Origin of the sequence: Streptomyces sp. NPDC058326 (genome assembly GCF_042879855.1) — a bacterium.
Classification (GTDB): domain Bacteria; phylum Actinomycetota; class Actinomycetes; order Streptomycetales; family Streptomycetaceae; genus Streptomyces.
Map to the genome: position 1 here is coordinate 222,963 of NZ_JBHVZO010000010.1, position 55,105 is coordinate 278,067.

The 55,105-nt window shown below is 72.7% G+C and carries 53 protein-coding genes and 1 riboswitch (2 of these 54 only partly in view); of the genes, 21 read left to right on the forward strand and 32 right to left on the reverse strand.

The annotated features are described in order from the left end of the window. The 5 genes in view from ACFVYX_RS20445 to ACFVYX_RS20465 are tightly spaced (each overlapping or abutting the next) and all read right to left on the reverse strand, a layout consistent with a single transcriptional unit that may run on beyond the window. A protein-coding gene (locus tag ACFVYX_RS20445) for a type III PLP-dependent enzyme (protein ID WP_389682800.1) crosses the window boundary here: on the reverse strand, positions 1-539 show its 5' end (the start). Its footprint begins 664 nt before the window's first position; only the first 539 of its 1,203 coding nucleotides appear in the window; the start codon lies at positions 537-539; its stop codon lies beyond the left edge, outside the window. Further along, positions 536-2,281, reverse strand: coding sequence for an IucA/IucC family protein (locus ACFVYX_RS20450; RefSeq protein ID WP_389682801.1), 1,746 nt, complete (start codon positions 2,279-2,281; stop codon positions 536-538). Before ACFVYX_RS20450 ends, ACFVYX_RS20445 begins: the two co-directional genes overlap by 4 nt. Continuing rightward, positions 2,281-3,567, reverse strand: coding sequence for an MFS transporter (locus ACFVYX_RS20455; RefSeq protein ID WP_389682802.1), 1,287 nt, complete (start codon positions 3,565-3,567; stop codon positions 2,281-2,283). The genes ACFVYX_RS20450 and ACFVYX_RS20455 overlap by 1 nt, the downstream gene beginning before the upstream one ends. Next, positions 3,564-5,345, reverse strand: coding sequence for an IucA/IucC family protein (locus ACFVYX_RS20460; protein ID WP_389682803.1), 1,782 nt, complete (start codon positions 5,343-5,345; stop codon positions 3,564-3,566). Before ACFVYX_RS20460 ends, ACFVYX_RS20455 begins: the two co-directional genes overlap by 4 nt. After that, the gene (locus ACFVYX_RS20465; protein WP_389682804.1) at positions 5,342-6,532 is read right to left on the reverse strand and encodes an acetyl-CoA carboxylase biotin carboxylase subunit family protein; all 1,191 of its coding nucleotides are present in this window, start codon (positions 6,530-6,532) and stop codon (positions 5,342-5,344) included. Before ACFVYX_RS20465 ends, ACFVYX_RS20460 begins: the two co-directional genes overlap by 4 nt. Positions 6,533-6,747: 215 nt before the next feature. Here ACFVYX_RS20465 and ACFVYX_RS20470 point away from each other — a divergent pair, with 215 nt between their 5' ends. After that, on the forward strand, positions 6,748-7,632 hold the full coding sequence (locus ACFVYX_RS20470) for an iron-sulfur protein (protein ID WP_389682805.1): 885 nt from the start codon (positions 6,748-6,750) through the stop codon (positions 7,630-7,632). Between the two features lie 231 nt (positions 7,633-7,863). Here the strand turns inward: ACFVYX_RS20470 and ACFVYX_RS20475 are convergent, their stop codons facing one another. Beyond that, the gene (locus tag ACFVYX_RS20475) at positions 7,864-8,862 is read right to left on the reverse strand and encodes an ABC transporter substrate-binding protein (protein WP_389682806.1); all 999 of its coding nucleotides are present in this window, start codon (positions 8,860-8,862) and stop codon (positions 7,864-7,866) included. Positions 8,863-9,034: 172 nt separating this feature from the next. Between ACFVYX_RS20475 and ACFVYX_RS20480 the strand changes: the two genes are divergently transcribed. The 3 genes from ACFVYX_RS20480 to ACFVYX_RS20490 are packed head-to-tail and all read left to right on the forward strand — an operon-like array spanning position 9,035 to position 12,007. Continuing rightward, positions 9,035-10,105, forward strand: coding sequence for a FecCD family ABC transporter permease (locus tag ACFVYX_RS20480; protein ID WP_389682807.1), 1,071 nt, complete (start codon positions 9,035-9,037; stop codon positions 10,103-10,105). After that, positions 10,102-11,184 (forward strand): FecCD family ABC transporter permease, encoded by a 1,083-nt coding sequence (locus tag ACFVYX_RS20485; protein WP_389682808.1) that lies wholly within the window; start codon positions 10,102-10,104, stop codon positions 11,182-11,184. Before ACFVYX_RS20480 ends, ACFVYX_RS20485 begins: the two co-directional genes overlap by 4 nt. Before the next feature lies 1 nt (position 11,185). Beyond that, the gene (locus ACFVYX_RS20490; RefSeq protein ID WP_389682809.1) at positions 11,186-12,007 is read left to right on the forward strand and encodes an ABC transporter ATP-binding protein; all 822 of its coding nucleotides are present in this window, start codon (positions 11,186-11,188) and stop codon (positions 12,005-12,007) included. Between the two features lie 184 nt (positions 12,008-12,191). On the opposite strand, the gene ACFVYX_RS20495 is transcribed toward ACFVYX_RS20490, so the two are convergent. The 3 genes from ACFVYX_RS20495 to ACFVYX_RS20505 form a co-directional block, all read right to left on the reverse strand. Further along, positions 12,192-12,329, reverse strand: a complete 138-nt coding sequence (locus tag ACFVYX_RS20495; protein WP_389682810.1) for a hypothetical protein — start codon at positions 12,327-12,329, stop codon at positions 12,192-12,194. Beyond that, complete coding sequence (locus ACFVYX_RS20500; RefSeq protein WP_389682811.1) at positions 12,326-12,769, reverse strand: STAS domain-containing protein; 444 nt, start codon at positions 12,767-12,769, stop codon at positions 12,326-12,328. The genes ACFVYX_RS20495 and ACFVYX_RS20500 overlap by 4 nt, the downstream gene beginning before the upstream one ends. Positions 12,770-12,924: 155 nt before the next feature. After that, positions 12,925-13,575, reverse strand: a complete 651-nt coding sequence (locus tag ACFVYX_RS20505) for a fasciclin domain-containing protein (RefSeq protein WP_389682812.1) — start codon at positions 13,573-13,575, stop codon at positions 12,925-12,927. Between the two features lie 214 nt (positions 13,576-13,789). Between ACFVYX_RS20505 and ACFVYX_RS20510 the strand changes: the two genes are divergently transcribed. Both ACFVYX_RS20510 and ACFVYX_RS20515 read left to right on the forward strand, forming a co-directional pair. After that, a complete protein-coding gene (locus ACFVYX_RS20510) occupies positions 13,790-14,470 on the forward strand; it encodes an adenosylcobinamide amidohydrolase (RefSeq protein ID WP_389682813.1) in 681 nt (226 codons plus the stop codon). A gap of 36 nt (positions 14,471-14,506) precedes the next feature. Continuing rightward, positions 14,507-15,550 carry a MerR family transcriptional regulator gene (locus ACFVYX_RS20515; RefSeq protein WP_389682814.1) on the forward strand — a complete coding sequence of 348 codons (1,044 nt, stop codon included), beginning with the start codon at positions 14,507-14,509 and terminating at the stop codon, positions 15,548-15,550. Positions 15,551-15,695: 145 nt separating this feature from the next. On the opposite strand, the gene ACFVYX_RS20520 is transcribed toward ACFVYX_RS20515, so the two are convergent. The 4 genes from ACFVYX_RS20520 to ACFVYX_RS20535 form a co-directional block, all read right to left on the reverse strand. Further along, complete coding sequence (locus ACFVYX_RS20520; RefSeq protein WP_389682815.1) at positions 15,696-16,349, reverse strand: alpha/beta hydrolase; 654 nt, start codon at positions 16,347-16,349, stop codon at positions 15,696-15,698. 321 nt (positions 16,350-16,670) lie between these two features. After that, entirely contained in the window at positions 16,671-17,258 is a 588-nt protein-coding gene (locus ACFVYX_RS20525) for a sigma-70 family RNA polymerase sigma factor (protein WP_389682816.1), read from the reverse strand. 143 nt (positions 17,259-17,401) lie between these two features. After that, the gene (locus ACFVYX_RS20530) at positions 17,402-18,775 is read right to left on the reverse strand and encodes a cryptochrome/photolyase family protein (RefSeq protein WP_389682817.1); all 1,374 of its coding nucleotides are present in this window, start codon (positions 18,773-18,775) and stop codon (positions 17,402-17,404) included. Positions 18,776-18,996: 221 nt separating this feature from the next. Further along, positions 18,997-20,607: an SDR family oxidoreductase gene (locus ACFVYX_RS20535; RefSeq protein WP_389682818.1), complete on the reverse strand. Its 1,611-nt coding sequence runs from the start codon at positions 20,605-20,607 to the stop codon at positions 18,997-18,999. A 136-nt stretch (positions 20,608-20,743) separates the two neighbouring features. Between ACFVYX_RS20535 and ACFVYX_RS20540 the strand changes: the two genes are divergently transcribed. The 5 genes from ACFVYX_RS20540 (at position 20,744) to ACFVYX_RS20560 (ending at position 25,816) form a co-directional block, all read left to right on the forward strand. Next, on the forward strand, positions 20,744-21,235 hold the full coding sequence (locus ACFVYX_RS20540) for a MarR family winged helix-turn-helix transcriptional regulator (protein ID WP_389682819.1): 492 nt from the start codon (positions 20,744-20,746) through the stop codon (positions 21,233-21,235). Between the two features lie 121 nt (positions 21,236-21,356). Next, positions 21,357-23,615: an MMPL family transporter gene (locus tag ACFVYX_RS20545; protein WP_389682820.1), complete on the forward strand. Its 2,259-nt coding sequence runs from the start codon at positions 21,357-21,359 to the stop codon at positions 23,613-23,615. Between the two features lie 104 nt (positions 23,616-23,719). Further along, positions 23,720-24,244, forward strand: a complete 525-nt coding sequence (gene sigK, locus ACFVYX_RS20550; protein WP_389682862.1) for an ECF RNA polymerase sigma factor SigK — start codon at positions 23,720-23,722, stop codon at positions 24,242-24,244. Next, entirely contained in the window at positions 24,241-24,999 is a 759-nt protein-coding gene (locus ACFVYX_RS20555) for an anti-sigma factor domain-containing protein (protein ID WP_389682821.1), read from the forward strand. The genes sigK and ACFVYX_RS20555 overlap by 4 nt, the downstream gene beginning before the upstream one ends. 406 nt (positions 25,000-25,405) lie before the next feature. Next, entirely contained in the window at positions 25,406-25,816 is a 411-nt protein-coding gene (locus ACFVYX_RS20560) for a Rieske (2Fe-2S) protein (RefSeq protein WP_389682822.1), read from the forward strand. Here ACFVYX_RS20560 and ACFVYX_RS20565 read toward each other — a convergent pair. After that, positions 25,803-26,504 carry a cysteine hydrolase family protein gene (locus tag ACFVYX_RS20565; protein WP_389682823.1) on the reverse strand — a complete coding sequence of 234 codons (702 nt, stop codon included), beginning with the start codon at positions 26,502-26,504 and terminating at the stop codon, positions 25,803-25,805. The genes ACFVYX_RS20560 and ACFVYX_RS20565 overlap by 14 nt on opposite strands. A 78-nt stretch (positions 26,505-26,582) precedes the next feature. Between ACFVYX_RS20565 and ACFVYX_RS20570 the strand changes: the two genes are divergently transcribed. After that, positions 26,583-27,050 (forward strand): pyridoxamine 5'-phosphate oxidase family protein, encoded by a 468-nt coding sequence (locus ACFVYX_RS20570; protein WP_389682824.1) that lies wholly within the window; start codon positions 26,583-26,585, stop codon positions 27,048-27,050. Positions 27,051-27,080: 30 nt separating this feature from the next. On the opposite strand, the gene ACFVYX_RS20575 is transcribed toward ACFVYX_RS20570, so the two are convergent. Further along, on the reverse strand, positions 27,081-27,983 hold the full coding sequence (locus ACFVYX_RS20575; protein WP_389682825.1) for a LysR substrate-binding domain-containing protein: 903 nt from the start codon (positions 27,981-27,983) through the stop codon (positions 27,081-27,083). A gap of 73 nt (positions 27,984-28,056) precedes the next feature. Here ACFVYX_RS20575 and ACFVYX_RS20580 point away from each other — a divergent pair, with 73 nt between their 5' ends. Beyond that, positions 28,057-29,202 (forward strand): DMT family transporter, encoded by a 1,146-nt coding sequence (locus ACFVYX_RS20580; RefSeq protein WP_389682826.1) that lies wholly within the window; start codon positions 28,057-28,059, stop codon positions 29,200-29,202. Between the two features lie 216 nt (positions 29,203-29,418). Here the strand turns inward: ACFVYX_RS20580 and ACFVYX_RS20585 are convergent, their stop codons facing one another. Continuing rightward, entirely contained in the window at positions 29,419-30,753 is a 1,335-nt protein-coding gene (locus ACFVYX_RS20585) for an aminotransferase class I/II-fold pyridoxal phosphate-dependent enzyme (protein WP_389682827.1), read from the reverse strand. Between the two features lie 35 nt (positions 30,754-30,788). Between ACFVYX_RS20585 and ACFVYX_RS20590 the strand changes: the two genes are divergently transcribed. Further along, a complete protein-coding gene (locus ACFVYX_RS20590; RefSeq protein WP_389682828.1) occupies positions 30,789-31,460 on the forward strand; it encodes a pyridoxamine 5'-phosphate oxidase family protein in 672 nt (223 codons plus the stop codon). A gap of 94 nt (positions 31,461-31,554) precedes the next feature. On the opposite strand, the gene ACFVYX_RS20595 is transcribed toward ACFVYX_RS20590, so the two are convergent. The 3 genes from ACFVYX_RS20595 to ACFVYX_RS20605 form a co-directional block, all read right to left on the reverse strand. Beyond that, the gene (locus tag ACFVYX_RS20595) at positions 31,555-32,520 is read right to left on the reverse strand and encodes a DMT family transporter (protein ID WP_389682829.1); all 966 of its coding nucleotides are present in this window, start codon (positions 32,518-32,520) and stop codon (positions 31,555-31,557) included. Positions 32,521-32,696: 176 nt separating this feature from the next. Further along, complete coding sequence (locus ACFVYX_RS20600) at positions 32,697-33,881, reverse strand: DMT family transporter (RefSeq protein WP_389682830.1); 1,185 nt, start codon at positions 33,879-33,881, stop codon at positions 32,697-32,699. Between the two features lie 41 nt (positions 33,882-33,922). Beyond that, the gene (locus ACFVYX_RS20605; RefSeq protein ID WP_389682831.1) at positions 33,923-34,399 is read right to left on the reverse strand and encodes a Clp protease N-terminal domain-containing protein; all 477 of its coding nucleotides are present in this window, start codon (positions 34,397-34,399) and stop codon (positions 33,923-33,925) included. Between the two features lie 283 nt (positions 34,400-34,682). Here ACFVYX_RS20605 and ACFVYX_RS20610 point away from each other — a divergent pair, with 283 nt between their 5' ends. Together ACFVYX_RS20610 and ACFVYX_RS20615 are read left to right on the forward strand one after the other, a co-directional pair. Beyond that, on the forward strand, positions 34,683-34,907 hold the full coding sequence (locus tag ACFVYX_RS20610) for a hypothetical protein (RefSeq protein ID WP_389682832.1): 225 nt from the start codon (positions 34,683-34,685) through the stop codon (positions 34,905-34,907). 70 nt (positions 34,908-34,977) lie between these two features. Continuing rightward, positions 34,978-35,406, forward strand: coding sequence for an SRPBCC family protein (locus ACFVYX_RS20615; RefSeq protein ID WP_389682833.1), 429 nt, complete (start codon positions 34,978-34,980; stop codon positions 35,404-35,406). A gap of 109 nt (positions 35,407-35,515) precedes the next feature. Here the strand turns inward: ACFVYX_RS20615 and ACFVYX_RS20620 are convergent, their stop codons facing one another. Further along, positions 35,516-36,145, reverse strand: a complete 630-nt coding sequence (locus ACFVYX_RS20620; RefSeq protein ID WP_389682834.1) for a PadR family transcriptional regulator — start codon at positions 36,143-36,145, stop codon at positions 35,516-35,518. A gap of 395 nt (positions 36,146-36,540) precedes the next feature. On the opposite strand from ACFVYX_RS20620, the gene ACFVYX_RS20625 reads away from it, so the two are divergent. Together ACFVYX_RS20625 and ACFVYX_RS20630 are read left to right on the forward strand one after the other, a co-directional pair. After that, positions 36,541-36,783 (forward strand): hypothetical protein, encoded by a 243-nt coding sequence (locus tag ACFVYX_RS20625; protein ID WP_389682835.1) that lies wholly within the window; start codon positions 36,541-36,543, stop codon positions 36,781-36,783. Positions 36,784-37,130: 347 nt separating this feature from the next. Beyond that, positions 37,131-37,940, forward strand: coding sequence for a PhzF family phenazine biosynthesis protein (locus tag ACFVYX_RS20630; protein ID WP_389682836.1), 810 nt, complete (start codon positions 37,131-37,133; stop codon positions 37,938-37,940). A gap of 127 nt (positions 37,941-38,067) precedes the next feature. Here the strand turns inward: ACFVYX_RS20630 and ACFVYX_RS20635 are convergent, their stop codons facing one another. After that, on the reverse strand, positions 38,068-38,850 hold the full coding sequence (locus tag ACFVYX_RS20635) for a CPBP family intramembrane glutamic endopeptidase (protein ID WP_389682837.1): 783 nt from the start codon (positions 38,848-38,850) through the stop codon (positions 38,068-38,070). A 259-nt stretch (positions 38,851-39,109) separates the two neighbouring features. Further along, positions 39,110-40,609, reverse strand: coding sequence for a glutamate--cysteine ligase (locus tag ACFVYX_RS20640; protein ID WP_389682838.1), 1,500 nt, complete (start codon positions 40,607-40,609; stop codon positions 39,110-39,112). Between the two features lie 480 nt (positions 40,610-41,089). Between ACFVYX_RS20640 and ACFVYX_RS20645 the strand changes: the two genes are divergently transcribed. Both ACFVYX_RS20645 and ACFVYX_RS20650 read left to right on the forward strand, forming a co-directional pair. Beyond that, positions 41,090-41,680, forward strand: a complete 591-nt coding sequence (locus tag ACFVYX_RS20645; protein ID WP_389682839.1) for a hypothetical protein — start codon at positions 41,090-41,092, stop codon at positions 41,678-41,680. A gap of 333 nt (positions 41,681-42,013) precedes the next feature. Then, the gene (locus tag ACFVYX_RS20650) at positions 42,014-42,220 is read left to right on the forward strand and encodes a DUF5999 family protein (RefSeq protein ID WP_389682840.1); all 207 of its coding nucleotides are present in this window, start codon (positions 42,014-42,016) and stop codon (positions 42,218-42,220) included. Between the two features lie 97 nt (positions 42,221-42,317). Here the strand turns inward: ACFVYX_RS20650 and gcvP are convergent, their stop codons facing one another. Next, the gene (gene gcvP, locus ACFVYX_RS20655) at positions 42,318-45,203 is read right to left on the reverse strand and encodes an aminomethyl-transferring glycine dehydrogenase (protein WP_389682841.1); all 2,886 of its coding nucleotides are present in this window, start codon (positions 45,201-45,203) and stop codon (positions 42,318-42,320) included. Positions 45,204-45,380: 177 nt separating this feature from the next. Continuing rightward, a riboswitch (glycine riboswitch) is annotated at positions 45,381-45,479 on the reverse strand. A gap of 63 nt (positions 45,480-45,542) precedes the next feature. On the opposite strand from gcvP, the gene ACFVYX_RS20660 reads away from it, so the two are divergent. Then, on the forward strand, positions 45,543-45,956 hold the full coding sequence (locus ACFVYX_RS20660) for a PRC-barrel domain-containing protein (protein WP_389682842.1): 414 nt from the start codon (positions 45,543-45,545) through the stop codon (positions 45,954-45,956). A 108-nt stretch (positions 45,957-46,064) separates the two neighbouring features. Here the strand turns inward: ACFVYX_RS20660 and ACFVYX_RS20665 are convergent, their stop codons facing one another. The 9 genes from ACFVYX_RS20665 to ACFVYX_RS20705 all read right to left on the reverse strand — a co-directional run. Next, on the reverse strand, positions 46,065-47,444 hold the full coding sequence (locus tag ACFVYX_RS20665; protein ID WP_389682843.1) for a DNA polymerase IV: 1,380 nt from the start codon (positions 47,442-47,444) through the stop codon (positions 46,065-46,067). A gap of 76 nt (positions 47,445-47,520) precedes the next feature. After that, on the reverse strand, positions 47,521-48,165 hold the full coding sequence (bldO, locus tag ACFVYX_RS20670) for a whiB transcriptional repressor BldO (protein WP_389682844.1): 645 nt from the start codon (positions 48,163-48,165) through the stop codon (positions 47,521-47,523). Between the two features lie 192 nt (positions 48,166-48,357). Next, positions 48,358-48,831, reverse strand: coding sequence for a bifunctional nuclease family protein (locus tag ACFVYX_RS20675; RefSeq protein ID WP_017238433.1), 474 nt, complete (start codon positions 48,829-48,831; stop codon positions 48,358-48,360). Positions 48,832-48,896: 65 nt separating this feature from the next. Further along, positions 48,897-49,640, reverse strand: coding sequence for a MerR family transcriptional regulator (locus ACFVYX_RS20680; RefSeq protein WP_389682845.1), 744 nt, complete (start codon positions 49,638-49,640; stop codon positions 48,897-48,899). Between the two features lie 29 nt (positions 49,641-49,669). Continuing rightward, positions 49,670-50,611: an FHA domain-containing protein gene (locus tag ACFVYX_RS20685; RefSeq protein WP_389682863.1), complete on the reverse strand. Its 942-nt coding sequence runs from the start codon at positions 50,609-50,611 to the stop codon at positions 49,670-49,672. 81 nt (positions 50,612-50,692) lie between these two features. Continuing rightward, complete coding sequence (locus ACFVYX_RS20690; protein ID WP_389682846.1) at positions 50,693-51,637, reverse strand: DUF881 domain-containing protein; 945 nt, start codon at positions 51,635-51,637, stop codon at positions 50,693-50,695. Positions 51,638-51,642: 5 nt separating this feature from the next. Beyond that, entirely contained in the window at positions 51,643-51,975 is a 333-nt protein-coding gene (locus tag ACFVYX_RS20695; protein ID WP_015032176.1) for a small basic family protein, read from the reverse strand. Beyond that, positions 51,972-52,901, reverse strand: coding sequence for a DUF881 domain-containing protein (locus ACFVYX_RS20700; protein ID WP_389682847.1), 930 nt, complete (start codon positions 52,899-52,901; stop codon positions 51,972-51,974). The genes ACFVYX_RS20695 and ACFVYX_RS20700 overlap by 4 nt, the downstream gene beginning before the upstream one ends. 101 nt (positions 52,902-53,002) lie before the next feature. After that, positions 53,003-55,105, reverse strand: the 3' portion of a protein-coding gene (locus ACFVYX_RS20705) for a sugar phosphate nucleotidyltransferase (RefSeq protein ID WP_389682848.1). The gene runs 393 nt beyond the window's last position; only the last 2,103 of its 2,496 coding nucleotides appear in the window; the start codon falls outside the window, past its right edge — the gene reads right to left on this strand; its stop codon occupies positions 53,003-53,005.

Sequence of the window (55,105 nt, forward strand, 5' to 3'; positions counted from 1 at the left end):
AGCAGGGCGACGGCGGTGTCGGCGTCGGCGGGATCGAGGCCGAACGGGGTCGGCCGGCCGCCCATGGCGAGCGCGCTGCCCTCCAGAGAGGCGGCGGACAGCGGCAGGTTGAAGCGGAGGAGGACGTCGACGGGCGTGTCCGGGGTCCGGCGGGAGGCGAGCTCGGCGAGCATGCTCAGCTCGTGGAGGCTCTCGACGTGGAAGCGCTCCACTCCGAGGTCCAGGGCCGCGGCGATCTCGGCGGGAGTCTTGCCGGGGCCCCCGAACGCGAGCGGCCGGCCGGGCACGGCGCGGCCCACGTGGGCCAGTTCGCCGCCGGACGACACCTCGTAGCCGTCGACGTACGGCGAGAGCGCATCGAGGAGTTCCGGTTCGGGGTTGGCCTTGGCGGCGTAGTAGAGCTCCACCCGCTCGGGCAGCGCGGCCCGTACGGCCGCGGCGTGCTCGCGCAGCGCCGCCAGGTCGTAGACGTAGGCGGGCAGGCCGTCGGAAGGCAGGTCGAGGACGAGGTCGCGCACGGTGCGCGTGAGGACGGTCATCGGGCGTTGCTCCACGAGTCGTCGGCGGCCTCGGACAGCACGTCCTCGGCGAGCGGGGAGGGCAGGCGGACATAGCCGGCCTCGCGGTCGGCCTTGCGCTCCCAGCGGGTGAGCAGGTTGGCCTTGGCCGGCAGCGGCACGCCGGCGAGGAGTGCGGCGAGCCGGGGCGGACAGCCGTGGCGGTCGGCGTACGCCTTGAGGGTGGCGCGGACCTGGGCCCACAGGGCGGGCTCGGTCTCGGGGTGCAGATCGGCGACGGCCGCGAGCATCTCGGCGATGTGGTTGACGAACAGGCAGTACGCCACCCGGTCCCAGCCGCGCTCCGCGTCGTACGTGAGGGGACCGGCCACCTCGGCGGGCAGCGAGGCGAGGGTGGCGGCGTGGTGCTCGGGCAGCAGCTTGGTGCCCTCCAGGTCGCGGAAGAGGACCTGCGCGGGCATGCCGTCGTCGTCGACGCAGACGACCACGTTCTGCAGGTGGGGCTCCAGGACCAGGCCGTGGTCGAAGTACGCCGCCAGCACGGGCGGGACGAGGAGCTTGAGGTAGGCGGCCCACCACTCCGACGCGGTGCCGGGTCCTGCGCCGTCGAGGAGGCGGGAGATGTGGCCGGGCCCGCTGGGGTACTCGTCGGCGACGGCGGCGGCGAGGAGCGGGGTGGTGCCGGGCAGGAGCCGGGCGGCGAGGCCCTCGCGGACGATCACGCCGAAGCCTTCGAGCAGGGCGCGGTCGGGGGTGCCGTCGGGTCCGGGCAGGGCGAGGCTGCGGTAGGCGGGCTCGCGGAGCATGGCGCTGCCGGGGAACCGGTCGGTGAGCTCGTCGAGGACGGGCGCGAGGAGCCGGGTCAGGGCCACGGCGCCGGTGAGCTCGTAACTCGCGTTCTTCCGCAGGCAGTTGGTGATGCGGACGTTCAGGCTGAACTTGAGGAAGGTGTCACCGTCGTAGAGGGTGCGGACGGAGGCGGTGGCGGCGAAGGGGTTGCCGCCGACTCCCAGGTCCAGGATGTCGCCGCGGTCGAGGGCGGCGCGCAGTGCGGGGTGGCCGCTCAGCATCTCGTACTGCCAGGGGTGGGCGGGCAGCAGCCGGTAGCCCTCCGGGACGCCGTCCGCGAGGCGGTCGAGGGGTGCGGCGGCCGCCGGGTCGGCGGTCTCCTGGATGATCAGGCTCTCGCGGACGGCGAGGTGGCGCAGCGGGAAGGCGGAGCCCACCTCGGGGGCGTACGCCAGCCAGGAGGCGGCGTCGCCGGTGCGGGCCTTGGGGGTGGGGTGGAAGCGGTGGCCGAAGAGCAGGGACTGCTCCGAGGCGAGGTAGGTGTCCCGGGCCGCCGGGCCGCCGGCGACGCGGGCGTCGAGCGCGGCCGTGATGGCCTGGTGGCTGGAGGCGATCTGGTCGAGGAACTCGTCGTTGCGCACCCCCGTGCGCAGCGACAGCTCGTCCTGGACGTGGGCGGCGAGGCGTCTCCAGTCGATGCGCTCCCAGTCGCCGTCGCGCTGCTCCTGGACGGGGCCGGCGAACCGGTGCGCGCCGAGGAGGGAGGTGCGGCGCAGCGCCGCGCGGAGCAGCACACCGCGGCGGGGCAGGCGCAGCAGCAGATGGCCGTCGCTCGCGGCGGTCTGGTGCTCCGGTCCGGACACCTCGCGCAGCAGGCAGTTGAGAAGGGTGTGCGCCACGACCGTGTCCGCGTCGGGAAGTCCGACCGGGGTGGCGGGGCGGCGGGCAGTGCCCTGGGTTCGGGGCAGCGACATCAACGGCTCCAGCGGTGGCGGCGGAGGGCGGTCACGAGGGGGAGAGCGGTGGGAACGATCGTGGCCAGAGCCACGGCGGTGCCCGTGAGGACCGGGGCGACCGGTCCGAAGAAGCTGTTGCCGACGGCGGCGGCGATGCCGGCCGCGACGGCGCCGGCTTTCGAGAAGAACTCGAGCGAGCCGAACATGCCGCCGGGCGCTCGGCCCTTGGCACAGTCGGCGGCCAGCACGGAGAGGCAGACGAGCCCGAGGGTGAGACCGACTCCGAGCACGAGACGTACGGCGGTGAGAAGGGCCGGCGAGTCGGCCACGCCGTGTCCGGCGAGACCGAACGCGATACAGAGGAAGCCGACGGCGAGGCCGAGCCGGGGGCGCGGGTGGAACGCCTTGTGCACCGCCATCGCCGTGACCAGGTAACACAGGTGCGGCAGGGCGAACAGGACTCCGGAGACGGCCGGGGATGTGCCGGGGATCCGCTCGTCGATGAGCGAGACGAGGTAGGGGAAGGAGATCACGGTGGAGAAGACGAAGGCGAACTCCAGGGCGTAGAGCACCCGGAGGGAGGTCATCGGCGCCGCGGCGGTCTCCGCCTCCGGTGCCGTCTCCACCTCCTTCTCCCCGTCCGTCTGCGGGATGTCCTTCGGTGTCGGAGTCTCGGCGCGCCGCCCGCCCCGCGACTCCGGGAGCGCGCAGATCAGCAGGGCGGCGGTGAGCGGAAGCGCTGCCAGCAGGGCGTACTGCCGGTGCGGGGACAGCCAGGGCGAGAGGGAGCCCACGACGATCGGTGCGACGACGAGGGCGGCGCGTGCCGCGCCCTGCATGAGGGTGAGCGCCTTCGACAGGGCCGGCCCTTCCAGCGCCGCGCCCAGGTAGCCGTTGGAGGCTGCGAATGTGCCGCCGAGGATGCCCTGGAGGACGAGTGCGGCGGTGAACGTGACGATCGAGTCGGACCAGCCGGCGAGGAGGAACGATACGGCGAGCCCGAGCTGGGCGCGCAGCAGCAGGCGCCTGCGGCCGTAGCGGTCCGCGAGGCGGCCCCAGAAAGGCGCGCCGATGGCGCCGAAGACGGTCGGGACGATGTAGAGCACGCCGGCCCAGCGGGCGGTGGGGTCGCCGAGCTCCGGCAGGATCTGGGTCAGGAAGGGCGGCAGGCCGAGCGCGGCGAAGGACGCCACGAAATAGCATCCGGCGACGGCGTGCACCTGACGACGGGCGAGTACCGGCGCGTTCGTCACGGGCGTGCCGGACGCGCCCGTGCGTTTCGGCGGGGCCGAGGTGGCGCTCATCGACCGCTCCCCCTCAGGTAGTTGGGGCCGGTGGTGTAGTGCTTGTTGATGTCGGCGGCGCCCGACCGTTCCTTGGACAGCAGCGTTCCGGCGGTGACCATGGCCTTGACCGGGAGTTCCGGGGCGTCCAGGAGGTGCGCGCGGAGTACGGCTCCGGGTTCGCCCGGGCCGGTTCCGAGCCGTTCGACGGCCTCGGTGAGCCGGTCCCGTACCAGCGCGAGCAGACGAGTGAGCGGGGCTCGGCCGTGGTGGGCCAGGCCGAAGGCGTAGGCGCCGGCGCACAGGTGCACGGTGATGGTGGTGAACAGGTCGGTGACGGCCCGGTCGTCGTCGCCGAAGACGCGGGGGTCGTCGAACGCGGCGGGGTCGGGCGCACCGGCGCCCAGAGCGTCGGAGAGCCGGCGAATGTTGATGCGCGGGCCGTCGTTGTCCTTGAGCAGCAGCCGGAGCCGACTGCCGCCGTCCGCCCGCCGGTCGAGGACGAGCGAGATGTTCTGCTGGTGGGACTCCAGGGCGATGCCGTAGCCGAAGAGCGTGGTCTGCCAGTCGAACAGCAGGCCGAGCACGGCGTCGAACAGGGCCACCGGGTCCCCGCCGTGGAACCGGTCCGCGAGGTGGTCGATCACCAGCCTGCCGCCGGGGGCCTCGCTGAGCAGCGCCGCCATGGGGATGACGACGGAGTCGTCGAGGCCGGCCGGGTAGCGGCGGCACAGGACGGCGAGGAGCTCGTGTCCGGCGTGGGCGTACACCGTCTCATCGGCGTGCAGGATCGTTTCGCGGAACCGTTCCTCCCGGGCGATCACGGCTTCGAGGAGCCGCTGACCCGCCGCGCCGTCCACGAGCGTCCCGGGCTTGATGGTGCGTCGGTTGCGCAGTCCCAGGGTCGCGGTGGCCAGCGGCAGCTTGAGATGCAGGGACGATTCTTCGGCCAGGGCGACGGTCCGCATGGACAGGGTCGGTACGACCTCCAGATGCGGCAGCGGGGCAAGCACCGCACGCTCGTGCAGGCCGGACGCGCGCAGCGCCTCCTCCAGCGGCGCGCCCACCGTCAGGGGGTGGACGGGCAGCGCGAGGTGGCTGCGGGCGAGCTCGGGCAGCCCCAGGTCGGCCGGCGAAGGCCAGCGGGCGGGCAGCCGGTCGGTGCCTCCCGGCGCTGTGACGGCGTCGTGAGGCACAGCGACCCAGCGCAGGGCGAAACGCGGGTGGAACTCGGGTGCGTGCGCCCGCACCTGATCGTCGTCCAGGCCCGAGCGGCCGCGCGCCGTCGGATACACGGGGTGGTCGAGGCGGGCGGCGAGCGTGTCGAGCGCGAGTCCCCGCGCGAATCCGGTCCAGCGGGCGGGGTCGTCCCCGTGGAGGCCGGCGAGTCGGGCGGCGGTCTCCACGCGGGTCCGCTCGTGCAGCCGCATGGTGGCGAGGGTCTGCCGGCACTCCTCGGTGTACGCGTCGAAGCCGGGATGGTCGACGGGCTCGGCCAGAGCCTTGAGGGCGGCGACGACCGTGTCGTACGTGGTGAGGGTGCTGCCGTCCGACTCCCGGACGAGCAGCGGGAGCCGGGCCGCGTAGACGCTCTGGAAGCCGTCCTCGGCAACGGGCATCAGCAGGGCGTCGGTGTCGTCGGTGGCGCGGCGCAGCCATGGGCCGTCCGCCCGCCGGACGAGGGTGCTCCGGCTGCGCAGTCCGACGACGTCCTCGCGCAGCAGCGCGGACAGCACCCGCAGGAGCAGTTCCCGTTCGGCGGTTCCCTGGTCGCGTGCCGCCTCGGCAAGACTCGTCACGGCGTGATCTCCCAGCGCTGCGCGGCCAGGAAGTCCGCGACGACCCGGTCGACGGTCGCCTGGTCGGTGCCGACGGCCCGCAGCACACCGAGGTAGTCGCGGTTGGTGCGGTAGAGCTCGTGCCGCTCTCCGGTCTCGCGCAGCGGGCGGTAGGTCAGCTTCACCCCGTCGACGTCGAGGTCGGCAGCGCCGGGGGCGGACCGAAGCGTCCCGGCGGCTTCGGCGCAGGGGTATTCCAGACGGGCGGCGCCGTCGGTGCGGGCCCCGAGATCGGCGGGGAGCGGCTCGCCGAGATGCGTGCGCAGGATGTGCTCGAAGATCGGGATGCCGAGGAGCTGGGCGAGCAGCAGGTCGCACTGGTCGCCGATGGCCCGGTAGTTGACCTCGATGATGCGGGCACGGCCCTCGTGGACGACGAACTCGGTGTGGCAGACGCCGAAGCCGACGCCGAGGGCGTCGAGCTGGGCAAGGACCTGCCGGGTGATGGGCTCGGGATGCGCGGGGACGAAAGTCAGCCGCTCCTCGATGAAGTACGGCGGCGGCGACAGCTGGGTGTGGAATCCGCCGAGCACGTGGCGGAGGCGTCCGTCCCCGAGCGTCTCCAGGGTGTACAGCTCGCCGGCCAGGAACTCCTCCACGACGAGCGCCGCCTCGGGCCGCCGGGCCTGTATCTCCTTGCAGCGGACGAGGAGTTCGTCGCCGTCCTGGGCGAGGACGACGTCCTCGCTCGCGACTCCCTCGCGCGGCTTGACCACGCACGGATAGGGCACGTCGAGTCCGGTGAGAACGGACGGGTCCTGGCCGGCCGGGAGTTCGGTCGACCAGACGGTGTCGGCACCGGTCAGGGCCAGGTGACGGCGCAGGTGCGCCTTGTCCTTCGCGCGCAGAGCGGCCCGCCAGTCCTTGGCGGGCAGACCGAAGTAGTCGGCTGCCAGCGCCGCCTGGGTCTGGAGGTGGTCGCTGTTGGTGAAGACGGCGTCGGGACGGTGGTGGGTGGCGATCCGGGTGATGACGGCGCGGAAGTCGCGTACGTCACACGCCAGGACCTCGATGTCCGGGGCGGTCCTGCGGTGGGCGTCCGGCTGGTCCGTCAGAACGGTGACGTCGAGACCGAGCCGGGCCGCTGCGGGGAGGAACCCTTCGGTGACCGAGTCGGTGGGGTTCAGGGCGAGCAGGTACAGCCGCATGGGAAGCCGGGGCCTTCCGGTGAGGGGAGGGTGCGGAGCTCGTCCGCGCGCACACGCGGCCGTGACGCCGACTTTAGGTTAGGCAACCCTAAGGATTCAACTCCGCCTTGACGACAGCAGCGTTGAGACCGGGACCTCCTGGCGTGTTGATCTCCGACTACCCCCATCAACGCTAAGGTAAGCCTGACCTCACTTACTTGCGTGAAGGAGCTCCGATGAGCGAGGCCCCGGGGTCGTGGACCGCCGCGACGGGCACGGCCGAGCGCCACACCCTCACCGACACGTGCGCCCTCACCGGCACCTACTCGCGCCTCATCGCCGCCTGCGACGCGCTCGACGCCCGGACCGTCGATCCGTACGCGCCGGACGATGCCGCCGCCGAAATCCGCGACGGCTCCGAACTGGCCGGTGACGCGGCCGCGTTGGACGCCTTCCTCGCCGCCTCGGCGGCCCGCATCACCGCCCGTCACGGCCACGCCCCCCGCACGGACGTCGCGGCCTCGCGGGCGTTGCACGACTACCTGTGGTCCGTCAGCCTGCTGATGAGCGGCGCCTGGTACCTGGATCGCCGGGTGCCGCGCATCGCACCGCGCGACATCCGCGTGAACCTGACGACGGGCGAGATCGGCATCGTCCCCGGTCAGGAGTTCGCCTGTCTGCCGGACGACCCGGCGGCCGCAGCCGGCGCCGCCCGGATCGTGGGCCACGAGGAGGAGTTGCGCGCCGAGTTGCGCGCCGCCGTCGTCGACCACGTGGGCCCGCTGCTGGCCGCGATCGGCCCGTCGATACGGCGCGGACCACGCGCCCTGTGGGGCATGGTCGCCGACGACCTGGTCTCGGGCATCTGGTACCTCGGCCGGATGACGAACCAGGAGGAGCACGCGGTGCGGGCGGCGACCGAGCTGCTCCCGACGGCGATCCCGCCCTTTCCGGGGGGGGCGGATTTCCGGCGCCTCACGGGCCGCGACGGCCGCCGCCACCCGACCCGCACGCGACTCGGCTGCTGCCTGTACTACACGCTGGACCCGGAGCGGCCGTGCTCGACCTGCCCGAGGACCTGCGACGCCGAGCGACTGCGCCGACTCGAGGACGAGGACTGAGCTCCGTACGGTACGGACGGCGCGGGGCTGGGCTGCGTACCGCACGAACGACGCGGACCGAGCTCCGTACCGCACGGACGGCACAGGACTGAGCCCCGTACCGCACCAACGGCACAGGACTGAGCTCCGTACCGCACCAACGGCCCACGACCTGCGCGGCATACGACGGCGGGCCGGTGCCCACGGTGTCAACGCACCGCCGGCACCGGCCCGCCCGGTCGCAGGTCCCGCCTACTTCGCCGGGTCGACCTTGAAGATCTTCGCCATGTCGTCGAGCACCAGGTCGGCGCCCTGGAGCGAGACGGAGGTCATCCAGATGGCGTCCTCGACCTCGTGGACGTTGCCCTTCTGGACCGCGCCCAGACGCTTCCACAGCGGGTTGGCAAGGAACTTCTTCTTCCGCTCCTCACCGCCCGAGAACGTGGTCATGAAGATGTGGTCCGCGTCGGCCTGGCCGATCTGCTCCTCGCTGATCTCGATGTTGAACTCCTTCTCGTCCTGCTGGTTGGCAGGCCGGGCGAGTCCCATGTCGGTCAGGATGATGCCGCTGAAGGTCTTGGGCAGGTAGACGCGCGTCGGACCGTCCAGGAAGCGGACCAGGGAGTAGGTCTGCTTGGGGTTCTTGGCGTTGATCGCGTCGCCGACCTTCTTCGCGCGCGTCGTGTACGCGGAGAGCTTGTCAGCCGCCTTCTTCTCCTCGCCGAGCGCCGTGCCCAGGAAGGTGACGTTCTCCTTCCAGATCGGACCCGTGGTCTCCACGAAGACGGTCGGCGCGATCTTGCTGAGCTGGTCGTAGAGGTCCTCGTGACGCACCGTCGCCGACACGATGAGGTCCGGCTTGAGGGCGGCGATCGCCTCGAGGTTCGGGCTGTCCATCGGACCGACGTCCTTGGTGTTCTTCACCGCTTCACCGAGGTAGGGCGGGAAGCCCTTCTGGTCCCGGTACGAGCCGATGCCGCCGACCAGCGGGGCGTCCAGCGCGACGACGGCCTCGACGAGGCTGTTGTCCAGCGCCACCACGCGCCGGGGCTTCGACTTGATCTCCGTCTTGCCCTTGTGGTGGGTGACGGTGCGAGGGAAGCCCGCGTCGGACGCCGGGGCCGGCTTGTCAGCGGCGGGCTTGTCGTCGCCCTTGCCACCTCCGCAGGCGGCCACGGAGAAGGCCAGAGCGGCGGTGAGCAGGGCAGCGGCGAACCGGCCGGGCCGGCGGCGCTGGGCGAGGGTGTTCATGGGTCTCCCATACACGGACTGTTCCGATAGGCAGGACGGGGAATACCACCCAGCTATCGCTTAGGCAAGGCTTACCTATGAGGGCGCTGTGAGAATAGCGCCTGTCCGTGACCGGATCCACACGGTGGGGTGCTCGTACACACAACCGTTAGGCGTGCCTTACCTTGTGCAGGTGTCTCTGAAGCCCGTCGCAGAAGGTGCGGCCGCCGCGCCCCCGCCCTCCCCACCGCCTCGCACGACCCCACGAATCGCGGCGCGTGGCGTCGTCGCGGTCCTCCTCGTCACCGCGCTCGTCGCCGCGGCCTGCGCCTCGCTCGCCATCGGAACCAAGGCCGTGCCGCTCTCCGACGTCCTGCACGCGATCGGCGGCGGAACGGACGGCGACGCGGTCGTGATCCGTGAACTGCGCATGCCCCGCACCTTCCTGGGCCTTCTCGTCGGGCTGGCGCTCGGCGCCGCCGGGGCCGTCGCCCAGGACATCACCCGCAATCCGCTGGGAGACCCCGGTCTCATCGGCATCAGCGCGGGTGGCGCGTTCGCCGTCGCGGTCGGCATCGGGGCCTTCGGGCTGACCAGTTCGTACGAATACATATGGTTCGCCTTCCTCGGCGGGGCTCTCGCGGGCCTCATCGCCTACGCCGTCGGAGGAACCGGATACGGCGGTGCCACGCCGGCCAAGCTGGCCCTGGCCGGCGCGGCCGTCACCGTACTCCTCGACGCCGGCACCAACACCCTGGTGCTGCTCGACGTCCGCACCCTGGACCAGTACCGCTTCTGGGCCGTGGGCTCGCTCGCCGGACGTGACGCCCAACTGGGCGTGGAACTGCTGCCGTTCATCGTCGTCGGCCTGCTGCTCGCGATCGGGCTGAGCGGCCGGTTCAACGCACTGGCTCTCGGTGACGACCTCGCCACCACCCTCGGCACCAAGGTCCGTACCACCCGCCTCCTCGGCGCCCTCACGGTGATCCTGCTGACGGGCGCCGCCGTCGCGGCGGCCGGGCCCGTCACCTTCGTCGGGCTGGTCGTCCCCCATGTCATCCGGGCGTTCACCGGGCCGGACGCCCGCTGGCTCGTGCCCTGTTCGGCGCTCGGCGGCGCCACGCTGATGCTGAGCGCCGATGTCGTCGGGCGCATGGTCGCCCGGCCCGGCGAACTGGAAGCCGGAGTGGTCACCGCCATGCTCGGCGCCCCGTTCCTCGCCCTGCTCGTCAAGCGCGGCAAGCTCAAGGAGCACACCCGATGAGCGCCCGGCAGAAAGCCGTCCCGCGCCCGGCCCTCCGCGTGGAAGCCGGCCCGTTCGGCGCCGCCGTCCGCCTCCGGGTCCTTCTCACCATCGTCGCGCTGAGCCTGGTGGGCTTCGCGGGCCTCGTCGCCTCGGTGTCGCTCGGCACCTTCGCCATCCCCGTCGGCGAGGTCCTGGGGGCCGTCCTCGGCACGGGTGACGGCGCGGCCGACCTGATCATCCAGCAGCTGCGGCTGCCCAGGGCCCTCACCGCCCTGCTGGTCGGCGCGGCGTTCGGCCTGGCCGGCGCCGTCTTCCAGGCGGTGAGCCGCAACCCGCTCGCCAGCCCCGACCTCATCGGCATCTCGGCGGGCGCCGGCGTCGGCGCGGTCGGTGCCATCCTGTTCGGCGGCGTCACCGCCGCGGGCGCCGCGACGTTCGGCGCGGTGCCCTTCGGAGCGCTGGCCGGCGCGCTCCTCACCTCCGCCGTCATCTACCTGCTGGCCTTCCGGGACGGCACCATCACCGGCTACCGCTTCGTGCTCGTGGGCATCGCCGCGAACGGCGCTCTGGTCGCCCTCACCCGCTGGATGCTCGCCCGCGCCGACATCGACCAGGCGTCCCGCGCCATGGTGTGGCTCACCGGCAGCGTCAACGGACGCGGCTACGAGCACGTCCAGTGGGCCGGCCTCGCCCTGGCGCTGCTGCTTCCGCTGACCGTCGCGCTGGCCCGCCCGTACCAGCTCCTCCAGTACGACGACGACACGGCCCGCAGCCTCGGTGTGCCGCTCCGGCACGCCCGCATCGCCCTGCTCGTCCTCGCCACCTGTCTGACCGCGCTCGCCACCTCGGCGGCCGGCCCGATCGCCTTCATCGCGCTCGGCGCACCGCAGATCGCCCGCCGGCTCGCCGGCACCCCCGGCATCCCGATGGTGTGCAGCGCGTTCACCGGCGCCGTCCTGCTGATCCTCGCCGACCTTGCCGCCAGGACCGTCCTGGACCCGACCGAGCTGCCCGTCGGCGTGCTCACCGGCGCCGTCGGCGCCCCCTACCTGCTGCTGCTCCTCGCCCGCACCAACCGGGCCGGAAAGGGAGGCTGACATGACCTCACAGCTCACCGAAGCCGTCGCCGCCCTCGCCGGCACGGGACTGCGCCTCGGGTACGGCGACCGCGTCGTCGCCGAGAACCTTGACCTGGCCATCCCGTCAGGCAGGATCACGGCGCTCGTCGGCCCCAACGCCTGCGGCAAGTCCACCGCCCTGCGCGCCCTCGCCCGTCTTCTGAAGCCGGCGGGCGGCACCGTCCACCTGGACGGTGAGGACATCGCCGGCATGTCCGCCCGCGACTTCGCGCTGCGTCTCTCCCTGCTCCCCCAGGCCCCCAGCGCTCCCGACGGCATCACCGTCCGGGACCTGGTGGCCCGCGGTCGCACGCCGCATCAGCGCTGGTGGCGCCAGTGGTCCTCCACCGACGAGACCGCCGTGGACGCCGCCCTGACCGCCACCGGAACCGCGGACCTGGCGACCCGGTCCATCGACGAACTCTCCGGTGGCCAGCGGCAGCGCGTCTGGATAGCGATGGCACTCGCCCAGGACACCCCCGTCCTGCTGCTCGACGAGCCGACGACCTATCTGGACCTGGCCCACCAGGTCGACGTCCTCGAACTGGTCGCGGAACTCAACCGTACCGACGGCCGCACGGTGGTGATGGTCCTCCACGAGCTGAACCTCGCCTGCCGCTACGCCGACCATCTCGTCGCCATGCGCGAGGGCCACGTCATCGCCGCCGGCGCCCCCTCGGACATCGTCACCCCGGCCCTGGTGCAGGAGGTCTTCGGCCTGCGCGCCGCGGTCATCCCCTGCCCGGTGGCCGGCACACCCCTGGTCGTACCGGAAGGCGGCCGCCGAACGGAGCGGGTGTGACGCCGCATCACCGCAGGTCGGTGGAGCGCACGTAGGAGCCGGCGGTGGGGTGGCCCTGGGCGTCGCGCAGGTGTCACCTCGTCAGCGCGTCGCCCAGGGCGGAACCCCGACCACCGGGGCCACACCCGACAGTTCCTCAGCGGTCCTGTCCGGGGCGGCCCCGGGTGTCACGGGCGGGTGGGTGTCATCCGTCGGCTCGTCGCCGCATCACCCCCGTTCCCTCGTGCCGGTCCGGGCGTCGTCGGGGGCGTTCGGGCCGCTCGCGGGGCAGCAGGGCCACCGCCACCAGCAGGGGGACGAGGACGAGCAGCGAGAAGGTCACGCGCCCTCCCCCGCGCACTCCTTTCCGTGACGGGCGCGTCGTCGCGCGGTGGGTGGAGAGGCGCCCCAGGCAGCTGCGCGCAGCCGTTCCATCGCCGGGGTGATGCCGGTCAGCCGCAGTCTCCGGCCCCGGTCCGTCCAGTCCGTGAGGATCCGCAGGAGAGCGGAGTCCGCGAAGGTGACGCGTGAGGTGTCGAGGACGAGCCGGTGGTAGCCGTGGACGGGCGCGACGGCCAGCATCACCCTCAGCGGCCCCGCAGTGTGATGGTCGACCTCGCCGTGGAGTTCGACCCGCAGGGTGTGCGCGTCGGGGGTGGTGCAGGAACGGACGCTTATGGCGCAGGGCGCGGAGTCCGCACCCTGGTCCAGCGGTCCGGCGCCCGACGGGGCGGCAGGGGTGGAAGGGGCGGCCAGTATCGGAACGTTGCTTGCGGTACTCACACCGGGCCAACGGGGCGGGGGCCGCGGACGGCACGCCGGCTCACCCCGCTGGACCGCGGATGCGCACGTGCGGGGGAAATCAGTCACTCGTACGAGCCACGGGCGCGTCCCCGGACGGGCGCCGGGGCACCGGCGCCCGCCGCCCCGCTCGGGCCCTACTCGGGCATCAGCACGGTGTCGACGATGTACACGGTGGCGTTGGCCGTGGGGACGTTGCCGCAGACGACCTTCGAGGAGTCGTCGACGGTGTACGCCTCGCCCGACCCCTCCGTGGTGAGCATGCCCTTCTGAAGGGTCTCGAAGGAGCCGTTCTCCAGCTGCTCGGGCGTCAGCTTCTGGCCGACCACGTGGTACGTGAGGATCTTGGTCAGCTGCTCCTTGTCGGCCAGCAGCTTGTCCAGGTCGGCCTTGGGGATCTTCGCGAAGGCGTCGTCGGTGGGCGCGAACACGGTGATGTCCCGCGCGTTGTTGAGGGTGTCCACCAGGCCGGCCTGCTTGACGGCGGCCACCAGCGTGGACAGCTCCGGGTTGTTCGAGGCGGCCGTGGCGACGGGGTCCTTCGCCATACCGTCGAAGGAGCCGGCACCGTCCTCGGGCACCGAGGCGCAGGCCGGGCCGAACGGGCCGTCGGCGGCCGCGTCCGTCCCGGTCGAGGGCGCGTTCTCGGACGGCGCGGTCGCCGAGGCCGGGGATCCGGCCTCGGTCCTGGTGCCCGAGCCGGAGTCCGAGCAGGCGGCCAGGGCGAAGGGCAGCGCTGCCGCGGCTGCCACGGCGACGGCGGCGCGGCGGAGGCGAGGAGCGTTCATGAGGAGGAACCCCTTGGATCGAGTGCGCGGTGCGTGCGCACGGGGAGGAGGGAACGGCACGACCACCCCGGCCGGGAGTGCGGTGACGCGTCCGGACCACCGGCGGGCAACTCCCGCCGCGGCCCTGTTGTCGTAGGTGTTTCGGAGCCCACGGCCTGACGGATGGGTCTTTCACCCGTTCGGGTGAGAGAGGGGCCGCGCGTTAGGGTGTGGGGTGCTTCCCCGAACCCTCCTCACCAGCGCGTCCCTCGCTGACGCCGCCCTCCGCACACATGAGGAAGAGGGCCGGGAATGGCCGCTCCTCGTGTGGGCTCCCGGCCCGGGTGTGCGCATGGTGTCGAGCGCCGTGCTCGGCGGAGGCATCGGGGAGCGGGGGTGGGTGCTCAACGCCCAGGTCCCACCCGGCTACCAGCGGCGCGATCCCGTGGCGCACCTGCGCGAGCTGGCATCGGACGCCGGGCTCACTGGCCCCGGCGTGGGGCTGATGACGGCGGCCTCGGTGGCGGACCGCCGGCAGGCCGAGGACGGCGGCGTGCGGGCCGTGGTCACCGCCGGGATCGGCGTACGGGGCTGGGCCGCCGCACCGGGCCGCGGAAGCGTCGGGGCCCCGCGCCCGGGGACGATCAACATCATCGTGTCGCTGCCCGTGGCCCTCACGGACGCCGCGCTCGTGAACGCGGTCGCCACCGCCACCGAGGCGAAGACACAGGCCCTGGTCGAACTCGGGGCCGATGCCTCGGGGACGCCCACGGACGCCGTCTGCGTGGCCGCGCCCTCGCCCACCGGCAGCGGTGCCGAGCTGTTCGCCGGTCCGCGTTCGCTCTGGGGAGCGCGGCTCGCCCGCGCGGTGCACCGGGCGACCAGGGACGCCTGCGCGGGCCGGCCGGCCGGCTGAGCCACGCGCACCGTTTGTGCGTCGTACGCTCGACGCATGCCCGATACGGAGCACGGCGTCACGACCGGGGCGGTGGCCCGGCACCTCGGGGTGTCACCGACGACCCTGCGCTCCTGGGACCGGCGGTACGGCATCGGACCCGACGCGCGGGTGGGTGGCCGCCACCGGCGCTGGACCCCTGGGGACATCGCCCTGCTGGAGGAGATGTGCCGGCTCACCGCCACCGGTGTCCCCCCGGCCGAAGCGGCACGAGCGGCCAGGACCGCGCGCTCGCACCCCGTCCAGGACGCGGATACGCCCGCCCGGCCCCCGTCGCCGTACCCCCCGCTGCCGGGAACGAGCGGGCCGAGGGGACACGAGCCCCGTTCCTCCGCCCGGCGGCCGGGGGCGGGCAACGGCCTCCCCCTCGGCGACGTACGCCGGGAGTGCCGAGGGCTCGCCCGCGCCGCCGTGCGGCTCGACGGCCCCACGCTCGACTCCCTGCTCCGTGACGCCGTGGCGGACCACGGACTCGTCACCGCCTGGGAGGAGGTGATGACCCCGACCCTGCACGCGGTGGGACGCCGGTGGGAGACGTCGGGCGACCGATACGTCGAGGTGGAGCACCTGCTGTCCTGGCACGTGTCGACCGCGCTCCGGCGGGTCACGTCGAACGGACCCGTTCCAGTGGCTGCCGTGCCCCCGCTCCTCCTCGCGTGCGTCCCGGGCGAACAGCACACCCTGCCGCTCGAAGCGCTGGCCGCGGGCCTGGCCGAACGCGGCCTGCCGGGCCGTATGTTCGGCGCGGCCGTCCCCGCCGAGGCGCTCGACGCCGCCGTACGGCGCACGGGCCCGGCGGCGGTCGTGCTCTGGTCACAGGCCCGTTCGACCGCGAACCACGCCCTGGCGCGGCACGTCGCGGCGAGCTCCTTCGGTGTCAGGGGAGCGCGGACACACCCCCTGGTGCTGCTCGCCGGGCCGGGCTGGGCAGGCCGTTCCGTACCGGCGGGCATGCTGAGGCCCGGCGGACTGCGGGAGGCACTCGACAGCCTTTCCCGGCTCTACGGGGAGCGGTCGGCGGAGGCGGCGGTCGACGAGTGACACCCGCGGCGCGCTGACGCCTCCCACGGGCTCACACCGGTCGCGGGCTCAAGCCGGCCGCGCGGAGACACCCGCTGCGGGGACACGCCGACGCGCTGAGGCAAGCGGCGCGCCGTCACCTCCCACGCCGGCCGTCCGTTCCCCCTCAGCCGTGCGAGAGCAGAGCCGCCGTGAGTTCCGCCGCGCGGCGGTGCCAGAGGTCCGCGCACCTGAGCATGGCGTGGCCTCCCGTCGGCATCGGGATGCCGACGGCGTCGGCGCCGGCCGCCCGTGCCCTGCGGACGAAGTCCCATGACTCACGGGCCGAGGTGACGCGATCGTTCTCGTCGTGGAGCAGATAGAGCCGTCGGCCGCCGAGGTGGTCCACGGGCTCGTCGGCCGGGCACCACGGGGCGAGGGCGACGACACCGCGGACGGCCGGGTCGCCCGCCGCGCGGAGTGCCGCGCGGCCGCCCATCGAGTGGCCGATGAGGACGACGGGCACGGACCCGGCCCGCTCCCGGAGGGCGGCCAGGGCGCTCTCCGCGTCCCTCGCCGCGTCGGCACGAGAGCCGTTCCACCCCCGGTGGCGGTAGCGCACCTCGCCGATCAGTACGTCCCTGCCGCGCACGGCCCGGGTGACGGCGGAGGCGAAGGGACGCATCCGCAGCGCCGGGAGGTTGAGGGCGGGCGGCGGCTCGGGCCCGTCGGCGCGCCCGCCGTGGAGGAGCAGTACGGCCGCGGTGGGCGCGGTCGGCGCGGTGCGGACGACCAGGGGGGCCGGGGCGCCCGGTTCGGCCCGCCGGGTGCGGCAGGTCATCCCCGGGCCGTCCCGTTCGCACGCCGGCGCGGTGGCCGGGGGATCAACCCGCTCGTGCGGACCGTGCGGACCGCGTGTCCGGGCCGCTGCGCCATTGAGGCCTCCATGAGTCGTTGCCGCTTCCCCGGGGATGAGCGAGACACTCACGACGAGGGGAGACGACCGTGAGGGCCGCAGTCTGCCAGGTCCGGCACGCCATCAGATACGGAGCCCCGCGGGACCCGGGAGCTCCTGACGTGGGGTGGCGGACGTCGGGCGTCGTCGGCGGGAGTGGCTGTGTTCGTGCGAGCGGACACGACTGGTGGGACCGAACGCTTCGCCCTACGCGGTCTCCAGGCTGCGGCGCATCCGCCGGAGCCCCCGGCGGGCGTGGCTTTTGACGGTGCCCAGTGGCAGGCCGGTGCGGTCGGCGATCTGCACCTGGGTGAGGTCGCCGAAGAACGCGAGGGTCAGGACGTCCCGCTGGACGCGGGGCAGCCGCGCCAGTTCCCGGGTGACCACGATCCGGTCGAGGACGTGCTCGGGTCCCTCCCGTGTGCCGGCGGGCGGTGAGAGGGCCGCGCCCGCCGCGGCGACCAGGTCCAGCCTGCGGGTCCGGGCGGTGAGGGCGTCCGCGGTCTTCCGCCGGGTGATGCCGACCAGCCAGGCGGGCAGCGGGCCGCGCTCCGGGCGGTAACCGGCACGGCCGCGCCAGGCGGCGAGGAACACCTGCTGGGTGACGTCCTCTGCCTCGCGCGGGTCGCCGAGGGCGCGGGCCGCGAGCGTGTGCACGAGGCGGGACCAGCGCCGGTGCGCGAGCGCGAGACAGCGCTCGTCGCCCCGGACGAGACCCTCGCCGAGCGCCTCGTCGGAGAGCGCGTCGGGTCCGACGGGGGCGACAGGGGAGCTCGGGGTGACGGTCGCGGTCATGGCGGTCCTCCTCCGCCCGGGGCTCGGTGCTCCCGGCTCCCTCAGGCTGACCCGGCGGGGGAAAGTACATCAAGTCGCATCGTCTCTGCGTCGAATGAGGCCTGCGGGAGAACGCGCCGGGGCCAGGACCTCCCCGTCCTCCCTCACTCCCGTCCCCTTGCGCGCCGGAACCGGCTCAGGCCGTCGGCGAGGTCCACCAGCGGTTCCGGATAGTCGTACGCGGCCCGGTCCCGGCCCTTCAGCCGCCACGGCTCATGGATCAGGGGCCCAGGCAGGTGCGCCAGTTCGGGCACCCAGCGCCGGACATAGGCGCCTTCGGGGTCGTACCGCTTGCCCTGGAGCACGGGGTTGAGGACCCGGTTCGGCCGTGTGTCGGTCCCCGTGCCCGCCACCCACTGCCAGTTCAGCTGGTTGTTCGCGATGTCGCCGTCCACCAGCAGGGCGAGGAAGTGCCGGGCCCCCTCACGCCAGTCGAGGTAGAGCGTCTTGGCGAGGAACGAGGCCGCGAGCAGTCGGCCCCGGTTGTGCGTCCAGCCCTCGTACGCCAGTTGGCGCAGGGCCGCGTCGACCACGGGGTAGCCGGTTCGGCCCTGCTGCCAGGCCCTGAGATCCGCCTCGGCCTCCTCGCCCCGCCTCCACAGGTCGTGCCGGGGCCGGTAGTCCTCGACGGCCGTCTCCGGCCGCGCCGCGAGCACCTGCTGGTGGAAGTCCCGCCAGCACAGTTGCCGTACGAAGGCCTCGGCACCCGCGCCGCCACGAGCCCGCGCCCGGTGCACGGCCTCGGTCGCCGAGACCGCGCCGAAGTGGAGGTACGGGGAGAGGCGGGAGGTCGCGTCGCCGGCGAGGTCGTCGTGCACCTCCTCGTAGGAGTCGGCGTGCCGGGACAGCCAGACCCGGAGTCTCCGGCGCCCTTCGGTCTCCCCGCCGGTGGCGAGGCCCTCGGACACGCCCTCGACGGCGGCCCGTTCCGGCAGTTTCTCGGAGCGCGGCCCCTGCGGCACCGGCACCGCCCGGGGGGCCGCGAGCGGAGCCCGGAGCGGTTCGGAGACCCAGCGTCTGAGGTACGGGGTGAACACCGCGAAGTGGTCGGAGCCCTGCGGTGTGACCTCGCCGGGCGGTACGACGGTGGTCACGGCGTCGTGCACGTACAGGCGGCGCCCGTCGGACTCGAGGGCCCGCCGCAGCAGCGCCTCGCGGGCGCGGGCGAAGGCGGAGTGGCCCGCGGCCATGTGGACCTCGTCGGCGCCGGCCTGCCGCACCACCCCGCACACCTCGGTCACGGTGTCGCCGCTCCGCACGACGAGCCGGCCGCCGCGCTCCCGCAGTCCGGCGTCGAGGTCGGTCAGGCAGTCCGCGAGGAAGGCGAGCCGGTTGGGCGCCGCGAACCCGGCCCGGTCCACGGCGGGGTCACGGACGAACAGCGGAACCACCTCGCGCGCGGCCGCCACCGCCGCACGGAGCGGCGGATGGTCGTGGAGGCGGAGGTCGGAGGTGAAGAGAACGACGGAGACGCTCATGGGACCACTCCTGGAGGAGCAGGCCACCGGACGGACTGTGCGGCCGGGCCCGGTGGCAAGGGTCGACGGACGCGCCGTACGACCGGACGGATGGAGTCGGCCATCGGACGCGCCGTACGGCCGGAGCCCGATGGGATCGGCCACCGGACGGCCCGTATCGCCGGACGCCCGGTGGGCTGCTGTGGAGCTGTGTGCCGCCCTTCCTTCCCCGTGCCCACGGCTCACGGATGCGGCGGCCCGGTGTTCCCGTCCCCGGCGGGAGCCGCCGCGCCCGCGCCTGTCACCTCACCCGTCGAATCCGGCCCGCCTCCGCCCCCCGGCGTCCGCAGCGCCTCGGTCCGCTCCGCCGTCCGGGCGATGTTCCTCGCCATGCCGCCGAAGACGACGGCGTGGAACGGCGCCACGCTCCACCAGTAGATCTGCCCCGCGAGCCCGCGCGGGTGGAAGAGGGCGCGCTGGCGGTAGACGGTCCGCCCCTCGTCGTCCCGCTCGGCCCGCATCTCCAGCCAGGCGAGCCCCGGCAGCCGCATCTCGGCGCGCAGCCGCAGCAGCTTCCCGGGCTCGATCTCCTCGACCCGCCAGAAGTCGAGCGCGTCGCCGACCCGCAGCCGTTGGGCGTCGCGCCGGCCCCGGCGCAGCCCCGCCCCTCCGGCGAGCCGGTCGAACCAGCCGCGCACAGCCCAGGCCAGCGGGAAGGAGTACCAGCCGTTCTCCCCGCCGATCCCCTCTACCACCCGCCAGAGGGCCTGTGGTCCGGCGTCGACGGTTCGTTCGCGTTCGTCGGTGTAGAGGCTGCCGCCCGCCCAGTCTGGGTCCGTGGGCAGCGGGTCGCTGGGGGCGCCGGCGAGCGAGGCGGAGCTCCACCGGGTCGTGACCCGGGCCTCCTGGACGCGCCGGAGGGCGAGCGCGAGGGCGTCGTCGAAGGGGACGGGGGCGCCCGGCGGGTCGGGGACGTACGCGGCGATGTCGTGCTCGGCGCAGACCACCTCGTACCGCAGTGACTCGGCGAGCGGGCGGGCCAGGGAGGCGGGCACCGGCGTGACGAGGCCGATCCACTGGCTGGACAGGCGGGGGGTGAGCATCGGGACGGGCAGGATGAGGCGTCGGCGCAGTCCGGCGACCTTCGCGTAACGGATCATCATGTCGTGGTACGTGAGGACGTCCGGGCCGCCGATGTCGAAGCCTCGGTTGACGTCCTCCGGCATGGAGGCGCTGCCGACGAGACAGCGCAGGACGTCGCGTACGGCGATGGGCTGGACGCGGGAGCCGACCCAGCTCGGCGTCACCATCACGGGGAGCCGTTCGGTGAGGTACCGCAGCATCTCGAAGGAGGCGGAACCGGAGCCGATGACGACGGCGGCCCGCAGCACGGTGGTGGGGACGCCGGAGTCGAGCAGGATCCGGCCCACCTCGGCCCGTGACCGCAGGTGAGGGGAGAGTTCACGCTCGGGTACGTCCGCCGGGGTGAGTCCGCCCAGGTAGACGATGCGGCGCACCCCGGCGGCGCGGGCCTCGTCGGCGAAGGTGCGGGCGGCGCGCCGGTCGGTCTCCTCGAAGCCGTGGCCGGAGCCCATGGAGTGCACCAGGTAGTAGGCCACCTCCACGTCGCGGAAGGCGGTCCGCAGGCCGGCCGGGTCGGTGACGTCCCCGCGTACCACCTCGACCCGGTCCGCCCAGGGATGGTCCCGGAGGTTGGCCGGGGTGCGGGCGAGACAGCGCACGCGGTGACCGGCGTCCAGCAGCTCGGGGACGAGACGGCCGCCGATGTAGCCGCCGGCGCCGGTCACGAGGGAGAGTGGTCGGCCGGGCGCGGCCCGGGGGTGCGTCGCCATGAGGGGTGCTCCGTTCCGTGCGAGGGGGGCAAGTGCCCGCGTGCGTGGGGACGAGGGCCCCGTGGGGACCCCCTGCCATGCTTCCCGGTCCGTGGCTCGGGCGGATGCGTGGGAGCGTTGTCTATAGGCTGACCGCGTGGACCGCCGAGATGAACAAGACGCTCCCGCCGCCCTCGAAGGCCCTGCGGGTGACCTGCAGAGCTTCGCCGTCGCGCTGCGACGGACGCAGGGCGAGATCAATCGCCTGGTGCACGGCTTCGCACAGGCGCAGGGGTTGCATCCCACGGACGTGCAGGCGCTGGCCGTGGTCCTGGACAGCGCGGAGCCGCTGACGCCGGGGCGGCTGAGTGAGCACCTCGGGCTCACGTCCGGCGCGGTCACGGCCTGTCTGGACCGCCTGGAGAAGGCGGGACACATCCGCAGGACCAGGGAGAGCACGGACCGCCGTGTCGTGCACGTCCGCTACGAGGACGGGGCGAGGGCGGCGGCCCGGCGGTACTTCATGCCGCTGGCGGAGGCGGCGGAGCGGGCACGGGAGCAGTTCGAGCCGGCCGAGCTCACGGTGGCGCTGCGTTTCCTGACCGCGCTGAACGACGAGCTCGGGGCTCTGCGCGTGCCGCGCCGCTGAGGCGGTGCATCCGTCCGGGGGACGGTGAACGAAGGGGGTGCCGTAAGCCCAGACGGACGCATGAGAGAAACTCTCTCAATCATTGAGATAGTTAATCGTCGAGACATAGTTCGGAGCCCCGATGCCACCCAGCGCACTCCGCCGGACCCGCCTCCTGCTGCCCCTGGCCCTCCTCGTCGCCTGGCTCGCCGTGGGCGGCGGCCTCGGCCCCTTCGCCGGCCGCCTCGGCGAGGTCGCCACCAACGACCAGGCGGCCTTCCTGCCACGCAGCGCCGAGTCCACCCGTGTCATCGAGGAACAGAAGGCGTTGCGCCGGTCCGAGACCGTGCCCGCGATCGTGGTGTGGACCGCGCGGGACGGCGGACCGCTGACCCCCGGCTCGACGGGGCCCGCGACCGAGGCCCTCACCGCGCTCACCGGAGGCGAGGGCATCGCGGGGCCGCCCTCGCCCGCGCTGCTCTCCGAGGACGGCAAGGCACTGCGCTCGGTCGTCGCCCTGCGGCCGGATCTCGGCGACGCCCTGCCGACGACGCTCGACACCATCCGGAAGGCGGCGGCCACGGTCCCCGGGACGACCGTCCGGATCGCCGGCCCCGCCGCCACCCAGGCCGATCTCTCCGGCGCTTTCTCCGGCATCGACGGACTGCTGCTCGGCGTCGCCCTGATGGCGGTGCTGCTCATCCTCCTGGCCGTCTACCGCAGCGTCCTGCTGCCCCTGATGATCATCCTGGGGGCGGTCTTCGCCCTCGGTCTCGCCTGCGCCGTCGTGTACGCGCTCGCCGACGCCGGCGCACTCAGGGTCGACGGCCAGGTGCAGGGCATCCTGTCCATCCTGGTGATCGGCGCCGCGACCGACTACGCCCTGCTCCTGGCCGCCCGGTACCGCGAGGAGCTCTCGGCCCCCGGCGCGGACCGCTACGCCGCGATGAACCGGGCCCTGCGCCGCTCCTTCGAACCGATCGTCGCCAGTGCCGCGACCGTCGCCCTCGGCCTGCTCGCCCTGCTCGTCAGCGACCTGTCCAACAACCGGGCGCTCGGACCCGTCGGTGCCATCGGCATCGTCTGCGCGGTCCTCAGCGCGCTGACGTTCCTTCCGGCGGCCCTCGTCCTCACGGGCCGCGCCGCGTACTGGCCGGCCCGCCCGAAGACCGTCCCCGACGGCACCGGCACCACCCGCACCGGCACCACCGGCGACCGGTCCGGCGGTCCCGGCGGCCGGTCCGAGGCCCCGTCCGACGCCCGGTCCGGCGGTCATGCCGTCTGGCACCGGATCGCCGGACTGGTCGACCGGGCGCCCCGCAAGGTGTGGGCGGTCACGCTCGCCGGGCTCCTGGCCTGCGCGGCCTTCGCCCCGGCCCTGAACTCCCGGGGTGTGCCGTTCGACGAGACCTTCGTGAACGACGCGCCGTCCGTGGCCGCGCAGGAGACCCTCGGCCGCCACTTCCCCGGCGGTGCGGGGAACCCCGCGGTGATCATCACGGACGCCGGCGCGGTCGCGAAGGTGATCGCCGCCGCCGAGGCCGTGGACGGCGTCGACTCGGCGTTCCAGGTCGACGCCTCGGGCCGCCCCGCACCCGGCTCACCGCTCCCGGCCGACACCCCGGCCCACACCGCACCCACGTCGCCCCACCCGGCCGACGGCAGGGTCCGCGTGGACGCCACCCTCACCTCCGCCGCCGACAGCGACGCTGCGCGGGAGACCCTCGCCCGGCTCCGTACCGCCGTCCACGCGGTGCCCGAGGCACACGCCCTGGTCGGCGGCTCCACCGCCCAGCAGTACGACACCCAGCGCACGGCGGCCCGGGACCGGACGCTCATCGTCCCGGTGGTCCTGGCGATCATCCTGGTGATCCTGGTGGCGCTGCTGCGCTCGCTGGTGCTGCCGCTGCTGCTCGTCGCCACCGTGGCCCTCAACTTCGCCGCCACCCTGGGTGTGTCGGCGCTCGTGTTCGAGCACGTCCTCGGCTTCACCGGCACGGACGCCTCCGTACCGCTGTACGGCTTCGTCTTCCTCGTGGCGCTCGGGGTCGACTACAACATCTTCCTGATGTCCCGGGTCCGTGAGGAGTCGTTGCGTCACGGGGTGCGCGAGGGCGTCCGCATCGGTCTGACCGCCACCGGCGGCGTGATCACCTCGGCGGGCGTGGTGCTCGCCGCGACCTTCGCCGCGCTCGGTGTGATCCCGCTGGCCTTCCTCGTGCAGATCGCGTTCATCGTCGCCTTCGGTGTCCTGCTCGACACCCTGGTGGTCCGCTCGCTCCTCGTCCCGGCCCTGGTCCGGGACCTCGGCCCGGTGGCGTGGTGGCCCGGCGCGCTGAGCCGCCGTCCCGAGGGCGGGGAGCGGACCGGCCAATCCGCCGGTGTCGCCGCTCCGAAGTAACAGCGCATCCGAGGACATGCAGGAGGGCACATCCGGTGAGAGAACACGCACGCGCCGGCGGAGGCGCGGCCCCGGACCGGGGCGGCGACGGTCTGCCCGAGCTGATGGCCCGCGTCGCCCGAGGAGACCAGGAGGCCTTCGAGGCCGTCTTCGACCAGGTCTCCGGCCCCGTCCTCGGCGTGGTCCGCTCCGTGGTGCGGGATCCCGCGCAGTCCGAGGAGGTGACCCAGGAGGTGATGGTCGACCTCTGGCGGTCCGCCGCCCGCTACCGGCCGGACCGCGGGACCGTCCTGAACTGGGCGCTCACCCTCGCCCACCGCCGCGCGGTGGACCGGGTCCGCTCCGAGCAGGCGTCCTCGGACCGGGCCCGGCGGGTCGCCCTGCTCGAACACACCCCGGCGTACGACGAGGTGACCGAGGAGGTGGAGAACCGTCTGGAGCACGAGCGGGTACGGCGCTGTCTCCGCGGTCTCACCGAACGCCAGCGGCAGTCCGTCACCCTCGCCTACTACCGGGGGCTGACCTACCGTGAGGTCGCCGAGCTGCTCGCGCTGCCGCTGGGGACCGTGAAGACCCGGATGCGCGACGGTCTCATCCGGCTCCGCGACTGCCTGGGGGTGACGGCGTGACCAGCGGTGACCTGCACACGCTGACCGGCGCGTACGTCCTCGACGCGCTGGACACGGACGAGGAGCGGGAGGCGGTCGAGCGGCACCTCGCCGACTGCGCCGCGTGCGCCCACGAGGTCCGGGAGCTCTCGGAGACGGCGGCGCGCCTCGGCCTCGCCGCCGCCGAGCCGGTCACTCCGGTGCTCCGTGCCGAGGTGCTGCGCCGCATCGCGGGCGTCCGCCAACTGCCGCCGGTGACCGGGCTGTCCGGCCGTTCGTCCGCGGGTGGCCGGGGTCTGCGCCGGCTGCCCCACTGGGCGCTGGCCGCCTCCCTCGCCGGTGCGGTGACGCTCGCCGGTATCGCGGGCGTGCAGTACCAGCGGGCCGAGGAGGCCGGCCGGCGGGCGGCCCGGGCCGAGGCGAGCGCGACGGCCGTCGCCGCGGTGCTCGCGGCGCCCGACGCCCGGGTCTCCACGGCGCGCCTCGCGGACGGCGCCGTGGGGACGCTCGTCCACGCCCCGTCCCTGGACCGGGCGGTGTTCGCCGCCGCGGGCATGCCGGCCCCGCCGGCCGGCACGGTCTACCAGCTCTGGTACGACGACGCCGGGACGATGCGGCCGGCCGGCCTCATGGCTTCGGGCACGGCGTCCTCGACCACGCTCCTGGAGGGGCCGGCGAACCGGTCCGCCGGGATCGGGATCACCGTGGAGCCCGCGGGCGGTTCCCCCCGTCCGACCTCGGCGCCGGTCGCCACCATGACGATGCCAAAGGCCTGAGGGTCCCGGCACCGGCCCCGGTCACCACCGGGGCCGGTGGCCGTGGCCTCACGGCGTGCCGGGCGTGCCGACGGGCGCGGCGGGGGCCGGGCAGGCGACGGCGCCCGGCCCACGAGCGCCCGGGCCGGCCGCGCCCCGGCGGCGGCCGCCCTCATCCCTCCACCGCCGCCCGCCGGCGCGGCCGCTTGGCGCCCCGGCCCGAAGTGGGGGGCCGTCGTACGCGGAGACGTCGAACTCCGTCCGGGCCTCGTCACACCCCTGGTTCACCGGGACCAGGGGTGGACACTTTCATCGAAGGGTCTCAGAACCGCAAGGCACTCGAAGGCCCATCCTGTGCACAAAACACAGCTCACAGCCGTAGCGTCGGGTGCCGGACACCAGCACACCCAGGGAAGAGGGGCAGAACATGAGCGGAGTGGCACGCCGGACGGTGGTCGCGGCGGCGGGCGGCGCGGGCCTGGCAGCGGCGCTCACCGCCTGCGGGGGCGGCGGCGGCAGCGACAAGGGCGAGGCGCAGGAGGGCACGGAGGGCACCACGCTGGCGCGGACCGGGGACATCCCGGTGGGCGGCGGGAAGGTGATCGCCGCTCAGGGCATGGTGATCACCCAGCCGAAGGCCGGGGAGTTCAAGGCCTTCTCCTCCAAGTGCACGCACGCGGGCTGCGCCGTGAGCAGCGTCAAGGACGGGGTCATCGTCTGCCCTTGCCACCAGAGCCACTTCGACGTGTCGGACGGCAGCGTGAAGTCCGGCCCGGCCACCGCGCCCCTGCCGCCGACGCCGATCCAGGTGGTGGGTGACGCGATCAGCCTCGGCTGACGGCGGGCCCGGAACTCCTCGGAAGCTTCCAGCATCCCAGGACCTCGTCGGTCGTGGTGATCGTGGCGACCAGGGCGAGGGTGTGGCGGATCATCGCGGGGGTGTAGTCGGCCGGCACCCCCGCGATGGCGTCGCCGGGGACGACCACCGTGTATCCGAGGTTCACGGCGTCGAAGACCGCGTTGGGCACGGCCACGTTGGCGGAGACGCCGGTCACGATCAGCGTCCGGCAGCCGAGGTTGCGGAGCAGCGGGCCCACGTCGGTCCCCGCGAGCGGTGAGAGCCCGTGCAGGCGCCGTACGACGAGGTCCTCGTCGGCGACCCGGACGGGTTCCGCGATCCGTACGGCCGCGCTGCCGCTGTGCTGCTGCACGGGCAGCCGGGCGGCGGCCCGGAACAGCCGGGCGTTGTTGTTGGCCCCCCGCCCGTCGGTACGCCGTTCGGCGACGGCGTGGATCACCTGGACGTCCGCCTCGTGCGCGGCGTCCACGAGCCGGGCGACGTTCCTCAGGGCACCCGACGCGCGGGCGGCGGCGGCCAGTTCGGGCAGTGCGCTGTCCGGCCCGACGACCCCCTGTTGGCACTCGACGGTGAGCAGCACGACTCCGCCGTCGGGCCGGATCCGCTCCCCGAGCCGTTCCCGCGAGCCCTGCCCTTGCCCTTGCTCCTGCCCCTGCCCCTGCCCCATGGCTTCTCCCCTTGCACTGGCGCGGATGGAGCTTCATGCTTTCTGACGTCCCATCAGAAATCCAGAAGGGTGCGCACGATGACCGTCGCACAGCGCCGTGGACGCCGGATCATGATGACCCCGGCCGAGCTCGACTCCTTCCTCTCCGAACAGCGCACCTGCCGGGTGGCGACCGTGTCCGCAGACGGCCGCCCGCACGTCAGCGCGCTCTGGTTCGCCTGGGACGGCTCCTCGCTGTGGCTGTACTCGCTGACGCGCAGCCGCCGCTGGGCCGAGCTGCGCGCCGACCCGAGGATCGCCGTCGTGGTGGACGACGGCGAGGAGTACGGCGAACTGCGCGGCGCCGAGCTGTCCGGCACGGTCACCTTCGTCGGCGAGGCCCCCCGCACCGGCGAGCCGTGCCCGGAACTCCACGTGCCGGAACAGCTGTTCGCGGCGAAGAACTTCGGCCTCGACGCGATGCCGCACGACGGCCGGCACGCCTGGATGCGCCTGACACCGGACGCCGTCGCCTCCTGGGACTTCCGCAAGCTCGGCGGAGTTTGACGGGCGGTCGCCGGGAGGCGCCCGGGGGCCTCAGCTCGACAGCGGCTCGGCCGCCGCCCGCAGCGCCCCGACGACCGCGCGCACGGAGGGGCGGCGCCCCGCGTCGGCGCGCCAGGTGGCGTAGATGTGGCGCCGCACCTGCTGCCGTACGGGCACGAACACGACACCGTCCGGCACCGGGCGGCCGAGCCGGGGGGTCACGCACACCCCGAGTCCCGCCGCGACGAGCGCCAACTGTGTGTGGTGCTCCCCCGCCAGGTGTCCGATGCGCGGCTCGATGCCCTGGGAGCGCAGGGTGAACATCAGCCAGTCGTGGCAGAACTCGCCCTCGGGCCAGGACACCCACTCCTCGTCGGCGAAGTCCACCAGGTCCGCCGCCTCCCGCCCGGCGAGCGGGTGGCCGGCGGGCAGGGCGACATCGGCGGTGTCGTCGAGGAGGTGGGCACGCTCCAGGCCGCCCGGCACGGGTGCCCGCTTGTTGCTCCAGTCCAGGACGATCGCGAGGTCCGCGTCACCGCGCAGCACCGCGCGCACACCCTGCTCGGGCTCCAGCTCCGTCGTACGGACCCGGAGGTCGGGGTGGCCCTCGCGCAGCGCGGCGAGCGCGGCCGGGAAGAGCCCCCGGGCCGCCGTCGGGAAGGCCGCGGCCCGGACCTCGCCCACCACCTGTCCGCGCTGGGCCTCGATGTCGGCCTGGGCGAGCTGGACCTGGGAGAGGATCCGGGCCGCGTGCTCGGCGAGCAGCAGCCCGGCGTCGGTGAGCCGCACGCCGCGGCCGTTCTTGGCGAGCAGCTGCTGCCCCACCTCGCGCTCCAGCTTGGAGAGCTGCTGGGAGACGGCCGAGGTGGTGACGTGCAGCCCGTCGGCCGCGCCGCTGACCGAGCCGTGCCGGGCGACGGCGTCGAGGGTGCGAAGGCGCTCCAGGTTCAACATGTAAGCGATACTAAGGGAAGGGGTCGAGGAATTCTCGCTTGTCCTACGACGTCGGCGCCAGCACCCTGAGTGCATGAGCCCCGCAGCCCCGCCTCCCGCGGTCACCGCCCCGCCCTCCCCCGCCGCCCGCCGGATGCTTGACTGGCGGGTCCGGTTCGGCGTCCTGGCCCTGATCTGGGGCTTCAGCTTCCTCTTCATCAAGGTCGGTACGGAGGGCTTCGCACCGTTCCAGGTCACCTTCGGGCGGCTCCTGTTCGGTACAGCGGTGCTCGCCATCGCCCTGGTGGTGAAGCGCGACCGGCTGCCGCGCGGTGCCCGGGTCTGGGGCCACCTGACGGTGGCGGCGTTCCTCCTGAACGCGCTGCCGTTCTCCCTCTTCGCGTACGCGGAGCTGACGATCCCGTCGACCCTGGCGGGGATCTGCAACGCGACGACCCCCCTGTGGGGCATGCTGCTCTCCCTCGTCGCGCTCTCCGAGGACCGCCCGACCCGGGTCCGCGCCGCCGGTCTGGGCATCGGCTTCATCGGGGTGCTCACCGTCCTCGGCGCATGGCAGGGGTTCTCGGGACTCGACGTGACGGGCACCGCGCTGGCCCTCCTCGCCTCCTTCAGCTACGCGGTCGGATGGATCTACGTCCGCAGGACCCTGACCGGCGCCGGCGCCTCGAACCTCTCGCTCGCCGGATCCCAGGTGGGGCTCGCGACCCTGCAACTGGCCGTGGTCACACCCTTGTTCACCTCGCTGCCGGAGTCGGTGGAGCTGGTACCGCTGCTCGCCGTGATCGCGCTCGGCGCGCTCGGTACGGGGTACGCGATGCTGCTCCAGTACGGCGTGGTCGCGGAGGTCGGCCCGACGACGGCCGCCATGGTCACGTACTTCATCCCGGTCATCGCGACGGCGGCGGGGGTGGCGCTCCTGGACGAACACCTCAGCTGGAACACCCCGGTGGGCGCCGCGGTGATCCTGGCAGGCGCGGCCCTCACCCAAACCCGCACCACCACAGTCGCGAGCAACGCCCCCACCGGTGCGGAACCCACCCGTGCGGCCGCCGCCCCTCATTGTGGGCATCATTCCGCCGGGGCGGAACCCACCCCTACCGCCACCCACCCCGTCGCGAGCAACGCCCCCACCGGTGCGGCCGCCGCCCCTCGTTGTGGGCATCGTTCCGCTGGGGCGGAACGGGTGGGCACAACGGACGGCGCCCCCTGCCGGGCCTAGGCTTCCGCGCCTGAACCCGCACCCTTTGCGCGCCGCACCGCTTGGTGCGGGTCCGGGCACAAGGGGCGGAGGCGCCCGCCGAAGGGCGCCGTCCCGTGTGCCCACCCGTCCCGCCCCAGCGGGACGAATGCCCACACGGCGGGGGCGAGGCCCAAGGCGGATGGGCACCGCACAGCGGGACGCCCCTCACGGAGGCCGGGCACGGCCCCCCGCCCCTCACCCAAAGCTCCCCGCCACCGCCACCCCCGCCGCCCCCGCCACCGCGTCAGCCAGCGGCTCCACATCCCCCACCGTGAGGCCCGAGACGGTGAGCCGGACGGCCGGCCCCGCCTCCATGCGGAAGCGCGCCCCCGGCGCCACCGCCCACCCCGCGGCAAGCAGCCGCGCCACCGCCCCTGTCTCGTCGGCGACCGGGACCCACACGTTCATGCCGGCGCGCCCATGGGCCTCGACGCCCCGCCGGGCCAGCGCCCTCACGAGTCCGTCGCGCCGCTTCCCGTACGACCGCGCGACGACGGCCGGGTCCACCGCGTCCGTGGCCCAGAGCTGCGCGACGGTCTGCTGGAGGAGCCGGCTGACCCAGCCGGGGCCGAGCCGCTGCCGCCCGAGGACCCGGTCGACGGTCTCGGCGTCACCGGTGAACGCGGCGATCCGCAGGTCGGGCCCGTACGCCTTGGCGACGGAACGGACAAGGACCCAGCGTCCCTCACCCCCCGCCAACGGGTGGAGCGGCTGAGCGACGATGCCGTGCCCGTGGTCGTCCTCGACGAGCAGCACACCGGGGTGTCCGGCGAGGACCCGTCGCAGTTCCCGCGCCCGGCCTTCGGTGACGCAGGCCCCGGTCGGGTTCTGCGCCCGGTCGGTCACGATCACCGCCCGCGCCCCGTCGCGCCGGATCGCGCGTTCGACCTCCTCCGGCAGCGGCCCCTCGTCGTCGACGGCCATCGGGACCGGGCGCAGCCCGAGCGCGGGCACCAGGTCGAGGAGGCTGCCCCAGCCGGGGTCCTCGACGGCGACGGCGTCGCCCGGCCGGAGGTGGACGGCGAGCACACGCTCGACGGCGTCGAGGGAACCCGAGGCGACGCCGACGGGCCCGTCCGGCACGCCGTCCGCGTCGAAGGCGGCGCGCGCGAGCCGCGCGAACTCCTCGTCGAGGGGCGCCTCTCCGTACATGCCGGGCTGTTCGGCGTACCGCCGGGCGACCTCGGCGAAGGCCTCTCCGAGGGGTGGCAGCAGGGCGGGGTCGGGGCTGCCGTTGCTCACGTCGCGGACGCCCTCGGGGGCCTCCACCCGGATCGAGCCGCGCGCGGTCGTGGCGGGGCGCGACCGCACCCGGCTACCGCGCCGCCCGTCGGTCTCGATGACCCCGCGCTCACGGAGGGTGCGGTAGGCGGCGGCGACGGTGTTGGGGTTCACGCCGAGCGTGGCGGCCAACTCCCGCATGGGCGGCAGGAGTTGCCCTGGCGGCAGAGCCCCGTCGCCCACCCCTCGCTCCACGCTGGCGGCGATGTCCGATGCGCGACGGCCTTCGATCCGATAATCTCCTAGCACAAACACGAGTATGCACTAGTGCAATGGAGTACGCAATGAGCACCGCCGCCGACACGTACACGAGGACCGACCGGACCGTGCCCACCCGCTCCCGGGAGCGCGCCTCGTACGACAAGGCACTGGTCCACTCGATACTCGACGAGGCGTACGTCTGCCATCTCGGTTTCGTCCGTGACGGCGCTCCGGTCGTCCTGCCGACGCTCTTCGCCCGCGTCGGCGACCGCCTCTATGTGCACGGCTCCACCGGATCGCGGCCGCTGCGTGCCACCGGCGACGGCGTGGCGGCTCCGGGGCTGCCCGTCTGCCTGACCGTGACCCACGTCGACGGTCTCGTGCTCGCGCGCTCCGCCTTCCACCACTCCCTCAACTACCGCTCGGTCGTGGTGCACGGCACCGCCCATCAGGTCACCGACCAGGAGGAGATCCGCAAGGCTCTCGACGCGCTCGTCGACCACGTCGTCCCCGGCCGGTCCGCCGACTCGCGCCCGGCGAACGCCAAGGAACTCGCCGCCACCGCCGTGATCCGGCTCGACCTGGACGAGGTCTCGGCGAAGGTCCGCACCGGCGGCCCCAACGACGACCCCGAGGACCGGGCCCTCCCCCACTGGTCCGGCGTCGTCCCGGTGGGCACGGCGTACGGCACGCCGATCGCGGCCGACGACCTCGACCCGGCGGTGGCCCTGCCGGACTACCTGGCCACGCTCTGAGAGGTACGGAGGAACGGAAAGAGGGGCCGGGCGGGGGCGGCAAACCCGCCCGTCCACCCCGCCCGCCCCTCCGCCCCGCCCGTCCGAAGGCCGCCTACACGGCCACCGCCTCCCGCCTCCGTTCGGCCGCCACCGTCCGTGCCTCGGCGTACGCCAGCCCCGTGACGGCGGCGAGCAGCAGCAGCGTGCCGAACACGATGGCCGCGGTCAGCCGCTCGCCGAGCAGCGAGACGGCGATCACGGCCGCGCTCACCGGCTCCAGGAGCATGATCACGGAGACGGTGGCGGCCCGGACGACCGCCGCGCCCGCGAAGTACAGGGCGTACGCGAGCGCGGTCGGCACGGCCGCCACGTACACGACGAGGAGCAGCACACTCACGGGCGCGTCGGTGTGCGGTACGAGTCCCTCGGCGAGCGCCGCGGGCAGCAGCCCGACCGCGCCGATCGCGAAGGCCCAGGTGGTGGTGGCCAGGGCGTCCGTACGGCCGCCGTCACGGCCGAGCCAACGGGTGAGCAGCGTGATGGCCGCGTACCCGGCCGCCGAGACGACCGCGAGGACGACGCCCAGCGGACGCACCTCCGTGGATCCGCCGCCCAGGACGAGGACGACGAGCCCGGCGAGCGCCCCGGTGACGGCGGCGATGCCGCCGCGGCCGAGGCGTTCGCCCATGGTGAGCCGGGCGCCGACCGCGATGAGCACGGGTCCCGCGCCCAGGGTGACGACGGTTCCGACCGCGAGCCCGGTGTCCTGGACGGCGGCGAAGTAGGCGCTCTGGAAGACGGTGAGGCCGATCCCGGTGCCGAGGATGCGGAGGGTCCGCCGGCGGCGCGGTTCCCCGGCCGTGGGGGCGGCGGCGCGCCGGGGCCGCAGGGCCAGTGCGCCGAGCAGCAGGACGAGGCCGCCGACGCAGCGCCAGAAGGAGAGGGCCAGCGGGCCCATGTCGCTGATGCGGAAGATCAGCGAGGCCGCGGCGCCGGCCGTGCCCCAGGCGATCCCGGCGACGATCAGATAGAGCAGGCTCCGCCCGACGGACAGGGCGGATTCCGATGAGTTCGACACGTGACTTCTCCGTGGAAGACAGGAGGGAAAGGTGGTCGCTCGGCTCCGCGCGCGGGCAGCGACGAACCGCTCGGGGGCGAGGAGTCGCCCGGCCGAGCCCGGTCTTCGTCGAGGAGAGTCGCCGCGCGCGCTAGGCGGCGGGCGGCGGAAGGACGGTCGAATGCATGCTCGGCACCTTACGGCGCCGTCCGTCCGGCAGACAACTCCGGGTCGCGTCCGGCACTCCCGGAACCACCGGGATCACCGGAACCCCCGGGATCACCGGACCCCCCGACCGCCCCACCCCCACCGGAACCGCCCTCCGGAGACCCCACAGGCGCACCGTCCCCACCCGAACCACCCGAACCACCCGAACCACCCGCCACCGAGGCGCCGTCCGGGTCCACCGTCCCCCCGTCCCGCCCCACGGCACCGGCGTCCGCCGCCGAACTCGCCACGGGCTCCGGCACGGACGCCTTGGGCGTCGAGGACTGGGCGATGAAGGCACCGATCAGCACCACCGCGCCGCCGATGATCTGCGGCGCGTCGAGGTGCTCGCCGAGCAGCACCCAGGCGAGGACGGTCGCGATGACGGCCTCCAGGCAGGCCACGACGCCCGCGACCTGCGGGGAGAGCCGGCGCACCGAGACGACCCCTGTGACGTAGGCGAGGACGGTGGCGATCAGCACGATCCAGCCGAGCAGCAGCCACGCGGGCACGTGGCTGCCGTCCATGTCGGCGCTGCCGCCGAGGAGCGCCCAGTCCATGCCCCACGGGCGGGCGATCAGGGTCAGGACCACCGTGCCGATGAGCAGCCCGTAGGCGATGACGCCGAGCGGGTCGGCCTGTCCGTCCTCGTCGGAGCCCTGGTCGGAGAGGACGAAGTAGCCGACCTGACAGCAGGCGGCGGCGAGCGCGAGGAGCAGACCGACGAGGTCGAAGGTGAGCCCGGACCATACCTGGACGACGCAGGCGAGGCCGCCGACGGCGAGGACGACGCCGAGCGCGGCGGCGCGGGTGACGGGACGACGCTGGACGAAGCGGACCCAGCCGAGGACGAGGGCGGGGGCGAGGTACTCGATGAGGAGGGCGACGCCGACGGGGATGCGGGAGATCGAGGCGAAGTAGAAGGCCTGGACACCGGCGACGGCGAGCAGGCCGAAGCCCGCGAGGAGAGTGGGTTTACGGCGCAGGAGGTCCCGGTGGCGCCAGGCCACCGGGAGCATGACGAGCGCGGCGCCGGCGACCCGGAGCCACACCACATGGAGCGGGTCGAGTCCCGCCTCGATGAGCGGCTTGGCCGCCACTCCCGAACCACCGAATGCGAAGGCCGAGGCCAGGGCGAGTCCCAGGCCGGCGCTTCTCCCCTGAGACGCGTGCATCGGGCCATGATGACAGGGCTCGGTCAGGCGCGTAACCCCCGTTACACCTGTTGAGACGGCTCGCCGATCCGCGCGGCGAGGGCGGCCGGGTCGACGCCCGCCCGGCGCAGCACCTCCACGGCCCGGCTCCCGGGGTCCGCGGCGATGACGGCCAGCAGATCGAGGCCGCGCGCCTGGGTGTCGCCGCGCCCCGCGGCCCGCCGGAAGGCCTCCTCCAGGGCGGCGGCCGCGGCCGGTGACCAGCCGGAGGCCCGGGGATCCTGGGGCTCGGCAGTATGGAGGGCAGGCAGCCGGCGCCCGGCGGCGTCCGAGTCCTCGACCGAGCGCTGCCAGCGCAGGCCGTAGCCGATGGACCGCTGGACGAGATAGCCGAGGACCCGGGCGAGCTGGTGGCCGCTCTCGAACGCGGCGCCGGCCTCGGCGTCGGACTCCAGGAGGGAGTGCAGGAGGTGCGCGGTGTCGATCTGGCGGTCGCCGTCCCTGAGGGCTCTGCGGCGCGCGCCCGTCACGACCGTCATGAGGGACGGTGTCAGGAGGGGCGTGAGCTCCGCGCGCGGGGCGGCGGGCCGCCGGAGTGGCTGGGGAAGCGGGACGGGACGGTGCACCCTCCCACCTCATCAGGCTCGCGCGGCCGGAACATCGCCAGGGAGAAGCATGTCCGCATCCCACCGGAGTTGGGCACGCGCGCGCGGTTCCTCCTCCTTACGGATGAGATCGCGCTCGTTGCCCTCACGGGGCGCGCGCCGCCTTGCTCTGCGCCCCCGATGCAACCACAGACCCTTCCGCGCACGTCTTCCGGTCGTGTTCTGGATGGTGGCTCTGCTCGCGCTCGACGGGCGGCAGTACGTCTACCGGGTGTACGCGCCCCGGGAGGCGCTGCCGGCCGATCTGTTCTGGGCGGCGTTCCACTGCCACGAGGAGGACGGGGGGCCACGCGCCTCCGACAGCTTCGACGCGGCCGAGCTCTGGTGGATCGGCGACAGCGCGGGACCGGCCGCAGCAGAACTGACGGTTCATCAGTATTGAATGTTCACGCCCGTCCCGCTACGTTCCGCGACACCGGAAACCCAGCGGGCACGCGTGAAGGGGTGGTCTCATGGCCGAAGTCACCGCGGAGGCACGGATCGAGGCGCCGACCGGGAAGGTCTGGGCGCGGCTCATGGACTTCTCCTCGTACGGCGAGTGGAACGCCACCCACACCAGCTTCCCGAACGGCGGGCCGGCGGCCCTGGAGGCGGGCGCCACCTTCACGGAGAACATGAAGTTGATGGGCTTCCCCGCCGAGGTGCTCTGGACGGTCGAGGAGCTGGAGTCGGAGCGCGCCTTCGCCATCAAGGGCAAGGGCCCGATGGGTGTTCTCGTCACCACGCGTTACTCCCTCGCGGCGGACGGGGACGCGACGAGCGTACGGATCGACGGCGAGTTCACGGGTGCGGCGGTCTCCCTGATGGCGGGCAAGCTCAAGGACTCGGCGACGGCGGCCCTGACCGAGTCGCTGCGGAAGCTCTCGGGCCTGGTCGCCTGAGGCCCGGACCCGCTCCCGGCGCGCGAGCGCCGTCGCACACGCACCGAAGGGCCCCGCGGCAGGCGCCGCGGGGCCCTTCGTCTCCTCATCCGGTCCGCACGGGCACCGGTCAGTGCTCGTCGGCCAGGATCAGGTACAGCTTCTTGCGGGCCTCGTTGATCACGCCGACCGCCTTCTGCCGCTGCTCGGGGGTACCGGTCTTCCAGACCTGCCCGAACGCCTCCATCAGACCGAAACCGGCCTGCCGGACCTCGTTCAGGGCCTCCCAGTCGACCCCGCGCCCGGCCTCTTCCCAGGGAGCCTCGGGGCCGCTCTCGGCCTCGGCGCGCCCGGTGTCGGTGAGCGTGAACAGCTTCTTGCCGCCCTCGCTCTCGCTGGTGATCAGCCCCTCGTCCTCCAGCAGTTGGAGGGTCGGGTACACCGAGCCGGGGCTGGGCTTCCACGCCCCGTCACTGCGCTCGCCGATCTCCCGGATCATCTCGTAGCCGTGCATCGGGCGGTCCTTGAGGAGCGCCAGGATCGAGGCCCGCACGTCACCGCGCCGCGCCCTCCCCCGGCCGCCACCGCCGGGCCCGCGACCACCGCCGAAGGGCCCGCCCCTGAAGGGGCCACCCCCGAAGCCGGGCCCGAAGGGCCCGAACGCGGCACGCCGTCCCTCGAAGTCACCACGAGGCCCGGCGCCGAAGCCTCCACGCTCGGCTCCGTGTCCGTTTCCGCACTCGTGTCCATGTGAACGCATCACCACGCTCCTTCCGTCGAGATCCCATCGCTGAACTGTCGCGATGCCTCAACGATATATCGGAACTGTTCGGCGAGCAAGCAAGGTCTCAGCAGAGGTGATGTCCTGTGTCAGCGAACCTGGACCGTGTGCCACCGAAGGTGGACCGACGGCGTTTTGTGACAGTGAAGACGGGCCACCGCAGCCGAGACGCCTCCTGGCAGGCTGGTGATATGAACGGTTTCCAAGATCGAGAACTCATTGATTCACTCGCCGCTGCGGACTCTCCCTCATGGAGGGTCAGAGCTGCCGCAGGGCGTCGGCTGGCAGCAGCACCTCGGATCGAGGCCGTTGCCGATGTCCTCCACCGCCTCTTGCTCGATGCTCAAGACACTGCGGTGACCTCGGAAACAGCCGTGGCGCTGCTGGCACGTGGGGACCTACCCGGTCTACGTGCCGTGCTCGCCGCCCGAGCCGTCGCGACCGACCTGGGAACCGCTGACCAGATCAGCGCGGAGCTTGACGGTGACCCACGCTGGATGACCGGCAACGGCGTCGCTGAACTCATCCGGCAACTCCAGGAGCTGACGTCGGACGCAGATCGGGGGGTGCGCGACGAGGCCCAGCGGCGACTCTCGCTCCTGCCGCAGCACGACTGACCTGGCGGCGGTCCCTCTTCGGTGTCACACAACGCCGTAGGTCCACGTTCGGTGACACACGGTCCGGGTTCGCCGGCACGGGTCAGGTGACGTGCCCGCGACGGCGGCCGTGCCGTCTCATGGGACCGGCGCCGCGGCCTCGATCACCGGCTCTCCGGCCGTACCGGGGACCCGGCCCGCCCAGCGATGAGCCTCCGGCCGTCCGGGCACGGACCGACGTCCTCGCGCGCGCGGTTCGCGCAGCCCGCGAGGAGCCCCGACAAGGCCGCGGGCCGCAGGGCCAGCAGGTCCAGTCCTCCCCGATTGGCCTTGGCCCCCGGAAATCGGCTCCCGGTACGGTCGCCCACATGCGCATCAGAATCGTCGACGCCTTCACCGACCGGCCCTTCTCCGGCAACCCCGCCGGAGTCCTGCTCCTCGACTCCTTCCCGGACGACGTCTGGCTGCAGAAGGTCGCCGCGGAGGTGAACCTCTCCGAGACGGCCTTCGCCCACCCGCTGCCCGCCGGCGGCGAGGCGGACTGGGCCCTGCGCTGGTTCACGCCCACCACCGAGGTCGACATGTGCGGCCACGCCACACTGGCCACCGCCCACGTCCTGCACTCCACGGGCACGGCGACCGGGGCCGTCCGCTTCGCCGCCCGCTGCGGCGTGCTCGGCGCCACCACCGAGCCCGACGGCACGATCACGATGGACTTCCCGACCTCCTCGCTCACGCCCGTCCCCGTACCGGACGGCCTGGAGAAGGCACTGGGCGCCGAGGTCCTCGCCGTCCACGACACGGCCGACCACATCGGCGACCTGGTCGTCGAGCTGCGCGACGAGCCCACCGTGCGCGGGCTCGCGCCGGACTTCGCCGCCCTGAAGGGACTCTCCTCGCGCGGTGTCATCGCGACCGCCGCGGCCGAACTCCCCGAGGGCGGGTACGACTTCGTCTCCCGAGGCTTCTTCCCCGCCGTCGGCATCGACGAGGACCCGGTGACCGGCAGCGCCCACACCGCGCTCGCCCCCTACTGGTCGGCCCGCTTCGGCCGGGACGACCTCGTCGGCTTCCAGGGCGGCGCCCGTACGGGCATCGTCCGGACCCGCCTGCGCGGCGAGCGCACCCTGCTGAACGGCCACGCGGTCACGGTCATCGAGGGCGACCTGCGCGCCTGACCCACACCGGCACACGGAACCGCACCGCACACCGCGCCGAGACGCACGGCGACACACCGCGACACACAGAGCCGCACACACGAGAGGGGCGTACGGAGATCTCCGTACGCCCCTCCTCTGCCACACCTCAGACCGTGGGCAGCCACCCCACCTTGCCCGCGAGCAGCCCGTACCCGACGAAGGCCACGATGTCGAGCAGCGCGTGCGCCACGACCAGCGGACCGACCCGGCCCCAGCGCCGGTACAGCAGGACGAAGACGACGCCCATCACCACATTGCCGAGGAAGCCGCCGATGCCCTGGTAGAGGTGGTAAGAGCCGCGCAGCACCGAACTTCCCGCCAGCGCGGCCATCGGGGACCACCCCAGCTGGTCGAGCCTGCGCAGCAGATAGCCCACGACGACGACCTCCTCCAGGACGGAGTTCTGGATCGCCGAGAGGATCAGCACCGGGTACTTCCACCACACGTCGGGCAGCGACTCGGGAACCACCGTGAGGTTGAACCCGCTCGCCCGCGCCGCGAGGTAGAAGGCGAGTCCCGCGCTCCCGATCCCCGCCGCGACCAGCGTCCCGCGCCCGAGGTCGAACCACTGCCGGGTCCGGTCGAAGCCGATGGCCCGCAGTCCCGATCCCTCGCGCAGCAGCAGATGGGCGACGAGGAGGACCGGCACGAGGGCGGTGGCGATGCCGAAGAGCTGCCAGGACAGGTCGAGCCACGGCCGCCCCGGCGCGTACGAGCCGTTGAGCGTCGCCGCCTGTTCCTTCAGCGCCCCGGACTTGGTCAGGGAGCCGATGAAGCTGATGAGGGACGACACGGCGCTCGCCCCGAGGGAGAGCGCGAGCACGATGAGCGTCTCGGAACGCAGTACCCGGCGGGGCGGACCACCCGGCGGCAGGGAAGCGTCACTCACTCGTTGCTCCGACACCACACCTGTCCCCACTTCCCGGTCGCCGACGGACGCCGCCGCGGCGGCCCGACCACTTTGTCATGATCAGCCGCCGCCCCGCCCCGCGGCCCTGCCCGAAGGCGGAGCCACCGGAGTGGAGCGCGCGCATGCGATGCCCGCGGGAGTGGAGCGCATGGGCTCCATCAGTGCGTGCGGTCCATCAATGCGTGGGCTCCATCAGGCCCGCGCTCCCTCAATGCCCGCGCTCCAACAATGCCCGCGCTCAGTCGATGCCCACCGGCCAGGTGTGCACCGGCTCGCCCGCGTGCATCAGGGTCCGGTAGCGGCGGGTCGTGGCCGCGAGCGCCGCCTCGCGGTCGAGGCCCGATTCCAGGGCCCGGTGGAAGGTGCCGGCCTGCCAGGAGGCGCCGTTCACCCGCCGCAGACAGCGCTGCTCGATCACCCCGAGGTAGAAGTCCCGGTCGGCGGGTTCGATGTGCCAGGCGTCGAGCCCGGCCGCGGCGAGCGGCAGCAGCTCGTCGAGGACGAGCCGTACCGCCGGAACGGTCGCGATGCCGCCCGCGCGCCCCGAGCGGGGCCAGCGCAGCTCCGCCTCGATGCCGTGGCGGCAGGCCGTGTCGAAGTTGGCCTCGGCGTCCTCGAAGGTGAGGCGCTTCCAGACCGGTCGGGGGTCGTCGGCGAGCGAGCGTACGAGCCCGTAGTAGAAGGCCGCGTTGGCGATGACGTCGGTGACGGTGGGACCGGCCGGCAGCACCCGGTTCTCGACGCGCAGGTGCGGGACGCCGTCGACCCAGCCGTACACCGGCCGGTTCCAGCGGTAGACCGTGCCGTTGTGCAGAACGAGCTCCTGGAGGCGTGGCACCCCGCCCTCGTCGAGGACGAGCAGCGGGTCCTCCTCGTCGCAGATGGGCAGCAGGGCGGGGAAGTAGCGGAGGTTCTCCTCGAAGAGGTCGTACACGGAGTCCACCCACCGCTCCCCGAACCAGGTACGCGGCCGGACGCCCTGGGACTGCAGCTCGGGCGGGCGGGTGTCGGTGGCCTGCTGGAAGAGCGGCGGCCGGGACTCGCGCCACAGCTCACGGCCGAAGACGAAGGGTGCGTTGGCGCCGAGCGCGATCTGTACGCCCGCCACCGCCTGCGACGCGTTCCACACGGCCGCGAAGCGGGCCGGCGTCACCTGGAGGTGGAGCTGGACCGAGGTGCAGGCCGCCTCGGGCACGATCGACTCCGACGTGGCGAGGAGGCGTTCCACGCCGTGGATGTCGAGCGTGAAGTCCTCGCCGCGGGCGGCGAGTATCTGGTCGTTGAGGAGCGTGTAGCGGTCGGCGCCCGAGAGGTTCTCCAGGACCAGGTCGTCCTGCGTGAGCGTCGGAAGTATGCCGATCATGACGACACCGGCGTCGAGTTCGGCGGCCATGCGGTCGGCATATCCGATCCCGGTTCCGATCTCCTCCGCGAGCCGGTCGAATACGCGCCCGTTGAGCTGGTGGGGCGCGATGTTCACTTCGAGATTGAACATTCCGAGTTCGGTCTGGAAATCGGGGCTGGCGATCTTTTCGAGAACCGGCCCGTTGAGCATGCGGGGCAGCCCGTCGGAACCGGCGAGATTGAGTTCGATCTCCACGCCCATGAGATTGCGGGGCCGGTCGAACCGCTTCTCCGCCAGGAGCCTCGCCAGTCCCGCGAGACACTGCTGGAGCTTTCTCCGGTACTGCTGCCGGTCGGACGGGCCGAACCCGTCGGCCACGACCTTCTCCCCCATCGAAGCGTCCCTCCCCGAGCGGGCAGCCGCCAGGACGGCCGCATGTCACGGACGATGATGCCCACCTCGCTGATCCACAACGCCTGCGGAAGAGGGGCGTCGGAGGATAGGCTGGATGCAGCACCCCATCAGCACATCCCGAAGGCACGGGGCAATCGACATATACCAATGTCCTATTGTCTCTGAACTCGGGGTCGGCATTCAGCCGTCCACCTCCCCGAGGAATACGCAGGTGGGAGCGGCGCCACCGGAGCATTCCGCTTCTTCGGCCCCTGCATTACGGCCTGATGACGTCTTGTCAGGAATATCGGCGACGTCTAGCGGAAACACTCTGTGAACACGTGTCGTATAAACTCCGCGGACGAGGCAGAGTGTTGGCGCCCGGCCACGGCCTCATGGCCCTCCTCCGGCCCCGCCGCCGACAGCGCCGTCGTACCTGCCCACGCGTCACCGTGTCTCCTGAGTGAGAGGCGACCCACCATGCTCCGACCCTCCCCGGCCCCTGCGCCGGCCCTCCGCAGCGTCCTCGCGGCCCTCGGCTCACCGACCGCCGTCCATGAGGCGCGAACCCCCGCGCTGCGGGCCGCGCAGGGACCACTGAGCCCCGAACTCCCCCTGCCCGTCCACGTCCTGGGCGTCGCCGGAGCTCCGGGGCAGACGCCCCGCATCCGGCTCGCCGGCTGGCGTTTCCTGATCAGGAGCGGGGGCCGGGCGATCGCCGCCGCGGACACCATGCTCACCCCCGACGGCTGGTCCTTCTCGCACTTCTTCGAGGGCCCGTACGTCACCGCCACCGAGCGCGCGCTGCTCCAGGCCGAGGCACTGCCCGTCCCGTACCAGCCACGGCTGCTGTCCGTACCGGAGCTGTACATGCAGACCCTCTGGCTGCACGCCGACCCCGAGGCGGACGGCGCCACCGCCGCCCCGGCCGCGGCCGACCTGCTGGTGCCGCTCGCCCCCGCGCCACCGGGGATCGCGGCCCACCGCGCCTACCAGATCGCCGACCTCCTGCCCGTGCTCAGTACGCGTCTCGCGCCGCCGCCCCTCATGGGCTCGCCGGCGCCCGCCTGATCCACCGCACGCGCACCGCCGCCCCGTGACCCGCCCGGGTCACGGGGCGCACTGCTGTCCGAAGGACCCGTCCGAACGCCCCTCCCGAACACCCCTCCCGGACGGACTAGCCCGCTCGGGCCCCCCAGAACCACCCGAAGGGACGGTGCAGTTGACCTGAACCGCCCCTGCGGGTGATGCGTCTTCCCAGGAGAGGACGAGCTGCCGCGAAATCCCTGCGGAAGCGCGTCCATGGGGCAAGACTGGGACCGGAACCGAACCGACCGGACGGGGGCGGCGATGAGCGCGAACAGCCGCAGGACATCCACCACGACGCAGCGAAAGAACCTACCCATGTGCCAGCACCAGCCTGCCTGTCCCACCGCCGACTCCGCCGACCGGGAGGCGGCCCGACTGACGGCACACCACCCGGAGCAGGGCTGGAGCCTGCTGTGCAACGGCGTCCTGCTCTTCGAGGACACCGGTGAACTGCTGCCGGACGGGCAGATCATCGACCCGCACCGGCCGCTCACGGCGGGACAGGTGACGACCGCCGCCTGAGGACGGAGGCCGTCACCGTACGAGGGACACGCGGGAAACGCCGAGGGCCGGCCCGGAGAGAATCTCCGAACCGGCCCTCACCTCATGCGCGCTGTGCTCAGTTGTCGTACTCGTCCAGCGGCGGGCAGGAGCAGACCAGGTTCCGGTCGCCGAAGGCACCGTCGATACGGCGGACCGGCGGCCAGTACTTGTCGGCGGCCGAGACCCCGGCCGGGAAGACGGCCTCGTCCCGCGTGTACGCGTGGTTCCACTCGCCGCCCAGCGCGGCCGCGGTGTGCGGGGCGTTGTGCAGCGGGTTGTCGTCGGCGGGCCACTGGCCCGAGGCGACCTTCTCGATCTCGGCCCGGATCGCGATCATCGTGTCGCAGAAACGGTCCAGCTCGCTCAGGTCCTCGGACTCGGTCGGCTCGATCATCAGGGTGCCTGCCACCGGGAACGACATCGTCGGCGCGTGGAAGCCGTAGTCGATGAGGCGCTTCGCGATGTCGTCGACCGTGACGCCGGTCGCCTTCGACAGCGGCCGCAGGTCCACGATGCACTCGTGGGCGACCAGCCCGGCCGGGCCGGTGTAGAGCACCGGGAAGTGCGGCTCGAGGCGCTTGGCGATGTAGTTCGCCGCGAGGACGGCGACCTGGGTGGCGCGCTTGAGGCCCTCGCCGCCCATCAGACGCACGTACGACCACGAGATCGGCAGGATGCCGGCGGAGCCCCACGGAGCGGCCGAGATCGGGCCGACACCGGTCTCCGGGCCCGCGGCCGGCTGGAGCGGGTGGTTCGGCAGGTACGGGGCGAGGTGGGCGCGCACGCCGACGGGGCCGACGCCCGGACCGCCACCGCCGTGCGGGATGCAGAACGTCTTGTGCAGGTTCAGGTGCGAGACGTCGCCGCCGAAGTGACCCGGCTTGGCCAGACCGACGAGTGCGTTCAGGTTGGCACCGTCCACGTACACCTGGCCGCCGGCCTCGTGCACCTCGGCGCAGATGTCGGCGACGTGCTCCTCGAAGACGCCGTGCGTCGACGGGTAGGTGATCATCAGGACGGACAGCTCGTCACGGTACTGCGCGATCTTGGCGCGCAGGTCCTGGACGTCGACCTCGCCGTCGTCGGCGGTCTTGACGACGACGACCTTCATGCCGGCCATCACCGCGGAGGCGGCGTTGGTGCCGTGCGCGGAGGACGGGATGAGGCAGACCGTGCGCTGCTCGTCGCCGTTGGCGCGGTGGTAGGCGCGGACGGCGAGGAGACCGGCCAGCTCGCCCTGCGACCCGGCGTTGGGCTGGATCGACACCTTGTCGTAGCCGGTGACCTCGGCGAGGCGCTCCTCGAGCTCGGTGATGAGCGTGAGGTAGCCCTGCGCCTGCTCGACCGGGGCGAAGGGGTGGACCTGACCGAACTCGGGCCAGGTCACCGCCTCCATCTCGGTCGTCGCGTTCAGCTTCATCGTGCAGGAGCCGAGCGGGATCATGCCGCGGTCGAGCGCGTAGTCGCGGTCCGCGAGCCTGCGCAGGTAGCGCAGCATCGAGGTCTCGGAGCGGTGCGCGTGGAAGACCGGGTGCGTCAGGTACGCGTCGGAGCGCAGCAGCCCCGCGGGCAGCGTGTCCTCGGTGGTGGCGTCGAGCGCCTCGACATCGGCCGTGACGCCGAAGGCGGCCCACACGGCGGCGAGCTGCTCGCGGGTGGTGGTCTCGTCGCAGGACATGGAGACGTGGTCGGCGTCGACGCGGTAGAGGTTGACACCGGCCTCGCGGGCGGCGGCCACGACCTCGTCGGCCGTACCGGGCACGCGCGCGGTGAGGGTGTCGAAGAAGGCGCCCTGGGTGAGCTCCACGCCCCCGGCCGTCAGACCGGCGGCGAGGATCGCGGCGTACCGGTGGGTGCGGTGCGCGATGCCCTTGAGGCCCTCGGGGCCGTGGTAGACGGCGTACATGCCGGCCATGACGGCGAGCAGCACCTGCGCGGTGCAGATGTTGCTGGTGGCCTTCTCGCGGCGGATGTGCTGCTCGCGGGTCTGCAGGGCGAGGCGGTACGCGCGGTTGCCGTCGGCGTCGACCGAGACACCCACCAGACGACCGGGCAGGGAGCGGGCGTGCTTGTCCTGGACGGCCATGTAACCGGCGTGGGGGCCGCCGAAGCCCATGGGAACACCGAAGCGCTGCGTCGTACCGACGGCGATGTCGGCCCCGAGCTCGCCGGGCGAGGTGAGCAGGGTGAGCGCGAGCAGGTCGGCGGCGACGGTGACGATCGCGCCGAGCTCGTGGGCGGCGTCGATCAGCGGCTTGATGTCGCGGACGGCTCCGGAGGCTCCCGGGTACTGGAGGAGCACGCCGAAGACACCGCGCTCGGCGACCGCGGCGGGGATGCCCTCGCTCAGGTCGGCGACGACGACCTCGACACCGGTCGGCTCGGCGCGGGTCTCGATGACGGCGATCGTCTGCGGCAGGGCGTCGGCGTCGACGAGGAAGACACCGTTCTTGACCTTGCCGACACGGCGGGCCAGCGACATCGCCTCGGCGGCGGCCGTGCCCTCGTCGAGCAGGGAGGCACCGGAGGTGGGCAGCCCGGTCAGGTCGGCGACGACCGTCTGGAAGTTCAGCAGGGCCTCGAGGCGCCCCTGCGAGATCTCCGGCTGGTACGGGGTGTACGCGGTGTACCAGGCGGGGTTCTCCATCACGTTCCGCAGGATCACCGGCGGCGTGAAGGTCCCGTAGTAGCCGAGGCCGATCATGGGCGCGAGGACCTGGTTGCGGTCGGCGAGCGTACGCAGCTCGGCGAGGACCTCGGCCTCCGTGCGCGCGGCCGGCAGGCCCAGCGCCTCGGTGTTCTTGATGACGTCGGGCACCGCGGCGGCCGTGAGCTCGTCGAGGGAGCCGTAGCCGACCTGGGCGAGCATCTTGGCGCGCGCCTCGGCGTCAGGCCCGATGTGCCGCTGCTCGAACGGGATGCCCTGTTCGAGTTCGGAGAGCGGAATGCGGTTGGCGGTCATGTGCGGAGGCCTCCTGGTCGTCACGACCTGCGAGGGGCACCACGGCGCGGGTACCCGGACGGCCTCCCCCTCTGTCATCTCAACCTGAGAGTTTCACCGGCACGCCTCGCGGCACGCCGGCTTTCACCGTCGGTGAGAGCGCATGCCGTCGGACACCGCTCTGCTTTCCAGAGTGACCTCGTCCGCGCGGTACAGGGGCCTGAGAGATTCCGGGGAGGATTTGCTCCTTCGGCGCCCACCGGAAGTTTCTCCGGGGGACTCTCCCGCACGGGGTCGACAGCCACAGCCAGCCTACCAGCGCGGTTACGGCTCCCATCGCTCAAGTGGCCGACATCCCAGATGTGCACTTTCGTAGGGGTAGAGCAGTTGCGACCAGTTGGAGGGACCGTGCAGACCGACATCGATCCGCGCAGCCTGATCGGCCGCAAGGCGTTCGACCGTGACGGACACAAGATCGGAACCGTGGACGAGGTGTACCTGGACGACGCGACCGGCATACCGGAGTGGGCGGCGGTCCGCACCGGCCTCTTCAGCCGGGACGCCTTCGTCCCCCTGGACCCGAGCGAACTCCTCGACGACGGACTCCACATCCCGTACGAGCGGGCCCTCATCAAGGACGCCCCCGACTTCGGCGTGGGACGCCACCTCTCCCCCGAACAGGAACTCCAGCTCTACCGTCACTACAGCCTGACGCTCCCCCCGCCCCCCTCGGACGCCCCGGACACCGACTTCGGCCGCTTGGCAGGCCAGTAACCCCACAGCGCCGGCCCGCCGCACGGCTTCCCGCTGGCCCCCGCCTCCGCCCACCGGCCGGCGGCCGGCAGACCGCCGCCCCGGCCGCCGGGGCCGGCCCCCTCGGCGTCATCCGTCCCCGTCACCGTCCCGCACCAACGGCAACGCCTCTCCGGGTACCAGCTCCGGATCGTCCACGGCGAACGTCCGCACGCGCCCCGGCTCCGACCACGGCTCCTCGAACCGCACCGTGACCCGCCCGACCCCGCTCCCCTGCACCCACCCCGCCCCGTACACGGCGTGCCGTACGTCGTGTCCCGGCGCCCAGTGCCGCTCCACGGTCACCGGAGCGTCGGGCTCGGGCGCACCGGAGGCCGCGCCGGAGGCCTCGGCGGGGGCCACGGCGGCGCCCGCCGCGCCCCCGGCCGAACTCTCCGCCTCCGCCTGCGCGAACAGGTCCTCCTGCGTGTAGTCCGCGAGTCCGGTGACCCCGACCCCCAGCAGCCGCACGCCTCCCGTCGTGTCCACGGCGTCGAGCAGCCGCCCCGCCGCCTCCCGCACCACACCCGGGTCGTCCGTGGGCCCCCGGAGCGTCTCGGACCGGGTCAGGGTCGAGAAGTCGTACCGCCGCACCTTCAGGACGATCGTCCGCCCCGAGTGCCCCGAGGTCCGCAGCCGCCCCACACACCGCTCCGCGAGCCGCTCCACCTCGCTCCTGATCCGCACGCGGTCGTGGAGGTCCACGTCGAAGGTGTCCTCGACCGACACCGACTTGGCGTCCCGCTCGGCCACCACGGGCCGATCGTCGTACCCCCGGGCCATCCGGTACAGGGAGGCCCCGTGTGCCCTCCCGAGCAGCCGTACGAGCTCGTCCTCGCCCGCCTCCGCGAGATCGGACACCGTGGTCATACCGGCCCGCCGCAGGTGCTCGCCGGTCGCCGGACCGACGCCTGGCAGGATCCGTACGGAACGCGGCCCGAGGAGCTCCCGCTCGGTACCGGGCTCGATCAGGACGAGCCCGTCGGGCTTGGCCTCCTCGGAAGCGATCTTCGCGATCATCTTGGAGCCCGCGAGCCCCACGGACCCCGTCAGGCCCGTCGTCGCGAGGATGTCGCCGCGCAGCCGCTCCCCGGCGGCCCGGGCGCTCGCGCTGTCGTCGGCGATCCCGCCGGCCTCCAGGTCGACGAAGGCCTCGTCGAGGCTGAGCGGCTCCACCAGCGGGGAGAGCCGCCCGAGCAGCTCCATCACCTGCTCGCTGATCGACCGGTAGAAGGCGAAGCGGGGGACGAGGTAGGCCGCGTTCGGCGCGAGCCGCCGCGCCTGGCCCATGGGCATGGCCGAGTGCACTCCGAACCGGCGCGCCTCGTACGAGGCGGTGGCCACCACACCGCGTGGTCCCAGACCGCCGACGACCACGGGTTTTCCGCGCAGGCTCGGCTTCGCCGCCTGCTCGGCGGCGGCGAAGAACGCATCCATGTCGAGATGCAGGATCGTCGGCGCGGCTCTCACGCCTCCGATGCTGCCCTACGCCACTGACAACGCCGCCACGCGTCGCGACGGATCACCCGCGGCCCGCGGGCGAGCCTCAGACCGCCCTGTCGCGCCGCCGTCTCGCCAGTTCGTCCCCCGGGTTGTGTCCGACGAGCGTCTCGCCCGTGTCGACCCGCTCCCCGTGCAGCTGCGAGAGCGCCGACTCGACGTCACGCCAGACCACACCGACGGCGATGCCGAAGACGCCCTGTCCGCCCTGGAGGAGATCGACGACCTCGTCGGGCGAGGAGCACTCGTACACCGTGGCCCCGTCGCTCATGAGCGTCATCCGCTCCAGGTCCCGGAAACCCCGGGCGCGCAGGTGCTGCACGGCGGCCCGGATGTTCTGGAGGGCCACCCCGGTGTCGAGGAAACGCTTGACGATCTTCAGGACGACCACGTCGCGGAAGCTGTAGAGCCGCTGCGTCCCCGACCCGTACGCGGGCCGTACGCTCGGCTCCACGAGCCCCGTACGCGCCCAGTAGTCCAGCTGGCGATAGGTGATCCCCGCCGCGGCGCAGGCCGTCGGGCCTCGATAGCCGACCACCTCGCCCGCCGCGCCCGGCCCCGTACCGCCCGGTCCGGTGCCCGCACCGGCGTCCGTACCGAAGTCGCCCACACTGCCGTGAAGCGGATACGGACCGCTCTCTCCGGACGTGCGTCCGAGCGAGCTCCCTGCCGTACCGTCCGCGCTGCTCATCACGCCGACCCTCCGTCCTTGACCTGCCCACACGAAGGTAGGCAGTCACCCGGGGTGCGTCAACGATCGCCACACTCGGCACGCCGAGTGATAATCACCCTGAGAGTGGTTTGCCGTGTCTCTCCCCGGGGAAAGGCTACTCGAATGCCCTGACGGCACCCCGCGAACGGCCCGCGGCCGCGTCGCTCAGCGTCACTGACTGTTGGTCCCGAAGTCCTCCGGTGAGATCTGGTCGAGGAACTCGCGGAACTTCTCCACCTCGTCCTCCTGCTCGTCCGGAATCGCGATACCGGCGTCGTCCAGGACACCGTCACTACCGAAGATCGGCGTCCCGGTCCGCAGGGCCAGTGCTATCGCGTCCGACGGCCGCGCACTCACCTCGACGCCGCTGGCGAAGACCAGTTCGGCGTAGAAGACCCCGTCACGCAGATCCGTGATGCGGACTTCGGTGAGTTCCTGACCCACGGCCTCCAGCACGTCCTTGAACAGGTCGTGCGTCAGCGGCCGCGGCGGAGCCATCCCCTGCTGAGCGAAGGCGATAGCGGTCGCCTCCCCCGGTCCGATCCAGATGGGGAGGTACCGATCGCCTCCCACTTCACGCAGGAGCACGATCGGCTGGTTGGAGGGCATTTCCACCCGGACACCCACAACGTCGAGCTCGTTCACACAGCAACCCTAGGACGTGCTCGACCGGTTTGGATAGTCGGGCCCTCCCAAGGCCGCTGCCGAGCTCACTGGAGACGGATCCCCAGAGCGGTCCGCACGAGGGCCGCGTGCAGCCTCACCGACTGCGTGGCGAGCTCCTGGGCGGTGGCCTCCGCATGTGCTCTGGTCTGCGGATTACGGTGCCGGCGCAGCGGAGCGACGACCTGTTCGATCAACCCGGCCTCCCGGTCCGCGGCCGCCTTGACGGCCCTCAGGTGCCGGGGTTCCAGACCGAATCTCCCCAGATCCGCGACGAGCCTTGCGACGGTCACGGACTCGGGGTCGTAGCCGCCGGTCTCGGTCCCGGAGATCAGACCGTAGGACTCCCACTCGACGAGCTCGGCCTCGGAGACCTCGGCCGCGGCCAACAGCTCCGCCCGCCCGATCCGAGCGGCGGTGGGCGGCTCCGCGTCCTGCTCCCAGGCGTCCTCGACCAGGTCACGCCGGCGCCCGGGGGTCGGGAGCTTGATCTCCTCGCCCCTCGCGAGGGCGTCGAGGTGCTCGCGGATGACCTTCAGCGGAAGATAGTGGTCCCGCTGCATCCGCAGGATCCGAGCGAGCCGCTCCACGTCCTGCGGGCTGAACTTCCGGTACCCGGAGGCCGTACGCCGGGGCTCCACGAGCCCCTCGGCCTCCAGGAACCGGATCTTGGAGATGGTCACTTCGGGAAATTCGTCACGCAGCCGGTTGAGCACCGTGCCGATGCTGACCAGCCTGTCGCCCGCGGTGGGGGCGCCTGAATCGGCGCCGCCCGTCGGTGTTCGCAGCATGGACCTTCCCTGAAGGCTTCTCCGAGGCGTCACACGCCCCGCTGGCTCGAGTAGAAGACCAGCCGGTACTTGCCGATCTGCACCTCGTCGCCGTTGGACAGAACAACCGATTCGATCGGTTCACGGTTGACGTACGTGCCGTTCAGGCTGCCGACATCGGCCACGGTGAAACTGCCGTCCTGACCCCGCCGGAACTCGACATGGCGTCGGGAGACCGTGAAGTCGTCCAGGAAGATGTCGCTCTGCGGGTGACGGCCGGCCGTCGTCAGCTCGCCGTCCAGCAGGAACCGGCTGCCGGAGTTCGGCCCACGGCGCACCACGAGGAGCGCGGAACCCAGAGGCAGTGCCTCCACGGCCGCCAGCGCTTCAGGAGAGAGCGAGGGCAGCTGGGTCTGACCGGTGATCTCCGACTCGTAGGCCTCGAGGCCCGAGATGGAGATCGTGGACGTCGTCTCCGAAGCACGCTCGGCGGCGACCCCGCCCCGCAGCGGCGTACCGCAGTGGGAGCAGAAGCGGCTGTCGGCCGCGTTGCGGTGACCGCACCTCGTACACACCGGCATGGACGCATCCTCCTGCCGCGGCTGCCCCGCCGAGGTCTGTGTCGCGTACGGATCGGGGGCAAACCCTCCACCCGTACTTGAGGTTGATGGTTCTCCGAAACCTATGCGGGCAGCACCGGCGGGGTCAACAGAAGACGCGCCCTGCGCGCCCGGAATGTCACCGCCCTGGCCGCCGACCTCGTCGCGGAACAGCGGGCGCTCGCCGCCCTGCTCCTCACTCTGGGCATGGCGCGACGCGCGGTGCCTGGCGTTGCCGCCGTCCTCGCGTGCGCTCTTGCCGAACAACTTCGCAAACAACTTCACGGGCGATTCCCCTTGACCGAAACAGACCCGCCCGTGGGGCAGGACGAACCGAGATCCATCACACCTGCCGACCCGGACACCTTCACAACGTCCGTATCCTCCGGACAGTTTCCACCACGCACCACCGTTGTGGTGCGCCGACCCCCCGCAACGTCGTGCCCATGTCGCGGGACCCCCCTCGTCCCCCTCTCACTGCGAGGACGACTGAGCGTAGTCAGGCCGCTTCGCGGGTCGCAAGGCGTCGACGACGATCTTCGCCGACCGCTCCACCGTGGCCGTGGCCTGCTCCTTCTCCAGGGTCTGCACGACACCGCCGGGGATGTTGAGCGCGGGCTCGAGATCCTCCGGCTTGCCGATGACCTTGAAGACGTACGGAGCGGCCACCTTCGTTCCATCAATCCGCATGTCTTCACCGCTACCGGTGAAATAACTGTCCGCGACCACCCGCACGCCGTTGACCTGGATCGCCTCGGCACCGGCGGCGCGCAGCTCCTGGATGGCGTCCAGCAGCATGTCCGACTCGACGGCCCCGGTGGGATCGCCGACGGTGAGGGTGATGCCCGGACCCTCGGCGCCGACGGTGCCGGCCAGGATCCCGAGCTGCTGCTCCTTCTCCTGGGTCTGCCTCCGCGCCTCCTCGGCCTGGTCCGAACTGGACTCCAGCTCCGTGCGCTGCTTCTCGAGCCGGGCCTTCTCGTCCTCGAGCCGCTGCGTACGGTCGTCGAGCTCGTCGAGGATGCGCACCAGGTCCTCCTGGCGCGCCCCGCGCAGCGCGCTGTTGTCACTGGTCGAGGAGACCTGGATGGCCAGGCCCAGACCGAGGACGAAGAGCAGCAGCGCGACGACGAGTTGCGCGCGGGTCACCCGGGGCGGCCAGAGGGCTGAGGCCAGCCGCCGGCGCCCACTCGGCTCTGCGGCGGACGACGGCCCGGCCACGACGGGCACCTCGGGAACCTCCGGGGCCACGACATCCTCACGCGGCTTCTCGGAGTTCGCGGGTTCGGACGGCGCGGGCTCGGACGGCGCGGGCTCGGGCTTCACGCCCCCGGGGGTCTCGGACTTCCCGGCCCCGGGCTGTACGGCCTCGGGCTTCCCGGCCTCGGGCGTCTCGCGGTTCTGCGGGTTCTCGCTCATCGGCGTCACGCCCGGAAGACGTGGCGCCGGATGGCAGCCGCGTTGGAGAAGATCCGGATACCGAGCACGACGACGACACCGGTCGACAGCTGCGCGCCGACGCCGAGCTTGTCACCGAGGAAGACGATCAGCGCGGCCACGACCACGTTGGACAGGAAGGAGACCACGAAGACCTTGTCGACGAAGATGCCGTCGAGCATGGCCCGGAGGCCGCCGAAGACCGCGTCGAGAGCGGCGACCACGGCGATCGGGAGATAGGGCTCGACCACCGCCGGAACCTCGGGGCGGACCAACAGTCCGACCACGACTCCGACGATCAGGCCCAGTACGGCGATCACGATGTGCCCTTCCCTGTGTCGGCCGTGGCCCGACCGGAAGGCGTCGCGGCCCCGGCCCCCCTCGGCTCTGCGGTACGTACGGTCAGGCTCGGCGCGGCCGGCAGGCGTACGTCGCCCTCGGCCGAGATGCCGCTCCTGATCCCGAAGTTCTCCACCAGCGCGTGCAGATACTGCCCGTCGGCGCTGTCCTGGAACGCGGTGCTCAGCCGCTGCCCGTCCCCGATCGCGAGGATGGTGTACGGCGGCACCAACGGCTTGTTGTCGACCAGTATGGCGTCGCCGGCCGCCCGGATCGCGGACAGCGATGTCAGCCGCTGCCCGTTGATGGCGACCGCCTCGGCGCCCGACTCCCACAACCCGTTGATCACGCGCTGCATGTCCCGGTCACGGACCCGGCCCGTGTCGGCGAAACCGCTGCTCTCCCGCGGCCCGCCGCCTCCGGTGTCGGTGCCCTTGGCGTCGTCGACGACCAGCTTCAGGCCGGGGCCGTGCACCGGCGTCGCACCCGAGAGCAGCGCCACGAGCTCGCCCTGGTCGCCGCCGTGCTGCTCCAGCGCCCGCCGCTGACGTTCGCCGACCTCGGTACGGATCCGCTCGACGTCCTGCTCCAGCTGGTCGGCCGTCGACGTCTCCGCCTCGATCCGGTCGATCAGTTCCTGCCGTTCCTTGGCGACGACCGGCGCGGAGATCCGCGCCTCGGCCGCTCCCACGGTCACGACGGCGGCCGCGAGCAGAAGGCCCGCGGCGACACCGAGCTTGGCCCGCAGGTTACGGGGCAGCCCGCCACCCTCGGCCGCGCGCCGGGCGGTCGCCTCGGCGTAGCCGTCGTCGAGCGCGTGGTCGATCACGTTGTTCAGCAGCGACATGGACGCGTCCGGGCGCGGCGGCGGTGATCCGGTGCTCCGAACGGGGGGCTGCTGCGACATGCCGCACATCGTCGCACGTCGCACGACCTACCGCCGAATGGCCCCTCCGACGGGCGGGGAGGCACCCCGTGGGGCACCTCCCCGCCGTACGGCCCGTGCTGTCAGCTACCCGCGCTGTCCACCACCGCGGCCCACTCGTCGAGCAGGGCCTGCGCCGAGGCGTCGTCGGGTCCCTCCGCCCAGAGATGGGTGACGGCCTCCGCCGGGTCGGGCAGCACCATCACCCACCGACCGTCGGCCTCGACGACCCGCACACCGTCGGTGGTGTCCACGGAGCGGTTCCCCGCCGCCTCCACCACCCGTCGCATCACCAGACCCTTGACGGCCCACGGCGTCGCGATGTCCTTCTTGAGGACGTGCGCCCGCGGGATCCGCGCGTCGATCTGGCTCAGGGTGAGCTGCGTCCGCGCGACGAGACCGATCAGCCGGACGAAGGCGGCGGCACCGTCGAAGACGCTGCTGAACTCAGGGACGATGAACCCGCCGCGCCCGTCGCCGCCGAAGATCGTCGACTCCTCGCGCCCGACCCGGGTCAGGTCGTCGGGCGAGGTCGTCGTCCACTCCACCTGCGTGCCGTGGTAGGCGGCGACCTGCTCGGCGATCCGCGTGGTGGTCACCGGCAGCGCCACCCGCCCCGAGCGCCGCTCGGCCGCCACGAGGTCCAGCATCACCAGGAGCGCCCGGTCGTCCTCGATGATCCGCCCCCGCTCGTCCACGAGCGAGAGCCGCTCGCCGACGGGGTCGAAGCGCACGCCGAACGCCGCCCGTGCCGAGGCCACGATCTCCCCGAGCCGTACGAGCCCGGCCCGCCGGCTCTCCGCCGACTCGGTGGGTCTGGACTCGTCGAGCCCGGGGTTGATGGTCAGCGAGTCGACCTGGAGCCGCCCCAGGAGACTGGGCAGCACAAGCCCGGCGCTCCCGTTGGAGGCGTCCACGACGACCTTCAGACCGGCTTCGGCGATCCCGGAGGTGTCGACGTTCCGCAGCAGCGAGCCGGTGTACGAGTCGAAGACGCTCGCCGGGAAGGAGAGGTCGCCGATCTCCCCGGGGAAGGCCCGGCGGTACTCCTGGCGGGCGAACACACGGTCCAGCTTCCGCTGCCCGCCCTGGGAGAGATCCGCTCCGCGTTCGTCGAAGAACATGATGTCCACGGAGTCGGGCACCCCGGGCGAGGTCCGCACCATGATTCCGCCGGCGCTACCCCGCGCGGTCTGCTGCCGTGCCACCGGCAGCGGTACGTTCTCCAGGTCCCGTACGTCGATCGCACTGGCCTGCAGGGCGGAGATCACCGCCCGCTTCAGCGCTCGCGCACCCCGGGAGTGGTCACGCGCCGTGGTGACGGTCGCGCCCTTCTTCAGGGTCGTGGCGTACGCCCCCGCGAGTCGGACGGCCAGCTCCGGGGTGATCTCGACGTTGAGGATGCCGGACACCCCTCGGGCACCGAAGAGGTGGGCCTGACCACGGGACTCCCAGATGACCGAGGTGTTGACGAAGGCGCCGGCCTCGATCGTCTTGAACGGATAGACCCGCACGTTGCCCTGCACGATCGATTCCTCACCGACCATGCACTCGTCGCCGATGACGGCGCCGTCCTCGATCCGCGCCGCCCGCATGATGTCGGTGTTCTTCCCGATCACACAGCCGCGCAGATTGCTCTGCTGACCGATGTAGACGTTGTCGTGCACGACGGCCTTGTGCAGGAAGGCGCCGCTCTTGACGACCACGTTCGAGCCGACGACGGTGTGCTCACGGATCTCGGCGCCCGCCTCGACCTTGGCGTAGTCGCCGATGTAGAGCGGTCCGCGCAGCACCGCGTCGGGATGCACCTCGGCGCCTTCGGCGACCCACACACCCGGCGAGATCTCGAATCCGTCAACGTCGACCTGGACCTTGCCCTCCAGGACGTCGGCCTGCGCCTTCACATAGCTCTCATGGGTGCCGACGTCCTCCCAGTAGCCCTCGGCGACATAGCCGTAGATCGGCTTGCCCTCCTTCATGAGCTGGGGGAAGACATCACCCGACCAGTCGACCGGAACATCGGCCTCGACGTAGTCGAAGACCTCGGGCTCCATCACGTAGATGCCGGTGTTCACGGTGTCCGAGAAGACCTGCCCCCAGGTGGGTTTCTCCAGGAAGCGCTCGACCTTTCCCTCTTCGTCGACGATCGTGATCCCGAATTCCAGCGGATTCGGTACCCGGGTGAG

Excerpts from the sequence above, each read along its gene's own strand:
- ACFVYX_RS20450 (WP_389682801.1), bottom strand. The coding sequence starts at position 2,281 with ATGTCGCTGCCCCGAACCCAGGGCACTGCCCGCCGCCCCGCCACCCCG.
- ACFVYX_RS20455 (WP_389682802.1), bottom strand. The coding sequence starts at position 3,567 with ATGAGCGCCACCTCGGCCCCGCCGAAACGCACGGGCGCGTCCGGCACG.
- ACFVYX_RS20465 (WP_389682804.1), bottom strand. The coding sequence starts at position 6,532 with ATGCGGCTGTACCTGCTCGCCCTGAACCCCACCGACTCGGTCACCGAA.
- ACFVYX_RS20470 (WP_389682805.1), top strand. The coding sequence starts at position 6,748 with ATGAGCGAGGCCCCGGGGTCGTGGACCGCCGCGACGGGCACGGCCGAG.
- ACFVYX_RS20475 (WP_389682806.1), bottom strand. The coding sequence starts at position 8,862 with ATGAACACCCTCGCCCAGCGCCGCCGGCCCGGCCGGTTCGCCGCTGCC.
- ACFVYX_RS20485 (WP_389682808.1), top strand. The coding sequence starts at position 10,102 with ATGAGCGCCCGGCAGAAAGCCGTCCCGCGCCCGGCCCTCCGCGTGGAA.
- ACFVYX_RS20490 (WP_389682809.1), top strand. The coding sequence starts at position 11,186 with ATGACCTCACAGCTCACCGAAGCCGTCGCCGCCCTCGCCGGCACGGGA.
- ACFVYX_RS20505 (WP_389682812.1), bottom strand. The coding sequence starts at position 13,575 with ATGAACGCTCCTCGCCTCCGCCGCGCCGCCGTCGCCGTGGCAGCCGCG.
- ACFVYX_RS20515 (WP_389682814.1), top strand. The coding sequence starts at position 14,507 with ATGCCCGATACGGAGCACGGCGTCACGACCGGGGCGGTGGCCCGGCAC.
- ACFVYX_RS20520 (WP_389682815.1), bottom strand. The coding sequence starts at position 16,349 with ATGACCTGCCGCACCCGGCGGGCCGAACCGGGCGCCCCGGCCCCCCTG.
- ACFVYX_RS20525 (WP_389682816.1), bottom strand. The coding sequence starts at position 17,258 with ATGACCGCGACCGTCACCCCGAGCTCCCCTGTCGCCCCCGTCGGACCC.
- ACFVYX_RS20530 (WP_389682817.1), bottom strand. The coding sequence starts at position 18,775 with ATGAGCGTCTCCGTCGTTCTCTTCACCTCCGACCTCCGCCTCCACGAC.
- ACFVYX_RS20535 (WP_389682818.1), bottom strand. The coding sequence starts at position 20,607 with ATGGCGACGCACCCCCGGGCCGCGCCCGGCCGACCACTCTCCCTCGTG.
- ACFVYX_RS20545 (WP_389682820.1), top strand. The coding sequence starts at position 21,357 with ATGCCACCCAGCGCACTCCGCCGGACCCGCCTCCTGCTGCCCCTGGCC.
- sigK (WP_389682862.1), top strand. The coding sequence starts at position 23,720 with ATGGCCCGCGTCGCCCGAGGAGACCAGGAGGCCTTCGAGGCCGTCTTC.
- ACFVYX_RS20560 (WP_389682822.1), top strand. The coding sequence starts at position 25,406 with ATGAGCGGAGTGGCACGCCGGACGGTGGTCGCGGCGGCGGGCGGCGCG.
- ACFVYX_RS20565 (WP_389682823.1), bottom strand. The coding sequence starts at position 26,504 with ATGGGGCAGGGGCAGGGGCAGGAGCAAGGGCAAGGGCAGGGCTCGCGG.
- ACFVYX_RS20570 (WP_389682824.1), top strand. The coding sequence starts at position 26,583 with ATGACCGTCGCACAGCGCCGTGGACGCCGGATCATGATGACCCCGGCC.
- ACFVYX_RS20575 (WP_389682825.1), bottom strand. The coding sequence starts at position 27,983 with ATGTTGAACCTGGAGCGCCTTCGCACCCTCGACGCCGTCGCCCGGCAC.
- ACFVYX_RS20580 (WP_389682826.1), top strand. The coding sequence starts at position 28,057 with ATGAGCCCCGCAGCCCCGCCTCCCGCGGTCACCGCCCCGCCCTCCCCC.
- ACFVYX_RS20590 (WP_389682828.1), top strand. The coding sequence starts at position 30,789 with ATGAGCACCGCCGCCGACACGTACACGAGGACCGACCGGACCGTGCCC.
- ACFVYX_RS20600 (WP_389682830.1), bottom strand. The coding sequence starts at position 33,881 with ATGCACGCGTCTCAGGGGAGAAGCGCCGGCCTGGGACTCGCCCTGGCC.
- ACFVYX_RS20605 (WP_389682831.1), bottom strand. The coding sequence starts at position 34,399 with ATGACGGTCGTGACGGGCGCGCGCCGCAGAGCCCTCAGGGACGGCGAC.
- ACFVYX_RS20615 (WP_389682833.1), top strand. The coding sequence starts at position 34,978 with ATGGCCGAAGTCACCGCGGAGGCACGGATCGAGGCGCCGACCGGGAAG.
- ACFVYX_RS20620 (WP_389682834.1), bottom strand. The coding sequence starts at position 36,145 with ATGCGTTCACATGGACACGAGTGCGGAAACGGACACGGAGCCGAGCGT.
- ACFVYX_RS20630 (WP_389682836.1), top strand. The coding sequence starts at position 37,131 with ATGCGCATCAGAATCGTCGACGCCTTCACCGACCGGCCCTTCTCCGGC.
- ACFVYX_RS20640 (WP_389682838.1), bottom strand. The coding sequence starts at position 40,609 with ATGGGGGAGAAGGTCGTGGCCGACGGGTTCGGCCCGTCCGACCGGCAG.
- ACFVYX_RS20645 (WP_389682839.1), top strand. The coding sequence starts at position 41,090 with ATGCTCCGACCCTCCCCGGCCCCTGCGCCGGCCCTCCGCAGCGTCCTC.
- ACFVYX_RS20650 (WP_389682840.1), top strand. The coding sequence starts at position 42,014 with ATGTGCCAGCACCAGCCTGCCTGTCCCACCGCCGACTCCGCCGACCGG.
- gcvP (WP_389682841.1), bottom strand. The coding sequence starts at position 45,203 with ATGACCGCCAACCGCATTCCGCTCTCCGAACTCGAACAGGGCATCCCG.
- ACFVYX_RS20660 (WP_389682842.1), top strand. The coding sequence starts at position 45,543 with ATGTGCACTTTCGTAGGGGTAGAGCAGTTGCGACCAGTTGGAGGGACC.
- bldO (WP_389682844.1), bottom strand. The coding sequence starts at position 48,165 with ATGAGCAGCGCGGACGGTACGGCAGGGAGCTCGCTCGGACGCACGTCC.
- ACFVYX_RS20680 (WP_389682845.1), bottom strand. The coding sequence starts at position 49,640 with ATGCTGCGAACACCGACGGGCGGCGCCGATTCAGGCGCCCCCACCGCG.
- ACFVYX_RS20690 (WP_389682846.1), bottom strand. The coding sequence starts at position 51,637 with ATGAGCGAGAACCCGCAGAACCGCGAGACGCCCGAGGCCGGGAAGCCC.
- ACFVYX_RS20700 (WP_389682847.1), bottom strand. The coding sequence starts at position 52,901 with ATGTCGCAGCAGCCCCCCGTTCGGAGCACCGGATCACCGCCGCCGCGC.